Origin of the sequence: Planktothrix serta PCC 8927, from assembly GCF_900010725.2 — a bacterium.
Lineage (GTDB): Bacteria > Cyanobacteriota > Cyanobacteriia > Cyanobacteriales > Microcoleaceae > Planktothrix > Planktothrix serta.
Genome location: NZ_LR734883.1, coordinates 173,015 through 230,685, shown reverse-complemented (window position 1 = coordinate 230,685; position 57,671 = coordinate 173,015). Strand labels below are relative to the sequence as shown.

The 57,671-nt window shown below is 39.8% G+C and carries 56 protein-coding genes and 1 pseudogene (1 of these 57 cut by a window edge); 30 read left to right on the top strand and 27 right to left on the bottom strand.

All coding sequences use genetic code 11. The features are described from left to right. Together PL8927_RS25060 and PL8927_RS25055 are read left to right on the top strand one after the other, a co-directional pair. A protein-coding gene (locus tag PL8927_RS25060) for an alginate O-acetyltransferase AlgX-related protein (RefSeq protein WP_083626261.1) crosses the window boundary here: on the top strand, window positions 1-194 show its end. The gene continues 1,000 nt to the left of window position 1, outside the view; 194 of the gene's 1,194 nt are visible here — the last part of the coding sequence; its start codon lies beyond the left edge, outside the window; its stop codon occupies window positions 192-194. A 1-nt stretch (window position 195) separates the two neighbouring features. Further along, entirely contained in the window at window positions 196-1,266 is a 1,071-nt protein-coding gene (locus PL8927_RS25055; protein WP_083626259.1) for an SGNH/GDSL hydrolase family protein, read from the top strand. A 210-nt stretch (window positions 1,267-1,476) separates the two neighbouring features. Here the strand turns inward: PL8927_RS25055 and lysS are convergent, their stop codons facing one another. Next, window positions 1,477-3,039, bottom strand: a complete 1,563-nt coding sequence (lysS, locus tag PL8927_RS25050) for a lysine--tRNA ligase (protein ID WP_083626257.1) — start codon at window positions 3,037-3,039, stop codon at window positions 1,477-1,479. A gap of 333 nt (window positions 3,040-3,372) precedes the next feature. On the opposite strand from lysS, the gene PL8927_RS25045 reads away from it, so the two are divergent. After that, window positions 3,373-4,506: a Rid family detoxifying hydrolase gene (locus PL8927_RS25045; RefSeq protein ID WP_083626255.1), complete on the top strand. Its 1,134-nt coding sequence runs from the start codon at window positions 3,373-3,375 to the stop codon at window positions 4,504-4,506. A gap of 304 nt (window positions 4,507-4,810) precedes the next feature. Here PL8927_RS25045 and PL8927_RS25040 read toward each other — a convergent pair. Together PL8927_RS25040 and PL8927_RS25035 are read right to left on the bottom strand one after the other, a co-directional pair. Then, window positions 4,811-5,726 (bottom strand): annotated as a pseudogene (locus PL8927_RS25040) (IS701 family transposase). A gap of 148 nt (window positions 5,727-5,874) precedes the next feature. After that, window positions 5,875-7,254, bottom strand: coding sequence for an MFS transporter (locus PL8927_RS25035; RefSeq protein ID WP_083626253.1), 1,380 nt, complete (start codon window positions 7,252-7,254; stop codon window positions 5,875-5,877). A gap of 216 nt (window positions 7,255-7,470) precedes the next feature. Here PL8927_RS25035 and PL8927_RS25030 point away from each other — a divergent pair, with 216 nt between their 5' ends. The 4 genes from PL8927_RS25030 (at window position 7,471) to PL8927_RS25015 (ending at window position 10,601) form a co-directional block, all read left to right on the top strand. Further along, entirely contained in the window at window positions 7,471-8,802 is a 1,332-nt protein-coding gene (locus tag PL8927_RS25030; RefSeq protein WP_083626251.1) for a S8 family serine peptidase, read from the top strand. A gap of 231 nt (window positions 8,803-9,033) precedes the next feature. Further along, on the top strand, window positions 9,034-9,252 hold the full coding sequence (locus tag PL8927_RS25025) for a hypothetical protein (RefSeq protein ID WP_083626248.1): 219 nt from the start codon (window positions 9,034-9,036) through the stop codon (window positions 9,250-9,252). After that, complete coding sequence (locus PL8927_RS25020; protein WP_083626245.1) at window positions 9,245-9,658, top strand: putative toxin-antitoxin system toxin component, PIN family; 414 nt, start codon at window positions 9,245-9,247, stop codon at window positions 9,656-9,658. The genes PL8927_RS25025 and PL8927_RS25020 overlap by 8 nt, the downstream gene beginning before the upstream one ends. A gap of 196 nt (window positions 9,659-9,854) precedes the next feature. After that, window positions 9,855-10,601: a WecB/TagA/CpsF family glycosyltransferase gene (locus tag PL8927_RS25015; protein ID WP_083626243.1), complete on the top strand. Its 747-nt coding sequence runs from the start codon at window positions 9,855-9,857 to the stop codon at window positions 10,599-10,601. Between the two features lie 100 nt (window positions 10,602-10,701). Here the strand turns inward: PL8927_RS25015 and PL8927_RS25010 are convergent, their stop codons facing one another. Continuing rightward, window positions 10,702-11,355, bottom strand: coding sequence for a pentapeptide repeat-containing protein (locus tag PL8927_RS25010; protein WP_083626240.1), 654 nt, complete (start codon window positions 11,353-11,355; stop codon window positions 10,702-10,704). Between the two features lie 334 nt (window positions 11,356-11,689). Between PL8927_RS25010 and PL8927_RS25005 the strand changes: the two genes are divergently transcribed. The 3 genes from PL8927_RS25005 to PL8927_RS24995 all read left to right on the top strand — a co-directional run bounded on the left by PL8927_RS25005 (window position 11,690) and on the right by PL8927_RS24995 (window position 13,303). Continuing rightward, entirely contained in the window at window positions 11,690-12,262 is a 573-nt protein-coding gene (locus PL8927_RS25005) for a hypothetical protein (RefSeq protein ID WP_083626237.1), read from the top strand. Window positions 12,263-12,470: 208 nt separating this feature from the next. After that, on the top strand, window positions 12,471-12,908 hold the full coding sequence (locus PL8927_RS25000; RefSeq protein WP_197047549.1) for a CdiA C-terminal domain-containing protein: 438 nt from the start codon (window positions 12,471-12,473) through the stop codon (window positions 12,906-12,908). Between the two features lie 11 nt (window positions 12,909-12,919). Continuing rightward, entirely contained in the window at window positions 12,920-13,303 is a 384-nt protein-coding gene (locus PL8927_RS24995) for a hypothetical protein (protein WP_083626235.1), read from the top strand. A 228-nt stretch (window positions 13,304-13,531) separates the two neighbouring features. Here PL8927_RS24995 and PL8927_RS24990 read toward each other — a convergent pair whose 3' ends face one another. After that, on the bottom strand, window positions 13,532-14,173 hold the full coding sequence (locus PL8927_RS24990) for a hypothetical protein (RefSeq protein WP_083626233.1): 642 nt from the start codon (window positions 14,171-14,173) through the stop codon (window positions 13,532-13,534). A 121-nt stretch (window positions 14,174-14,294) separates the two neighbouring features. On the opposite strand from PL8927_RS24990, the gene PL8927_RS24985 reads away from it, so the two are divergent. The 6 genes from PL8927_RS24985 (at window position 14,295) to PL8927_RS24965 (ending at window position 21,056) form a co-directional block, all read left to right on the top strand. After that, complete coding sequence (locus tag PL8927_RS24985; protein WP_083626231.1) at window positions 14,295-15,191, top strand: ABC transporter permease; 897 nt, start codon at window positions 14,295-14,297, stop codon at window positions 15,189-15,191. 217 nt (window positions 15,192-15,408) lie between these two features. Next, window positions 15,409-16,485 (top strand): RNA-guided endonuclease InsQ/TnpB family protein, encoded by a 1,077-nt coding sequence (locus PL8927_RS24980; RefSeq protein ID WP_231506136.1) that lies wholly within the window; start codon window positions 15,409-15,411, stop codon window positions 16,483-16,485. Then, window positions 16,451-16,744, top strand: coding sequence for a helix-turn-helix domain-containing protein (locus tag PL8927_RS28170; RefSeq protein WP_456319749.1), 294 nt, complete (start codon window positions 16,451-16,453; stop codon window positions 16,742-16,744). The genes PL8927_RS24980 and PL8927_RS28170 overlap by 35 nt, the downstream gene beginning before the upstream one ends. Window positions 16,745-17,070: 326 nt before the next feature. Then, window positions 17,071-18,123, top strand: a complete 1,053-nt coding sequence (locus PL8927_RS24975) for a DUF3086 domain-containing protein (RefSeq protein ID WP_231506142.1) — start codon at window positions 17,071-17,073, stop codon at window positions 18,121-18,123. A 117-nt stretch (window positions 18,124-18,240) separates the two neighbouring features. Next, window positions 18,241-18,921 carry a glycerol-3-phosphate 1-O-acyltransferase PlsY gene (gene plsY, locus PL8927_RS24970; protein ID WP_083626225.1) on the top strand — a complete coding sequence of 227 codons (681 nt, stop codon included), beginning with the start codon at window positions 18,241-18,243 and terminating at the stop codon, window positions 18,919-18,921. A 140-nt stretch (window positions 18,922-19,061) separates the two neighbouring features. Next, the gene (locus PL8927_RS24965) at window positions 19,062-21,056 is read left to right on the top strand and encodes an adenylate/guanylate cyclase domain-containing protein (RefSeq protein WP_083626223.1); all 1,995 of its coding nucleotides are present in this window, start codon (window positions 19,062-19,064) and stop codon (window positions 21,054-21,056) included. A 36-nt stretch (window positions 21,057-21,092) separates the two neighbouring features. Here the strand turns inward: PL8927_RS24965 and PL8927_RS24960 are convergent, their stop codons facing one another. The 3 genes from PL8927_RS24960 to PL8927_RS24950 all read right to left on the bottom strand — a co-directional run bounded on the left by PL8927_RS24960 (window position 21,093) and on the right by PL8927_RS24950 (window position 22,807). Beyond that, on the bottom strand, window positions 21,093-21,584 hold the full coding sequence (locus tag PL8927_RS24960; protein WP_083626221.1) for a plastocyanin/azurin family copper-binding protein: 492 nt from the start codon (window positions 21,582-21,584) through the stop codon (window positions 21,093-21,095). Window positions 21,585-21,848: 264 nt separating this feature from the next. After that, the gene (locus PL8927_RS24955; protein WP_083626219.1) at window positions 21,849-22,289 is read right to left on the bottom strand and encodes a VOC family protein; all 441 of its coding nucleotides are present in this window, start codon (window positions 22,287-22,289) and stop codon (window positions 21,849-21,851) included. Window positions 22,290-22,300: 11 nt separating this feature from the next. Then, on the bottom strand, window positions 22,301-22,807 hold the full coding sequence (locus PL8927_RS24950) for a TIGR02652 family protein (RefSeq protein ID WP_407947432.1): 507 nt from the start codon (window positions 22,805-22,807) through the stop codon (window positions 22,301-22,303). 99 nt (window positions 22,808-22,906) lie between these two features. Here PL8927_RS24950 and PL8927_RS24945 point away from each other — a divergent pair, with 99 nt between their 5' ends. Further along, the gene (locus PL8927_RS24945; RefSeq protein WP_083626217.1) at window positions 22,907-23,446 is read left to right on the top strand and encodes a gamma carbonic anhydrase family protein; all 540 of its coding nucleotides are present in this window, start codon (window positions 22,907-22,909) and stop codon (window positions 23,444-23,446) included. 383 nt (window positions 23,447-23,829) lie between these two features. Here PL8927_RS24945 and PL8927_RS24940 read toward each other — a convergent pair whose 3' ends face one another. Beyond that, a complete protein-coding gene (locus PL8927_RS24940) occupies window positions 23,830-25,461 on the bottom strand; it encodes a cation:proton antiporter (RefSeq protein WP_083626216.1) in 1,632 nt (543 codons plus the stop codon). Window positions 25,462-25,525: 64 nt separating this feature from the next. After that, on the bottom strand, window positions 25,526-25,732 hold the full coding sequence (locus PL8927_RS24935) for a hypothetical protein (protein ID WP_083626214.1): 207 nt from the start codon (window positions 25,730-25,732) through the stop codon (window positions 25,526-25,528). Between the two features lie 323 nt (window positions 25,733-26,055). Here PL8927_RS24935 and PL8927_RS28915 point away from each other — a divergent pair, with 323 nt between their 5' ends. Further along, window positions 26,056-27,636: a diguanylate cyclase domain-containing protein gene (locus tag PL8927_RS28915; protein ID WP_083626212.1), complete on the top strand. Its 1,581-nt coding sequence runs from the start codon at window positions 26,056-26,058 to the stop codon at window positions 27,634-27,636. Between the two features lie 205 nt (window positions 27,637-27,841). Here the strand turns inward: PL8927_RS28915 and PL8927_RS24925 are convergent, their stop codons facing one another. Next, window positions 27,842-28,462: a DedA family protein gene (locus PL8927_RS24925; protein ID WP_083626210.1), complete on the bottom strand. Its 621-nt coding sequence runs from the start codon at window positions 28,460-28,462 to the stop codon at window positions 27,842-27,844. Between the two features lie 496 nt (window positions 28,463-28,958). On the opposite strand from PL8927_RS24925, the gene PL8927_RS24920 reads away from it, so the two are divergent. Together PL8927_RS24920 and PL8927_RS24915 are read left to right on the top strand one after the other, a co-directional pair. Then, on the top strand, window positions 28,959-29,303 hold the full coding sequence (locus PL8927_RS24920; RefSeq protein ID WP_083626208.1) for an STAS domain-containing protein: 345 nt from the start codon (window positions 28,959-28,961) through the stop codon (window positions 29,301-29,303). 311 nt (window positions 29,304-29,614) lie between these two features. Beyond that, window positions 29,615-30,097 carry an orange carotenoid protein N-terminal domain-containing protein gene (locus tag PL8927_RS24915; protein ID WP_083626206.1) on the top strand — a complete coding sequence of 161 codons (483 nt, stop codon included), beginning with the start codon at window positions 29,615-29,617 and terminating at the stop codon, window positions 30,095-30,097. A gap of 345 nt (window positions 30,098-30,442) precedes the next feature. Here PL8927_RS24915 and PL8927_RS24910 read toward each other — a convergent pair whose 3' ends face one another. From PL8927_RS24910 to gatA, 4 genes are all read right to left on the bottom strand, one after another. Further along, a complete protein-coding gene (locus PL8927_RS24910) occupies window positions 30,443-32,344 on the bottom strand; it encodes an ATP-dependent nuclease (protein WP_083626204.1) in 1,902 nt (633 codons plus the stop codon). An 85-nt stretch (window positions 32,345-32,429) separates the two neighbouring features. Beyond that, a complete protein-coding gene (locus PL8927_RS24905) occupies window positions 32,430-32,726 on the bottom strand; it encodes a DUF433 domain-containing protein (protein ID WP_083626202.1) in 297 nt (98 codons plus the stop codon). A 44-nt stretch (window positions 32,727-32,770) separates the two neighbouring features. Next, a complete protein-coding gene (locus PL8927_RS24900) occupies window positions 32,771-33,049 on the bottom strand; it encodes a type II toxin-antitoxin system HicB family antitoxin (protein WP_156093327.1) in 279 nt (92 codons plus the stop codon). Between the two features lie 59 nt (window positions 33,050-33,108). Beyond that, window positions 33,109-34,569: an Asp-tRNA(Asn)/Glu-tRNA(Gln) amidotransferase subunit GatA gene (gatA, locus tag PL8927_RS24895; protein WP_083626198.1), complete on the bottom strand. Its 1,461-nt coding sequence runs from the start codon at window positions 34,567-34,569 to the stop codon at window positions 33,109-33,111. A 182-nt stretch (window positions 34,570-34,751) separates the two neighbouring features. On the opposite strand from gatA, the gene PL8927_RS24890 reads away from it, so the two are divergent. From PL8927_RS24890 to PL8927_RS24880, 3 genes are all read left to right on the top strand, one after another. Beyond that, entirely contained in the window at window positions 34,752-35,219 is a 468-nt protein-coding gene (locus PL8927_RS24890; protein WP_083626196.1) for a helix-turn-helix domain-containing protein, read from the top strand. A gap of 85 nt (window positions 35,220-35,304) precedes the next feature. Then, the gene (locus PL8927_RS24885; protein ID WP_083626194.1) at window positions 35,305-35,937 is read left to right on the top strand and encodes a COP23 domain-containing protein; all 633 of its coding nucleotides are present in this window, start codon (window positions 35,305-35,307) and stop codon (window positions 35,935-35,937) included. Window positions 35,938-35,967: 30 nt separating this feature from the next. Further along, on the top strand, window positions 35,968-37,062 hold the full coding sequence (locus PL8927_RS24880) for a S1 family peptidase (protein WP_156093326.1): 1,095 nt from the start codon (window positions 35,968-35,970) through the stop codon (window positions 37,060-37,062). Between the two features lie 153 nt (window positions 37,063-37,215). Here the strand turns inward: PL8927_RS24880 and PL8927_RS24875 are convergent, their stop codons facing one another. Continuing rightward, complete coding sequence (locus PL8927_RS24875; protein WP_083626192.1) at window positions 37,216-37,824, bottom strand: cytochrome b/b6 domain-containing protein; 609 nt, start codon at window positions 37,822-37,824, stop codon at window positions 37,216-37,218. A gap of 149 nt (window positions 37,825-37,973) precedes the next feature. Then, window positions 37,974-38,096 carry a hypothetical protein gene (locus tag PL8927_RS28910; RefSeq protein WP_269322035.1) on the bottom strand — a complete coding sequence of 41 codons (123 nt, stop codon included), beginning with the start codon at window positions 38,094-38,096 and terminating at the stop codon, window positions 37,974-37,976. Window positions 38,097-38,153: 57 nt separating this feature from the next. Between PL8927_RS28910 and PL8927_RS24870 the strand changes: the two genes are divergently transcribed. Beyond that, window positions 38,154-39,338 (top strand): NAD(P)/FAD-dependent oxidoreductase, encoded by a 1,185-nt coding sequence (locus PL8927_RS24870; RefSeq protein ID WP_083626190.1) that lies wholly within the window; start codon window positions 38,154-38,156, stop codon window positions 39,336-39,338. 356 nt (window positions 39,339-39,694) lie between these two features. Further along, the gene (locus PL8927_RS24865) at window positions 39,695-41,602 is read left to right on the top strand and encodes a two-component system response regulator (RefSeq protein ID WP_083626188.1); all 1,908 of its coding nucleotides are present in this window, start codon (window positions 39,695-39,697) and stop codon (window positions 41,600-41,602) included. 32 nt (window positions 41,603-41,634) lie between these two features. Here PL8927_RS24865 and hisA read toward each other — a convergent pair whose 3' ends face one another. The 6 genes from hisA to PL8927_RS24835 form a co-directional block, all read right to left on the bottom strand. Beyond that, window positions 41,635-42,408, bottom strand: coding sequence for a 1-(5-phosphoribosyl)-5-[(5-phosphoribosylamino)methylideneamino]imidazole-4-carboxamide isomerase (gene hisA / locus PL8927_RS24860; RefSeq protein WP_083626186.1), 774 nt, complete (start codon window positions 42,406-42,408; stop codon window positions 41,635-41,637). A 96-nt stretch (window positions 42,409-42,504) separates the two neighbouring features. Next, the gene (locus PL8927_RS24855; RefSeq protein WP_083626184.1) at window positions 42,505-42,894 is read right to left on the bottom strand and encodes a hypothetical protein; all 390 of its coding nucleotides are present in this window, start codon (window positions 42,892-42,894) and stop codon (window positions 42,505-42,507) included. Between the two features lie 139 nt (window positions 42,895-43,033). Beyond that, window positions 43,034-43,657, bottom strand: coding sequence for a hypothetical protein (locus PL8927_RS24850; protein WP_083626182.1), 624 nt, complete (start codon window positions 43,655-43,657; stop codon window positions 43,034-43,036). Between the two features lie 242 nt (window positions 43,658-43,899). Continuing rightward, the gene (locus PL8927_RS24845; RefSeq protein ID WP_083626180.1) at window positions 43,900-45,033 is read right to left on the bottom strand and encodes a type II secretion system F family protein; all 1,134 of its coding nucleotides are present in this window, start codon (window positions 45,031-45,033) and stop codon (window positions 43,900-43,902) included. 189 nt (window positions 45,034-45,222) lie between these two features. Next, the gene (locus PL8927_RS24840) at window positions 45,223-46,326 is read right to left on the bottom strand and encodes a type IV pilus twitching motility protein PilT (protein ID WP_083626178.1); all 1,104 of its coding nucleotides are present in this window, start codon (window positions 46,324-46,326) and stop codon (window positions 45,223-45,225) included. An 85-nt stretch (window positions 46,327-46,411) separates the two neighbouring features. Further along, the gene (locus tag PL8927_RS24835) at window positions 46,412-48,415 is read right to left on the bottom strand and encodes a GspE/PulE family protein (protein WP_083626177.1); all 2,004 of its coding nucleotides are present in this window, start codon (window positions 48,413-48,415) and stop codon (window positions 46,412-46,414) included. Window positions 48,416-48,922: 507 nt separating this feature from the next. Here PL8927_RS24835 and grpE point away from each other — a divergent pair. From grpE to rsgA, 5 genes are all read left to right on the top strand, one after another. Continuing rightward, entirely contained in the window at window positions 48,923-49,660 is a 738-nt protein-coding gene (gene grpE, locus PL8927_RS24830; RefSeq protein WP_083626175.1) for a nucleotide exchange factor GrpE, read from the top strand. 212 nt (window positions 49,661-49,872) lie between these two features. Continuing rightward, the gene (dnaK, locus tag PL8927_RS24825) at window positions 49,873-51,927 is read left to right on the top strand and encodes a molecular chaperone DnaK (RefSeq protein ID WP_083626174.1); all 2,055 of its coding nucleotides are present in this window, start codon (window positions 49,873-49,875) and stop codon (window positions 51,925-51,927) included. Window positions 51,928-51,945: 18 nt separating this feature from the next. Further along, a complete protein-coding gene (dnaJ, locus tag PL8927_RS24820) occupies window positions 51,946-53,076 on the top strand; it encodes a molecular chaperone DnaJ (RefSeq protein WP_083626173.1) in 1,131 nt (376 codons plus the stop codon). A 101-nt stretch (window positions 53,077-53,177) separates the two neighbouring features. Further along, the gene (locus PL8927_RS24815; protein ID WP_083626171.1) at window positions 53,178-53,435 is read left to right on the top strand and encodes a sulfurtransferase TusA family protein; all 258 of its coding nucleotides are present in this window, start codon (window positions 53,178-53,180) and stop codon (window positions 53,433-53,435) included. Next, entirely contained in the window at window positions 53,432-54,583 is a 1,152-nt protein-coding gene (rsgA, locus tag PL8927_RS24810; RefSeq protein WP_083626170.1) for a small ribosomal subunit biogenesis GTPase RsgA, read from the top strand. The genes PL8927_RS24815 and rsgA overlap by 4 nt, the downstream gene beginning before the upstream one ends. Window positions 54,584-54,779: 196 nt before the next feature. Here the strand turns inward: rsgA and PL8927_RS24805 are convergent, their stop codons facing one another. The 4 genes from PL8927_RS24805 to PL8927_RS24790 form a co-directional block, all read right to left on the bottom strand. Then, window positions 54,780-55,376 carry a CPBP family intramembrane glutamic endopeptidase gene (locus PL8927_RS24805; protein ID WP_331281862.1) on the bottom strand — a complete coding sequence of 199 codons (597 nt, stop codon included), beginning with the start codon at window positions 55,374-55,376 and terminating at the stop codon, window positions 54,780-54,782. 12 nt (window positions 55,377-55,388) lie between these two features. After that, entirely contained in the window at window positions 55,389-56,462 is a 1,074-nt protein-coding gene (locus PL8927_RS24800; RefSeq protein ID WP_083626168.1) for a DUF3326 domain-containing protein, read from the bottom strand. Between the two features lie 42 nt (window positions 56,463-56,504). Next, the gene (locus PL8927_RS24795) at window positions 56,505-56,693 is read right to left on the bottom strand and encodes a hypothetical protein (protein ID WP_083626167.1); all 189 of its coding nucleotides are present in this window, start codon (window positions 56,691-56,693) and stop codon (window positions 56,505-56,507) included. A 154-nt stretch (window positions 56,694-56,847) separates the two neighbouring features. Next, on the bottom strand, window positions 56,848-57,177 hold the full coding sequence (locus PL8927_RS24790) for a 2Fe-2S iron-sulfur cluster-binding protein (protein WP_083626165.1): 330 nt from the start codon (window positions 57,175-57,177) through the stop codon (window positions 56,848-56,850). Between the last annotated feature and the right edge of the window lie 494 nt (window positions 57,178-57,671).

Sequence of the window (57,671 nt, the reverse complement as noted above, 5' to 3'; positions counted from 1 at the left end):
CACAACAAATTTCTTATCTTGATTTCCTCCCTCGGTTTCAAGCGGAACAAAAAACTCGTCCGTTATATCTGTTACAAGAACCTCATTGGAATACCGCCGGAAATCAACTCGCTGCTGAAATTCTCTTTGAGAATTTAATCGAAAAAACTCAGCAATTTTTTAAACGTTTATCTCCTTCTCCTAAAAAGATTTAAAATGCAAAAAACTAAACTAAAAGCCTTAACTAAAATCCTCGGACAAACTGCTTTAATTGCTTTAATTACCTTTGTTATGTCCGAAATTACCCTCAGAATTTATAATAAAATTAATCCTAGCTTTGTCTTTTATGATTCCTCTTACAACCGTTTTCGCGGAAAACCCAACGCTCCCGATTATGATTTTAAGTTAAATTCCCAAGGCTTTAAAGACGTTGAATTTACCGTTGAAAAACCTGCGGAAACCTATCGAATTTTAGGTATAGGAGATTCTTTTACTTATGGTGTTGTTCCCTATCAATATAATTATTTAACTGTTTTAGAAGAAAAATTAAATAAATCGGGTCAAAAAACGGAAGTAATTAATATGGGAATTCCCGGTATGGGCCCAAGGGATTATTTATCTATTTTAGTCAATGAAGGATTAAAACTTAATCCAGATAGAGTAGTATTATCCTTCTATATTGGTAATGATTTTTTAGATAATTACATGACCGCTAACCTGAGAACAGAGGAAAAATCATACATGATAGCTTTAATTAAATCTATGATTAAGATTCAAAGCAATTATAAAGGTAAAGTTCTCAACCCCACAACCGTTCAATATAATGATAATCTACCGACCTTTACTGATGAAAAGTATCTCGAAGATACTATCAACAAAAGTAATATGTTTGTTAGAAATCCAGCCGATGGTATGTTTAAAGGCTTTGTAGATGATGCAGTTAAAGATTTAATTAAAATTAAACAAATTTGTGATTCTCAAAATATCCCTTTAACAATTGTAATTATTCCTGATGAAGTTCAAGTTAATTCACAACTTCAAAAACAAGTCAAACAAGCATTTGATCCCAATAATCAAAATTTATTAGATTTTGAAATCTCCAACCGACTGTTAACAGAACAGTTACAGCAAGCCAATATTGATTATCTGGATTTATTACCTGATTTTAAAGCAACTGCTCAAAAAACTCCCCTCTATAAACCCAATGATACCCACTGGAATATCGCTGGAAACCGTTTAGCAGCAGAATTAATTACCCAACATCTCACCGCAAAAAATCAACCTTAGAAACGAGGTTTTTAGCTGTAGAAGAAACCACAAAGACACGAAGACACGAAGACACGGATGAGCTTAATTTTATCAGTTAGATTTCCAGAATAAGAAACGGATGAAGTAGGGACTAAAAAACCCAGTTTCTCAGAGAAACCGGGTTTTTGGCTTGTACCTCAGACAAATGTACACCCCTATAAATTTTGAAATCCTCCGGGGGGTCTACTTCTAAATAGTGGTTCGCATCGTGGGGAACATAATCACATCTCGAATACTAGCAGTATTCGTAAATAACATAATTAATCGATCAATTCCTATTCCCATTCCCCCACAATTTGGCATTCCTAAAGACAATGCTTGAATAAAGTCTTCATCCATTGGATGTGCTTCTTCATCCCCGGCATTTTTCTGAGCTAATTGTTCTTCAAATCGTTTCCGTTGGTCTTGAGGATCATTTAATTCTGAAAAACCATTAGAATATTCTGTCCCGTGAATAAATAACTCAAAGCGTTCCACAAATCCCGGTTTAGAACGATGACGTTTGGCTAAAGGACTGACTTCTACCGGAAATTCTGTAATAAAAGTCGGCTGCATTAATTGAGGAGAAACTAATTTATCAAAGACCGCATAAAGGACATATCCCAAACTTTGACTGTCTAATTTGGATAAATGTAACCCTAAATCTTCAGCCGATTTTAGAGCTTCATCTAATTCTAAAGTATCAAAATCTAACCCTGTTTTTTCCCGCACCGCTTCCACCATAGTTTGAACTTTCCAATGGTTTCCCGTAAAGGTTGGATATTGTTCAGAATAGTTATATTTCCGTTCTAAACTAATCGTGTCCCCCTGATATTCTAGTTCCATTTTATCTCCGAAAAGATTCGCTGCGATCGCACAAATTAAATCCTCTACTAAAGTCATTAAATCAAAATAATCTGCATAAGCTTGATACAATTCTATTGAAGTAAATTCGGGGTTATGGGTGCTATCAATGCCTTCATTTCTAAACACTCGCCCCATTTCAAATACCCGTTCAAACCCCCCACAAATTGCTCGTTTTAAATGCAGTTCCGTGGCTATTCGCAGATATAAATTAATATCTAAAGCATTATGATGGGTGACAAAAGGACGCGCCGCCGCACCGCCATAAATAGCTTGTAATACGGGAGTTTCTAATTCCTCAAAACAATGATCCCATAAATAAGTCCGAATTCTTTTTAAAATCAGATTTCTAAGTTTAAAAGTTTCTAAGGATTTCGGGTTACTTACTAAATCAATTTCTCGATGGCGACGACACAATTCCGGGTCATTAATTCCATAATAGGAATCAGGAAAAGGCATCGTTGCTTTAGAAATCACAAAAATCCGTTCAACTTGTACGGATAATTCCCCTCGGTTCGTGCGACATCCTATTCCTTCGGCGGCAATAAAATCTCCTAAATCGAGATATTTTTTAACCTGATTAAAGGATAATCCCGTTTCACCAGTGACTAATTTTTTCTCTAGTTTGAGTTGAAGGGTTCCCGCAATATCCGTTAACCCAATAAACCCAATACTTCCACTATCCCGTTTAAAGGTAATACGTCCACAAACAGTTAAAGGAACAGCGTCCGGGTCGCTTTCTCCATCATTTAATTCTTTCCCCGGTTGTGCGAATAAATCTTTAATTTGTTGGGTGGTATGTGACCGTTGAAGGGAGTGACTGGGATAGGGTTCTATTCCCAATTCTCTCAACTCATCGACTTTCTGAGAACGAACTTCTACTTCATTGCGGGTTTCATTTTTAGCCATGTTGATGATTTCCTATATCAATTTAAGTCCAATCTTTTATGATAACAGTGATTGGCTATTATTTGTAATTATTGTTAAAGTAGGGTGCGTAAGCTCCGCGCACGCACCATCAATTATATATAACAATCATCAAGGTTTTTTGTTCTGATTCTGTTAATAGGGTTAATAGGTGCGTGCGGCTTCGCCTTACACACCCTACTAGACCTGTCGGGTGTTCCATCAACGCGGACGCACCATCAATTATTATTAGAATATAAGGAAAGTGTTGTAATGAGAATATTCAGAAGTTCATCTTAATGATAAACTAATATAAGGATAATTAAGAGGTAAATTATGGACGCTAAAGAATTGTTAGAGAAATATGCTCAAGGTGAACGGGATTTTGAGGGCGTAGAACTTTGTGGAGTAGATTTACAAAATGCTAATTTAACAGGAATCAACCTTAAAGAAGCAGATTTGACAAAAGCTAACTTCACTAAAGCAATACTGACCTCAGCTAATTTGACTAACGCTTGTTTAGATTCAGCTAACTTAAGAGAAACAAATTTTAGTCAAGCAATACTGACTGAAGCCGACCTCCAAAGCTCAAGTCTAATTGCTACTAATTTTGAAGATGCTGATTTACAAGGTGCGGATTTAAGAAATGTTAATTACTCTGGTGTTAAGTCAAGTAGAGCTAATTTTGCAGAAGCTAATCTAAGTTCTTTAAATCTTGTAGGTCAAAAATTTTTTGATGTAAATTTTCAAGGAACTGATTTTGCTAATACTGATCTTCGAGAGGCTGACTTATCTTATTTAGATTTAACGGGAGCAGATTTTAGGTTTGCTAACCTTGAATCAGCAAATCTACGTTCTGCTTGTTTAAAAAATGCTAACCTGAAGCTGGCAAATCTTAAAAAGGCTAATTTGATCAGAGCCAATGTTGAAAAAGCCAGTTTCATTGGTGCTAGACTAAATTTAGCTAATATCTATTTGGCTAACTTTGAGGAAGCTGAAACCTTAGCCTCAGTAATGCCTGATGATACCATTAATGACCCAGACAATTATACAATTATTATCGGAGAAGAAAAACAAACTGTTATGACTCGCAAGATCATTAAAACCGAAAACGCACCTAAACCCGTTGGCCCTTATAATCAAGCGGTAATGGTCAATAACATGATCTTTTTATCGGGACAAATTGCCATTGACCCTCGCATAGACCAAATTGTTTATCCCGATGACATCACCAAACAAACCGAAAGAGTAATGTCAAATTTAGAAGCCGTATTAACCGAAGCAGGTGCTACTTGGGAAAACGTTGTTAAAACCACCATATTTTTAAAAGATATGAACGATTTTACCCAAGTTAATGAAGTTTATTCTAAATATTTTAAACCCGAAACAGCCCCCGCTAGAGCCACCGTTGAAGTTTCCCGTCTTCCCAAAGATGTATTAGTAGAAATCGAGTGTATCGCAGTTATTTAAACCGTAGGGTGCGTAAGCTCCGCGCACGCACCATTAATTTACACCCGTAGGGTGCGTAAGCTCCGCGCACGCACCATCAATTATCTATAATAATCATCAAGGTTTTCCTAATTCGGTGAATTTGGTGCGTGCGGCTTCGCCTTACGCACCCTACTTTATCAGGACTTACGCAAGGACACTATATATAGCGCATTAAAGATCAGGCGATCGCCTGATTCAGACAGAAGCGCGATGGCGTAGCCGTCGCCTGTCGGCATCGCGCTGATAAAAAGAGAATCAATCTGTATTTGAATTGATCAGTAAACTAAATAAATGAAAGCTTGAGAGAGGGATGTTTAAGCTCTTGGCTGAGGTAATCTGCTAACAAACTAGCTTTTAACTGATAGACAGTTTGAGAAACTTTCTTAGCCATACGAGTCAGAAAAACCCAAACTAATAAAGCACAAGCAATGTGATTTTTCTGAATACTCGCTCGACGACATTGGCAAGATTCTATCCCGGTTAATTGTTTAATTTCTCGGTGGAATTCCTCAATTTTCCATCGCAGTTTACATTCAGATATGACCTCATCTATTGAAGACTGATTTAAATCATTGTTTTTCTTCAATTTCAGACCAAATTAACTGTTCAATAGGCTGATATTTTTTTTGACCCCCTGTATCATCAACTAACCGATTTTTTTTGAGCGGAACATAATAAATTTTCCCTAAATTATCAATCAAAGCCATTAGCTTTTGGGCTGCGTACCAACTATCCATAAGCACTTTCGCTACAGGAATCTTTTTTTTAAAGACGACATCATTCAGCATATCTGCTACATGATCCAGCTTGGTGTGACCATCCCCATCTGGGTCATAAATTCGATAATCAATCACTGAATAGTATCCCGTTTCGGGATTTACATAAATACAGCTTATTAAACCAATTCCTCTAATCACTCGATGTTCATTGCCGCTATATTGACGGCGGACAAGTTCAATTTTCGAGGAAAATCTCTTGTCGAGTACCGTATCATCAAAAACTAAACAAGCTTCGGGATGGCTCTGAAGTTCTGAATGCACTTTTTCCCAAATCACTTCGGGTGTTAAGTTTTCTGAATTCAAGTAACGATTAATTGTATCATGGCTAAACTTTTGAATATGTGCAGCAAAGTTAGTTAGAGTATAGTTGATTTGGCTACTCAGGAGATATTGGCAATAGTATAGATAATTGATGCTCATAATTTTTGGGCATAAATTCTGATGCTATTTTAACATTCATTATTATCCGTTTCTAGATTTCTTTTGGGTTAGCGATCGCCTTTGAGTTCCGAGCGCGATCGCGCTTCTCATGAGTACGCTACATATAGCGTAACTGCGTAAGTCCTGTTTATATGTTTTCGTCATCGAGTCCGGGTCGAGGGATAGATTTTATATTATGTTCATCTTTAATCGGAATAAAGAAGATTGTTAATAAACCTGGAATTACCGCCATTGCACTTAATAAAAAGTAGTTTTGATAGCCTAAATTCGCTTGAATATACCCACTAAATACCCCTGGAATTAATACCCCCGCCGCCATAAATGCCGTTGTAATTGCATAATGGGAGGCTTTATATTCAGGACGAACCGTTTGCATTAAAAAGACTGTATAGGCTGCTACCCCTAAACCATAGGTGAACTGTTCAATGGAATTAACAACATAAGCCCAAATAATTTCCGGTTGAGTTTTGGCTAATAACCAATAAAAGATATTAGTAAAATTTTGGAGAATTGCCATCGGCCATATCCAAGTTTTTAACCCTTGTTTGGCAATTAAAAACCCTCCTAATAATCCTCCAAATAATAGGAAAATCACCCCAACTGTTCCCGATAAAATCCCAATTTCGGCGGTTGAAATGCCTAACCCTCCTTTTGCGGCTGTATCCATTAAAAAAGGAGTTGCCATTTTGAAGGTTAAGGCATCTCCTAAACGGAATAATAAAATAAAAGCGATAATCCAACCGATTTTATATTGAGTAAAATAGGTTTTATAGGAGTTCAGGAAGTTAGCAGAATTTGATAGATTTTCCGTTTCTGAAAACGTTACTTTTTCTGGCTTAGGTAAATATATTTTCTGAAATCCGTAGATGAGTAAAAAGATTAAACTCGCTAGAGAAAAAGCGATCGCCCATCCCCATCCTAATGCAGGAAGTGAAAAATCAGACCCCAAAAACTTTAAGGGAACCAAATTATATGTAATTTCCCCCGTTGGACTTTTCTCATCAATATATTGTTCAGCAATATGTCCGGCTAAAAATACTAACCCGCCACCTCCAGCTAAAACCGCCATCCGATAAGCGGTGTTTCTAACTCCTACATAAAACGCCTGTTGGTCTAAATTTAACACCGTTAAATAAAAGCCATCAATGGCGATATCATGGGTAGCACTAGCAAAGGCAATGAGGGAAAAAATTACAATCGAAAACGGAATTGCTGAGGGAAATGGTGCACCCAATGCTAAAATTAAAAATAGAATTGCACATACAATTTCCATCCTTAAAATCCATCGCCGTTTGGTTGAATAAATATCAACAATTGGCCCCCATAATCCTTTCATCACCCAAGGGAGAGATAACAAACTGGTTAATCCAATTAATTCATTACTCGCCCCTAACCCTTTAAAAAAAACCACTGACATTGTATTGACAACGGTATAGGGAAATCCTTGGGCAAAATATAAAATTGAAATCCACCAACCCGGATGCAATTTTTTATCTACGTTTTTCATTGTGAATTTTAATAAAAAAACCGTTAATTATCGTGATCATTGTTTAATCCTACAGGAATACTGGATCTCTGCCAAGTGATCAAATTACCCTGAATCTCAAGATTTAAGCTAGAACAAGAAGACTAATATCCTGAACGGAATTTACCCTCTATCCCTTGGGTCAGAAAATTAGTACACTGGGCTCAAGGATTATTATTAAAACGGAGTCAACCCTAAATGACAACTCAATCTAAAATTTCTCCCGCTTTTGAACCCTTTTTAGGCCACAGTCAACCCAATGCCCGAAAAGATGCCATTGTTATTTATAGAGGTTTAGTGTCTCCAGGGTCAATGCCTCAACCAGGAACTGCTGCTTATTTTGAAACCTTAAAACAACAAGAACAAACCAATCAATCCATTGCCAATAAAATTATTAATGATTATCAAAGTGCTACTCGTCAATCCTTTTATGCAGAACCCGTTGGTCGGGGAAGTTTACCCATCGCCCAAATTGAAGTAACCCGTCAAAGTTTACCCATTTTAGCAGAACATCCTGATGTTGTTGCTATTCTGCCTAACCAAAAAATTCATTTAATTGAACCCAAAGGAGTTGATTATTCTGGCTTGCAAAAACAAGAATTAGAGGATAAAATAACTTGGGGATTAAAACGGTTAGAAATTCCGAAAGTTTGGGAAACAACTCAAGGAGAAAATGTTACCGTTGCGGTCTTAGATTCCGGGGTACATGGAGACCATCCCGCTTTAAAAGGACGGGTAAAAGATTTTATTGTTATTGACCCGTTAGGACGTCGAATTACCGCCACCCCCAGCTTTGATGGTGGACAACATGGAACCCACGTTTGCGGCACAATTGCGGGGGGAAAAACCGAGGAGGGTTTGTCTATTGGTGTCGCACCTCAAGCGAATTTAATTGTTGCTGGGGTATTAGTGGGAGACGCAACTTTATTAACCTTAATTGAAGGGATCTCTTGGACGGTGGAAAAAGGGGCAAAAATTATTAATATGTCCTTGGGATTGAGTTATTATGAACCTTTATTTCCCCAAGTTTTTGATATTTTAGTCAATCAATACGGAATTTTACCCATTGTCGCCATTGGAAACGAAAATCACGGAAATACGAGTTCTCCAGGTAATGCTTATAATGCCTTTTCTGTGGGTGCTGTGGAACAAATTGAGACAGATAATCTGGGAATTACATTTTTTAGTAGTGGCGCCAGTTTAGTGTTTCCGGCGGACTCTCCTAACGCCTGGGTGACAAAACCGGATGTTTCTGCTCCCGGAGCCCAGATTTATTCCTGTATTCCTCCGGTGAAAATGGATAACGGCGTTTTTCAATATACCTACATGGACGGGACATCAATGGCTACGCCCCACATCGCCGGAATTGCAGCGTTATTGATGTCAGCCTATCCCGAAGCTCCGTTAAGTAAGATTATTGATGTTTTGAAGAAAACCGCCTATCATCCGGGGGGTGAAGAACAACGTCCCGATAACCGTTGGGGTTGGGGAATGGTGCGACCGTTAGAAGCGTTAAAAGCGTTGAAATAGATGGGTTGACGGTTGACTGATTAATGGGTTTGTAGGGGCGGGTTTAGTAGAATCACTGTTAATTAGGAATGATATTTTACTCCCGTTGCCCCTACACCTGAAATTAATTTATAATAGAGTTAATAACGGTGTAGAAATATTTTTAAAATTGCTATTCTTACCGTAGTTTCTCGTCAGCTTAAGACATTTCAATGGAAACATTAATATTAGGTAATCAATCAGGAGTAACTAATGGAAACAATTACGATTAAAGTTGAGAATGAAGTAGCAAAACTTTACCAAGAAGCTGATATTAATCAACAAGAAAAAGCGATTTGGGTTTGTAGCCTGATTCTGAAAGGCTTATTAAAACCGTCTAGTTTTGATGAGATGGTTAAACAAGTAAGAGAAGAAGCTAAAGTTAATGGTTTAACCCCCGAAATTTTAGCCCATTTATTAGAAGATGAGTAAACTGAGAATTGTTATAGATACGAATATTTTTATTAGTGGTTTGTTGTTACCAGCCTCGAAAGCTCAACAGGTTTTCGATTTCGTGACTGAAAGCCAAATTCTTTTAATGTCTGATAGCACTTTTACCGAAATTTGTCAAACCTTGATACGTCCTAAATTTGATAAATATGTATCTTTAGAGAAAAGGTTAAATTTTATTGGTAGTTTACGACAAAAAGCAGTAATAGTTAATATTACAGAAACAATTACTACTTGTCGAGATCCTAAAGACAATAAATTTTTAGAATTAGCCGTAAGTGGAAAAGCTGATTTAATTATTACAGGAGATCAAGATTTATTGGTATTAAATCCCTTTGGAAATATTGAAATTATTACTGTTAATGAATTTTTGACGAGGTTTAATTAACGTAACACTCAACTACCTGAAAACGAGTCGCTTTTTTCTTCAACTTCCGGTTCACAGTCCAACCCATAAGGAGAAATACCGGATGTCATTGTGTTAGCTGAAGAATTATAAAATTTATGGATTCCTAAAATGTGAAATTTTGGTGACACAATCGGCTAATCTTATAATAATGTGTGTGAGGTTACTAAAGTCGATAATGAGTCAAACTATTTTACCTTATGATTCTAATCTAAACCGTTTTCCGGTTTTGGGTTTACCTGTCCATTTGATTGATAATTATAGTAACTGGTTATTAAAACGTTGGCAACAAGGGTTAGGAACTCATGTGATTACCCTAAATGCAGAAATGGCGATACAGGCGGAAAAAAATACGGAATTAACAGAAATTATTCATTCAGCAGAGTTAGTTATTCCCGATGGTGCGGGAGTGGTGCTTTATTTACAATATAAAGGTAAAAAAATTAAACGGTGTCCGGGAATTGAATTAGCAGAAACCTTAATCAAAAATATTGGTAAATTAGACAATTCTGAAGTTATTTTTTTCTATGGGGGAAAACCGGGAATTGCTCAACAGGCGGCTGATAATATTCAACAAAAATTTCCGAGTCTGGGTATTTCGAGTTATCATGGTTATCTGTCTACTTCAGAAGAAGAAGATTTAAAAATAACTTTAAAAGATTTACAACCGCGATTAATATTAGTGGGTTTGGGTGTTCCTCGTCAGGAATATTGGATTAGTCAAAATCGTCATCTTTGTCCGAATTCGATTTGGATAGGTGTGGGGGGAAGTTTTGATATTTGGTCAGGAATTAAACAACGGGCACCGGAATTTTTTTGTAAATATCATTTAGAATGGTTATATCGATTATATCAAGAACCTTGGCGCTGGCGGCGGATGTTAGCGTTACCGGAATTTGCGATTAAAGTGTTGATTCACCAATAGGATGTTATTGTGGCTATGTTGACAAAGGTTAAGCCTAATTTAACCACAAAGACACAAAGACACAAAGAAGTTGTCAACACTAATCTGCCCATTGCTATATTTAGGAAAGAATAGCCCCGTTTAATTTAGCAAATTTTAGGTCAACTCCGGTTAAATTGGCTCCGGTTAAATTGGCTTTACTGAGGTTTGTTCCTCTTAAATTTGCATAGGATAAATTAGCATTTTGTAGATTTGCTTGAATTAAGGTTGTCCCTCTTAAATTTGCCCCGGTTAAATCGGCTTGATAAAGATTCACTTTGTTTAAATTCGCAAATCTTAAATCACCTTGAGTTAAATCAGCTTCACTCAAATTTGCTCCATATAAATAAGCTCCATTAAAATGAACATTAATGAGTTTGGCATTATTTAAGTCGGTGCGATAGAGATAGGTTTCAATTAATTCTGCACCATTTAATATAGCTGTATTTAGATTGGCTTGACTTAAATTCGCTTGAAATAATACCGCTTCACTGAGGTTTGCGCGTCGCAGTTGAGCTAAACTTAAATCCGCTTTTGTTAGGTTTGCCGAGCTTAAATCCGTTGCAATTAAATTGGCTTTACTTAAATCAGCATCTGCTAAATTAATTCCGTTTAAATCAGCCCCCATTAAATTAGCCTCGCATAAGTCCGGCTGAATATCGGGATTATTTAAACGCCAAATTTGCCAGCGTTGAGTTCCCCACTGTAATAATGTTAAATGTTCTGGATTTGCCATATTTGAGGTTTGAGGCGATCGCCCTGGAGTCGCTGCGAAAGGTTTATGAACAAGAGAAATCTCTGCTGGAACATTTCTAAATTATGTCATTGCGAGGGTAACGAAGCAATCTCAAAGCCTTATTAAACCGTTACCATCCGTAAATCCCGTGAATCTCTGCCGCAAATAGTCAAAAAATTGGTTCAAGCTCAACTGCAACAGTTATAATTTCTGAATGCCCTCACGTCGATCTCAGTTAAACCCATGAGTAACTTTTCAAACATCCCATCTGGTGGAGATCCCCCTGATCGCTTTGGGAATGTAGCTGATATCGAATATGTGGAGTAGATAAATTATGACTCAATCTCCTACGACAATATCAATTGATAGCATTCTCGAACAAGATGCCGAATCTGTACTGATTTGGGTAAAAAAGATATTTTCAAATCAAGCTACCCAACCACAAGAGTTTAACTGGTTATTATTAGCTGATGTTTCCTCTGCTAAGGCTCGGAAAGGTCAAAATAATTCGGATTTACCTGATAGCCAATGGGCAGAAGTAGCCACCACAATTTATGATCGCCTAGCCGATGATGCCGAAAATAAAAAGACAGGAAGTGGCGAGTCTTTTAGGATTTCCTCAATGATGCTGCGGGCTGGCGCGATCGCAAAACTTGGAGTAATTTCCGATCATCCTGTTCTCGATGTTAACTTAATTTTACAATGGTTTTGGGATAACATCAAAGATTCCCTCGAAGATGTGGAAAAAAAGGCCGCGAATTGGAAAATGCTACCCATTGCAGAAATTCGCGAATTAAGACAACTGAAAAATAGATTGAAAGTTATCGCCGCACTCGCTGACAGTGATAAATATGTTTTGGATGAAGCTCTCAAGTCTTGGCTAGACTTGCGGGAGAAACTACCATAAAAGTGCGATCGCCATCAAGTCCAAAAGGAGATAGAATCATGTTTGACTATAAGTTGTAGAAAGTAAACTCCATCAAGTCATTAATATCGTAAAACCACAACTGTCAGAGACTCAAATATATCGGTAATAAAAATATTAATTTAGGCGATTTAAAACGTCCGGGGCGGGATCAGATTATGACACCAGCCCAAATTTTAAGGAACAAAAAATGGTGAATAACGGGACTAACCAAACCCCTGAGCAAAATTCGGCTAATTGTGGCAGTATTGATGAATCAGAAAGAGCTTTTGGTACAACAGAAAAAGCGATCGCGGAATTTCTCGAAAGAGAGGGAAAAAATGTTAAAGCCTTGGCAGAAAAAAACGATGGAGGTAGAAATCCCGATGCTGAGGTAGATGGAAAACCCACTGAATTTAAAAGTCTGGATTTTGGTGCTACAAGCGCAACAGTAAAAAATCAGATCAACAACTCGATTAGACGAGGGGGACAAGCTAGGGATATAATTATAGATGCTAGGACATCTGGGTTGATAGAGTCTGAGGCAGAACGAGGTTTGGAGAGGGCGAAAAATATTACACGCGGAAAAATTGATCGCGTCCGAATTATTGGTGATCGCTATGACATCACTTTTACTGAGTTTCAATAAAGGAGGTTTTTATGTCTCGCACACTAGATATTTTTGTAGACTTTCCCCATAAAATCGAATATTTAATCAAAGAATTAGAGTTTATATTGGATTTAAAATTTGAGCTTTTTTCTGATGGTACTGACAACTGGTATGAGTTTCGTAACTCAACCATCACTCTTACTATAGGAAAGCATGATTTTGAAAACGATCAAGATATCAAATTTGAAGAATACCCTTATAATCTATCAATCAGATCACTAAATATCTCTAATGAATTTGAGAGAAAAAAGTGGTGTGATGATTTTGCTAGTTATGTTTTCCAAAAGTTGAAAGCTACTGAAAGGTATCGTTTAATGATCGTGGATAACTTACAAGTGCAGTTAGAGGAGTTTGTGCCTGTGGTGAAGGTTTGATCAAATATCACGGTACAGACAAGTGCTGAAATCAAAGGGAATATTAAGGTAAGAGTAGAAATAGATTTAAAGAGTTATGAACTCTTGCAAGAAGTGGGCAATATCTTGAACATGGAACGACAAACTTGGGAGATGCTAAAAGTTCAAGTAACTCCTTTGTAGCGTTAATAACTAGATTTCATATAATCAAGCTAAATGTTCTGGATTTGCCATGATTTTTTATCCTATTTATTCAGGATTAAAACTACCTCCATATTCTCGCCCCGAAACATTTTCAATGGCTTCTAAAGCGGCTTTTGATCCGGCGATAATATCTCGTTCTTCTCCCCCTAAATATAACCGTCCAAAACTTCCTACAGCCGTCACTTGTAGAATATTAATTAACGCCGATTTTTCTGCTTCATTAGCTGCTAAAGCCGCATAAGCTGCGGGTTGAACTTCCAAAATATATAAACTTTGACCCCCTAAAATTAATTGACCTCGACGGTTACGATTAATGAGTTGAGCTTGATGGGGGTCAAGGTTACGAATAATTTGACTAGACATAATTTGAGGTTTGAGGCGATCGCTTTCCCGTAATCCTAAAAAGTCCAAAATCGCACGTCCGGCGGTCATTGTGTCCCCTTGACGGCTAGAATGTATTTCTAAAAGGCCATAAAGTCGTTCAATAAACAACACCCCCGGACGCACAGAGGTTGCTTTCAAGGCCACATCCGTAATCCGGTTAATTTCAATTCCAGGTGATACTTCAATCCACAGGGAAGAATCCCCAGGTAAGGGTAAAAACCCCAGTGACACCGTACCAATATAGGCTGCGTGTTGTCTTTGAAGGTTATCTAAATAAACGTAGCTGCGTAATTCTATACCCATTTTCAGTAATCAGGGAACAGGGAACAGGGAACAGGGAACAGGGAATAAATAGTAATCAGTAGAGACTAGCCATGCTTAGTCTGTACACAGCCAACCGTCAACCGTCAACAGTCAACAAACTATGAGTATTGTGGCATTATTTGGGGCGATCGAAACGGGATTACTCTATGCCTTAATTGGTTTAGGGGTGTATTTGTCCTTTCGAGTCTTAGAATTTCCTGATTTAACCGTTGATGGCAGTTTTCCCTTGGGGGGTGCGGTGGCGGCCACTTTAATCCTTCAGGGGGTAAATCCGGCGATCGCAACCTTCATCGCGGGTCTAGCGGGTGCGTTAGCCGGGTTAGTCACCGCTTGGTTAAATGTTCAGCTAAAAATTCTACATTTGTTAGCCAGTATTTTAACGATGATTTCCCTCTATTCAATTAACTTAAGAATTATGGGAAAACCGAATATTGCGTTATTAGGACAACCGACAATTTTAACCCCGTTACAACCTGTTTTTAACTCAATACCTCAATGGCTTGTAATTCCGATCATTTTATTGGCAATTGTCATCGTTATTAAAATCATATTAGATCAATTTCTGAATTCAGAAATCGGGTTAGCAATGCGGGCAACGGGTGCTAATCCCCTGATGGCAAAAGCTCAAGGTATTACAACAGAAGGGATGATTTTATTAGGAATGGCAATCAGTAACGCTTTAGTCGCCTTGGGAGGGGCTTTATTTGCTCAAATTTATGGATTTGCCGATGTCACAATGGGGGTAGGAACGATTGTTTTTGGATTAGCTGCGGTAATTATTGGAGAAACATTTATTACTCCGACAACCGTTATTAAAGCCACATTAGGAGCAATATTAGGATCAGTCATTTATCGAATTGCCGTTGCTTTAGCGTTAAATGCAGATTTTTTAGGATTTCAAGCCCAAGATTTGAATTTAGTTACTGCAATATTAGTAGCATTAGCCTTAGTTTTACCCCAATCTCGCAGTCGTTTAGGAACCTTTTTAAAACGGTAAGCTGATCCCATCTAACCGTAGGATAATATTCTATTCATCATAACCGAACAGATTAACTCACACCGCCGGGAAGTCCTCCGCTCTACAATAACCCAGGTGAGATCTGGGATGAAAGGCGGGTCAACGTAGGTACGGAGTTGGCCCCATCTTGGCGCGATTATCTTTACGGTTTTCGGGAGTATGTAGTAATATATTCAGACCAGGAGGTGCAAATCGAGTGCTACATAAAGCTGTACAAGTCCGTCTGTATCCAACTGCATTGCAAGAAACACTACTAGCTCAGACATTTGGATGTTCGCGCTGGTGGTGGAATTATGCCTTAAATAAATCCATTCAGGTTTATCAAGATACGGGGTTATGGCTGGGAAAGGTAGCACTCAACGCCCTACTTCCTAAGCTCAAAAAAGCCGAGGATACCCTGTGGCTGGCTGATTGTTATAGTCAGGTTTTACAAGCTACAACACTTAATTTAACCACAGCTTACAAAAACTTTTTTGCTCAACGTGCAGGCTTCCCTAAGTTTAAGTCTAAACAAGGTAAACAGTCAATTCAATACCCTCAAAATGTCAAAATTGTTGAGGGGAATGTTAAACTTCCTGGCAATATTGGGATAGTCAAAGCCAAAATACATAGACCGATTGAAGGGAAAATCAAGACTGTAACCGTTAGTCAAACACCATCAGGCAAATATTTGGCATCTATATTGACTGAAATTGAAGGGGAAAACCCTACTGTTTCAGAAGGTAAGATTTACGGGATTGATTTAGGAATCAAACACTTTGCTGTTGTCACTGATGGTGAAAAGGTTTTTAAATACGATAATCCTAAACACCTTGCTAAGTATGAGAAAAATCTCAAACGCAAACAGAAAAAATTAGCCCATAAACAAAAAGGAAGTAAATCCAGAAATAAATCTCGTAAAATTGTTGCCAAAGTCTACGAACGAGTTAGGAATTCCCGGCAAGATTTTTTACATAAACTTAGTTATAAGTTAGTCAGCGATAGCCAAGCTGTGATCGTAGAAAATCTTCATGTCAAAGGCATGGTTCGTAATCACAAGTTGGCGAAAGCAATTTCTGATTGTGGATGGGGAACTTTCACTAATTTCTTAGCTTACAAACTAGGTCGAAAAGGTGGTAAGTTAGTTGAGATAGATAGATGGTTTCCCAGTTCCAAACTCTGTTCTAATTGTTTCTATCAAGTCAGTGAGATGCCTTTAGATGTGAGGGAATGGACTTGTCCTCATTGTGGTAGTGATCATGACCGTGATGGAAACGCCGCGANGAGTATGTAGTAATATATTCAGACCAGGAGGTGCAAATCGAGTGCTACATAAAGCTGTACAAGTCCGTCTGTATCCAACTGCATTGCAAGAAACACTACTAGCTCAGACATTTGGATGTTCGCGCTGGTGGTGGAATTATGCCTTAAATAAATCCATTCAGGTTTATCAAGATACGGGGTTATGGCTGGGAAAGGTAGCACTCAACGCCCTACTTCCTAAGCTCAAAAAAGCCGAGNGCGAAAGCCTAAGTTCTGGCATTCGCCTGTGAGTACAGAAGCCGACACTGTACTTGGTACTCCCAGTCAGTGTGGGTAGTTCACCGCTATACTTTCACTCAGTACATCCCTTTGTGTTTAGACCGGGACTGTCAATTTCATGAATTCAGAAGAAAATCAAATCCGAGATCAAAACAACCTCCCAAAAGGCGATGCTTCTTCCTTCACAGAACCGTCTGTTCCCTCTAATCCAGAAATTGGGGGGAACCCTAGCAATATGAATCCTTTACCGATCGCTGACCCTTGGGAGTCTAACGAATTGCAAACTCCCGAACCAGTATCAATGCCCTCAACAATGCCCACCCTGTCTGAACGCCTAATGTCCGAACCCATAGAAGAAGTGACCACTCAGTTAGGTCAACGGGTAAGCACGTTACAGCGTCAAGAACAAGAACTTCAACAAAAAATTGCTCAATTGCAGGCGACTAACGCCAAAATGCAGCAGGAGCAATTGGCCTTAACTCAGTCGATGGGGAAATTAATCTCCTCAGCGTTAGATCAGTTAGAACAACGTAAACAAACCTTACAAATTGAAGTCGAAAAATTAGAACGTCGCCGCGATCGCATTCAAAAAGAAATGCGAACCTCCTTCGCTGGAGTTTCCCAAGAACTCGCCATCCGCGTCCAAGGATTTAAAGATTATTTAGTCGGGAGTTTACAAGATTTAGTCGCCACGACTGAACAATTGGAACTTTTACCCGAAACTCCTCCCCCAACACCGATAGCAGAGGTTTCTCCACCCCCCCAACCCGTGAGAGGAGACAGGGGAGACAGGGGAGATAGTGGGGACAATTCCCAAACCGCCCCGATCCCGCAATTTTCAGAACAGGGATTTCAGGAACAAACCAAGAGAATTCGCCAACTCCTCGATCAATATCGGAGTTCTCCCGATTATTATGGCGCTCCTTGGCAATTGCGGCGTACCTTTGAACCCATACACGCCAAACGGGTTTCCAATTGGTTCTTTACCCAAGGAGGACGGGGTGCGTTACGGACAATGGGGAGTCGTTTACAAAATATTTTGATTGCTTCGGCGACGATTTCCGTGCTTAGAAATCTCTATGGAAATCGTTTAAGAACCTTGGTTTTAGCCAATACTCCTGAACGTTTGGGAGAGTGGCGACGGGGACTACAAGATTGTTTAGGAATTGATCGCCGCGATTTTGGCCCCGAACAGGGAATTGTATTATTTGAAGAGCCGGAAGTTTTATCTCAAAAAGCTGAACGCCTCGTCAAAGAGGGACGATTACCGTTCATTATTATTGATGATATGGAAGACAAAATTAGTCTATCTTTACTTCAATTTCCCCTGTGGTTAGCCTTCGCTCCCGATCCCCAAACCCAACAACAACAACCAATTGAACGGTTTTAAATCGGGATGTTGACTGTTGACTGTTGACTGTTGACTGTTTCCCCTGCTCCCCCTGCTCCCCCTGTTCCCTGTTCCCTGTTCCCTGTTCCCTATCCTATAAAATAATGGAATTTAAACATGATTGAATGGTTATTAATTAATACGGGATTATTAGTAATAGCTTATTTCCTGGGTTCTATGCCAACGGGATATGCTATAGGACGTTGGTTTTATAACGTTGATATTCTGGCTGAGGGTTCGGGTTCTACAGGTGCAACAAATATCCTCAGAACCTTGGGAAAATTCCCCGCTTTGCTGGTTTTACTAATTGATATTTTAAAAGGAACATCAGCAGTTGCTCTGGTTTTTTGGGTTTATTCCCTTTCCTTAACGTCTGAACTCGCTACAACAGCCGGAATTCAACATCCTGAACAATTGCAATATTGGATAGCGATTCTGGCGGGATTAATTGTTATTATTGGTCATACAAAATCGATTTGGATTGGATGGAGAGGAGGAAAATCCGTTGCTTCAAGTCTGGGAATTTTATTCGCCTTAGATTGGAAATTAGCTTTAGCCACATTAGGGATTTTTGCCCTAGTTTTAGCTATTTCTCGGATTGTTTCCTTAAGTTCGATAGCCGGAGCAATTGGAATTGCGATTTTAATGATTATGACAGGAGAACCCTTACCTTATCAAATATTTGCGATCGCAGGCGGAATTTATGTGATCTGGCGACATCGCAGTAATATTGATCGGATTCTCAAAGGAACAGAACCCAGAGTTGGCGAAAAATTAACCACCCAAGTTCAATCATAAGCTCAACCTTAAAATTCTTCGTTAAGATCAAGTCAACAACTTTTTGATCAAGATTAAGTTCTACCTTTCGATAGAGAACTTATTCCTGTTAAGGTAGGGATTAGGTGCAAATCCAGATTATGGAACCAGGGAGTATCACGATGGCATCTCTATCTCGTCTATTTGGATCAAATCAAAACGCACCTAAACTATCCCTGCGGGTTGTTTTTGTCGTTCCTTTTCTACTCCAAATTTTTGCATCAGTCGGATTAACGGGATGGTTATCTTTTCGCAATGGTTCCATCGCCGTTAATGATTTAGCGACTCAATTAAGAATTGAATTAAGTAACCGTATTCAACAGGAACTCCACACCTATTTAGAAACTCCCCATATTGTTAATCAAATTAATGTTGATACCTTAAAAATGGGATTAATTAATCTCAATAATACTTCCCAAATGGAACGGTATCTCTGGAATCAGTTACAACAATTTCAAACCGCAAGTTATATTGGAATTGGATTGCAAAATGGCTATTATATTGGCGCAAATCGTAACGATGATGGCACAATAGAATTTGATATTGTTGATCAAAGAACATCAGGAAAATTTGAAAAATGGTTAACCAATAATCAAGGCGATCGCAGTCAATTATTGAGTGTTCGAGAGAATTATGATCCGAGGGTTCGTCCTTGGTATAAAGCAGGGGTGAAAGCCGGAAAATCCGTTTGGAGTGAAATTTATGCTTATTTTGGTTCCAGAGTTCTCGTGATTTCAGCTAACCAACCCATTTATAATCAAAAAAAACAGCTATTAGGGGTAGCGAGTACCGATTTAACTTTAGAACGGATTAGTCAATTTCTCAATGGTTTAAAAATTGGCAAAACTGGACAAACTTTTGTGATGGAAAAAAATGGCTATTTAGTCGCTACATCCACCTTAGAAGAAACCTTTATTGTTAATGCTAAAAAAGAGGAAACAGAACGGATCAAAGCCGTTAAAAGTAGTAATCCTTTAACCCAAGCCACCTCTCGTTATTTAGTCGAACATTTTGGTAATTTAGATCAGATTCAACAGTCAACTCAACTTACCTTTGAGATTAATGGTAAACACCAATATCTCCAAGTCACTCCTTTGTCTGATCAACGGGGAATTAATTGGTTAATTGTGGTTGTAGTTCCTGAATCTGATTTTATGGCAGAAATTCATGCTAATAATCAGACTACTATTTTATTATGTTTAGTGGCGTTATTTGTAGCAACATTATGTGGAATTTTGACCGCTCGTTGGATTAGTACGCCGATTTTACGCCTGAGTCAAGCCAGTCAAGCGATCGCCAGTGGAGAACTTGATCAAACGATTCCTGTAGAATCCATTCAAGAATTAGGGATTTTAGCTAATTCTTTTAATACAATGACGCAACAGTTAAAAGCCTCGTTTAATGAGTTAGAAAAAACCAATGCAGAATTAGAAAAACGAGTTGAAGAACGCACGGCGGATTTAAGGTTAGAAAAAGAACGTTCAGAACAATTATTATTAAATATTTTACCCGAAGCCATTGCTGAACAACTCAAACAAGATACAAAAGCGATCGCATCTGCGATTGAAGAAGTTACGATATTATTTGCTGATATTGTCGGATTTACGCCGCTTTCTTCTAAAGTTCCTCCCATAGAATTAGTCGGTGTTCTCAATGAAATGTTCTCCATTTTTGATAATTTAGCCGAACACAATGGATTAGAAAAAATTAAAACCATTGGGGATGCGTATATGGTGGTCGGAGGTTTACCCTTACCCAAACCCAATCATGCAGAAGCGATCGCAGATATGGCGTTAGGAATGCAAGCCGCTATGTCTCATTTTCAAGCGCCTTTAGAACGATTTAATATCGGATCTCAATTTCAAATTAGAATCGGAATTAATACGGGTTCAGTCGTGGCGGGTGTGATTGGAATTAAAAAGTTTATTTATGATTTATGGGGAGATGCAGTTAATATTGCTTCTCGGATGGAATCTTCCGGGGAACCGGGACGCATTCAAGTCACAGAAGCCACCTATGAACGAATTAAACATCAATATAATTTTGAAAAACGGGGTAAAATTTCAATTAAAGGGAAGGGAGAAATGACAACCTATTGGTTAGTTGGGAAAAAATAAAGTTTCGCACCTACAGGATGGATTAAACCCTCATTCTTAAGACTGTTCAGTAATAATAATTTCCCCTTTCATTCCAGCTTCCGTATGTCCGGGGATAGAACAGCGTAAACTATAAGTTCCGGTTCTGATGGGAACGAAGACCCAGGTTGCTTCTCCACCCGGTTTTAATTCTAAATCGTGAATTGCGCCTTTAACTTCTAATTTCCCAGACTCAACTTTTTGCGTCCAACTCATATCCGCAAAATCTTTAGCAGTGAAATAATGTTTACCGGGACTGGGATTTTTTAAGATTAATTTATAGGGTTTTCCGGCTTCAAATTTGAAGTGATCTGGGAAAAATTTTAATTCTCCTGATTCATTACTTAAACTAACGGTAACTTCCGTAGCAGGTTGACGGGATAAATCAACCGCAGCGAAAGCAGGTTGAATCTCAATAGAATTCCATCCTAAAATTAGGATCAATAATAAACACAAACTAACGGAAATTTGCTTAAATAATAATTTAAAATTGAAATTAAATTTGATCATATTTTTTACCTTTTTATTAAGAAAAGATCAGAAGCCCTGTAGACTTCACAGTGTTTGTCTAAGTTTTGGAATAATTATATCAGTAGCCAAGGCAGTTAGGACATAGACTGATGCTGAAACCGCCCGCAGAGAACTCTTTTCCTGCCTGTTCCCTGTTCCCTGTTCCCTGTTCCCTGTTCCCTGTTCCCTACTATATATCAAGTTTTGAAACTTTAAATTCTATATTTTTATGAACGGGACTGTTAGATGATAGGCGTGGGTTATTTAGACAGCCGACAAAATGCGGATAAATTCTAAGGGTAAACCGTCTGTGTCCGCAATAAACATGACTTCATAAACTTGATCTCCGATCATTTGTTGCATGGGTTCTAATAGAATCTTTAACGGTTGGAATAGATTAGGCTGTTCTTCCGTCGCTTGATGCAACTGATGTTTAAGATCATTTAACCAACTGGCTAAATCAGAAACTTGATTTGTTAAATCAAACGAAAGATGATAATAGCCAACATAATGCTCATCGGAAAACGCATCAGGGGCGGGTTTCGGTTGGGGAATTTCAATTAATTCAATTCGACCGTTTAAACCTTCCATCCAACACGCTAAGGTATATCCCGTTGTAAAGCGTTCACAAACCGTAAATCCTAGGATTTCATAAAATGCGATCGCTCGATGAATATTAGCCGTCCGAATTGACGCATGGTGCATGAATTTTCCCCCTATTCAAATAATCGAAAATAGGGATAACGCACGGGAACCCCCTGCTCTTTGTCTAAATTAAAATTAATCACATCCCAACAGGGTTCATCTTTAGCATCGGGGCTAAATTCCACAGGTAAACCGTATAATCTCGGTTGTGTGGTATCTGTCCCATTGCGCCAAGGGGTGCTCCGTTCTAAATAAGCACTGATTAACTCTTGATAGCGTTTAGCGATAATTACACGGGTAGCCCGGTAGCCTTGGGTGTAGAGTCGATCTAACGCTTCATGAATTTCAAACCGAATTCCATCGGGATGAGTATGTTGTCGATACCATTCTCCTTGCCATTCTCGCCAATGACGACCCGATTGCAAATGAACCAACTCACCCGTATTCGGGTCAGCTTCAAAAGCACCATGACGGGGACACAAATAGGTATCCGTCAGCGTAAGGGCAGGAATTTGCTGACGGCAATGGGGACAATTAATCTCTGGGCCAAAAATTGGGTACTGCAAGGCAGAATTCATTATCAAGTGGGTTTTACACCTGGGCTTGTCGTTTATGATTACTATGGGCATTTTACCCTTTCTATTCTAGTTTGTTTGTTTTTCACGGAATCTTCACCCATGTCTGATCAACCTTTGTTGACTCCCACACCCTATTGGCCCCCGGTAGATATATCCCAAGCTGCTTTTGTCGCTGCAAATGCGGTGGTGGTGGGTTTTGTGGAAGTTGGGGCTGGGGCGAGTATTTGGTATGGGGCCGTTGTTCGCGGAGATGTAGAACGGATTGTGATTGGGGAAAAAACTAATATTCAGGATGGCGCTATTTTACATGGTGATCCGGGTCAGGTAACACTTTTAGAAGATTGTGTTACCGTTGGCCATCGGGCGGTGATTCATGCAGCTTATATTGAACGGGGAAGTTTAATTGGAATTGGGGCGGTGATATTAGACGGGGTGCGGGTGGGAACTGGAAGTATTATTGGGGCGGGTTCTATTGTTACGAAAGATGTCCCTCCGTTCTCCTTAGTTGTGGGTGTTCCCGCTAAACGAGTCCGGGAAGTTTCCCCAGAGGAAGCCGCAGATTTAATTGAACACGCTAAACGGTATGAAAAATTAGCGTTAGTTCATGGGGGAAAAGGAACAGAAACCGGATTTAGTTAACAGCCGCAATTCAGATATCTTAATTACTTATGATAAATCTAATTCATGTCAGACATCACTAATGTTTTAGCGATCGCAGCAGGTGCAATTCCTGGAGCGCTATCTGGGTTTCTTTTTCACCATTTCCAAAGGAATTACAGGCTATCCTAAAGAGTTAGATTTATTGATTAGAACTGGATTTTTAGGGTCTTACACCACATTTTCAACCTATGGCTTTGACACTCTAAGTTTATGAATGTTCTGCTACCTGTATCAACTATAAAGATTTCAATTATTATTCTACATTAAAAACGTCTCGAATAATTATATAACAATAATTCGGGCTTTTATTTAAGCCAATTTAATTGAGAATTTAATTAGCTTAAATATCTACGAAATATGGGTTAGTGAGCAATACGTTCATCTTCGACTAAAATGACAGGAATTGAGCTCGATTCCAACACTGCTTGGGAGACAGAACCCACTAAAACTTCATCCCAAGGCTTATGTCCTCGCTTGCCCATAACAATCTCAGCAACTCGATAGTCCTGAGCAACACGGATAATTTCTTCGGGAATTGAGCCTGGAATAGCCATGAACTTATGGCGGATGTCTGCTAAAAGTCGTTGAGTTTTTTCTTGTAGATGCTCTACTCCTTGAGAATCATTGGTGCAAATGATATGCAATACAATCACTTCGGCATCACTACGACGAGCAAGATCGGCGGTTTTACTCAATACCTGACTAGCTAGAGGGGATGTATCAACCGCCGCTAGTATGATAATACGACGGTTGATCGCTACCTTTGTAGGATCGACCTCACCCTTCTCTAACAATTTTGGTGCAAAGATAGGAATTGCCCAAGCTCCCAAAGGTGCAGTCACCAGGATAGATAAAGCGGCGATCGCCAAAATAGTCTCTCCACCCTGAATACCTTGTGCTAGGGGAATTGCACCGATTGCCGCTTGCACAGTGGCTTTAGCAGAGTTCCCTGGTAGCAAAAAGATTCGCTCTCGGCGATTCCAGTTACTTCCTAATGTAGACAAATACCATCCAATAGCGCGTCCAATCAGTGTGCCAATTGCCAGAATTACTAATCCAGGAACCAGAGTTTTTTCTAACACTTGTAATTGAATACTTGCCCCTAACAACACAAATAAAACGATTTCTGCTATTGTCCACAGGCTATCGAAGCCAGAACGCAACCGTCGTGCTAAAGGAGCATCCAATTCAATCAAGAAAAATCCTGTCGCCATGACTGCCAGATACCCAGAGAAGAAGGGGAATTTTTCTGCCAGCACTACGAGCAACAACGCTAAATTTGCGCCAACTAAGCTATCCTGTACTGCATTTTGAGTCCAGTTCTGCTTGGCCAACAAAAACACCAAAAGCCGTGCTGTCAACAAACCTAACACGACTCCCAGAACAATTTGGCAAATAATTTGCAGAGGCAGGAGTTGAACTGCACTCACAGTTAAACCAAAAGGCAAATTTACCCCAGAAGTTGCTCCTTGTGCCAAAAAGTTCAGTAACAGACTAAATACTAGCAGTAGTAACACATCTGACAAGGCACTGCCAGTGAGGATGGCATCGGGTATCCCCTTAGTAACTCCCCAACCCAAACTTTTCAGTCGTAGCATTCCCGGTACAATTACTGCTGGCGACTCTGCTCCAATGATACAACCCAGCAGTAGCCCCGTGGGAAAGTCGAAATTTAAAATCCAGATAGCAGCTAGGGCAACAATTAAAGCTTCACAGGCCGCAGGTAGAAACCCCAAACGTAGTGCTACTGTTCCTTGTTGTACCAGTTTTTCTCGGTCTAAACCTAATCCTGCCTTCATCAAAATTACCATGACAGCGATCGTTCGCAAAGGTGTAGACGCTGCTAGTACATTAGGGCTGATTAAGTCAGCAACTTGAGGCCCCAGTATAATTCCCACCAAAACCATACCTACTAAAGCAGGGATCTTCAGCCGTCTGGCAATCTGTCCCACAAAAAAGCCGATCAGCAAGATTAAGATAAAACTTTCTAACATCACGCAATTTTCAAAAATAAATGGGCAAGTATGACTTGCTAACGGAAGTTTAACTCAAACAGCCCTACCCTTCCGTAGCAAGTCGGAAAAGTTGGAGGGAGCGACAAGCAAGTTGAAACATCCCCCATTGCTTAAGTCCACTCACGCCAATTGTTATCACCAATACACTGACAATTAACTTTAAGAATTTGCTGAACTGTAAGGATTTTTCTTCTTCTTGATAAAACCATTTTTTCAGCTTGTTCAGCACAAAAGATTTGCGATCGCTCATTGCACTCGCCTATTTGAAATGTTCTGCTACTATCTTCTCTAATATAGAAATGTCTGATGCTTGATAAGCTTTACTCTGATTCAATTATTACCCACACTTGACTTAAAATCAGGGAGTAGGGGGAGAGAGGAAAATCTCCGATTTAATTATAACATTTAATATTCTCAGGGGAATAAATTTGATTGAGGAGGCACTGCTAAAATTTTAATATCTAGTTTATGATTAGACCTCGTAGCCTTTTGATCAATTGTATCATTCTAATTGCATTCGGTAGACCTTGACAACCCTGTTCCCTGGGGTCTAACCCTCATGTACTTAAAAATATGAAAATAGAATACCGGGACAAGGAGGGACAGCAATCCCTCCGCATGATTTATGCAGTAGGACTAGCTCTCATCGTGACCACGGCTTTAGGCGTGGAATTGTACTATTCTTATCAATTTACGGCTCGGAATGCAGAGCAAAATATTTACAATACGGCTCAACTATTGGCTGGAAAAATTTCTAGCCGATTACCTGAAATTGCTAGGGGAAATAAATATTTACCACCCCACTCTCTTAATTTTAACTTGACTCAGGAAAGATCGAGTTTAGATGTTTCAGTTTTGAATACTGAAATCAAAAATATTGATCAGAGTCAGCAAAGTGTGATTGAAATTCTAGATTTAGAACTGAGGGTCATCACAAGGGAACCTAACTTACCTGTCTATCAAAATTCATCGGTTAATATTCAGTTATTACAAGATTTTGTTAAACAAAATAAAAATCATAAAATTGCTGTTTTAAGATCTGAATTTGATCATAAAAAAAGAATTGTTGGAATTCAAAGAGTTGAAGGTTATCCTTTAATTATTGTGATACAAGTTGGTTTTTTTGATGTTTTTTTTCTTTGGTATACTAAAGCAATTTTTTATACAATTTTAGTTTTAATTATTATAAGTTTATTGACGATTTTAATCAAAAAAGAAAATAATTATTTACAACAAACTCAAGAATTAATGACTCATTTTGTGGCGATAGAATCGGCGGATGATATGATTGTAATTACTAGCAAAGATGGCACCATTGAATATGTTAATCCTGCCTTTACAAAAATTACAGGTTATCAGGCGAATGAAGTGATTGGTCATAAACCTTCTCTTTTAAAAAGTGGCTGTCAAAATAAAGACTTTTATCAAGCTTTATGGAAAAAAATTTTATCGGGAAAAGGCTGGAAAGGGGAATTAATCAATCGTAAAAAAGATGGCAGTACCTATTGTGAAGAGATGACGATCGCCCCTGTTAAAAATTCTCTGGGTGAAATTATTCGGTTTGTTGCGGTTAAACGAGATATTAGCGATCGCAAACAATTAGAAGCTCAATTAGCTTGGTTAGCTCATTTCGATAAATTAACGGGATTACCCAATCGAGTCTTATTTTTTGACCGTTTAGAACGTGCGATCGCCCAAGCTAAACGACAGCAAACTCAGTTTGCCGTTTTCTTTATTGATCTCGATGGGTTTAAATCAGTTAATGATTGTTTCGGACATCAAAACGGTGATTTACTCTTAAAAGAAGTCGCTAAACGTTTATCTTTATCTGTCCGACAATCCGATACTGTTGCTCGGATGGGAGGGGATGAATTTACCCTAATTTTAGGGAATATTCGTCAGCGAAATGATGTGATTAAAATTGCTCAGGCTATCCTTTTTACCCTATCTCAAGGCTGTGTCGTCAACGGGCAAGAATGTCAAATTGGAGCGAGTATTGGTATTAGTTTTTATCCCACCGATGGCTCGGATTTAGAAACCTTAGTTAATCAAGCAGATACGGCTATGTATAGAAGTAAACATCAAGGAAAAAATCGTTATGAATTTGCTTCTACAGAGGAAGAGTTAACACGAATTACGAATTATGAATTATGAATTATGAATTACGAATTACGAATTACGAAGGTGTTGCTATTCCCTATTCCCTATTCCCTATTCCCTATTCCCTATTCCCTATTCCCTGTTCCCTGTTCCCTGTTCCCTGTTCCCTACTATCAATAAAAAAAGCTGAGAATTGGCTTATGCCTCCCCAGCTTTATGACTTTAATATTATCTTTTTCCAGATGCTATAATCTCAGGATTAAAGATTTTTAGCTTTGCGAGTTTCCAACCAAATCGGAATCACTAACCAAGCCACCACTAAAATTAGAGCGAGAATTGCAAATTGGGCAACCCAAGCCACTAATTTTTCCAAAGAGATAATATTTCCGACAAAATAAGATAAACTGACCATCACTGATGCCCAAATGGTGGCTCCCGCCGCATTGCAAAGAAAGAATTGCCAGTAGGGCATTTGGGCAATTCCGGCTAAGGGGCCTGCAAAAATGCGTAATAGGGCCACAAAGCGACCGAGGAAAACGGCTCTGGCTGCATTTTTGCGGAATTGTTCTTTCACCTCATGCAGTTGGTCTTCTCCAATGCGAAAGAACTGACCTAAACGCAGTAGTAATGGCCAACCGCCCCATTTTCCCAGCCCGTAGCCAAAATTATCGCCTAAAATTGCCCCAGCAATGGCACTACCGAGGACAAACCAATAATTCAATTCACCACTCCCCGCCAAAAACCCACCCACGAGGGTAATGGTTTCTCCGGGCAGAGGAATGCCAGCGTTTTCTAAGGCAATTCCGACAAACACAGCCCAATAGCCGTATTGATGAGCAATTTCTCGAATTGTTTCTAAGGATACAAACTCAAAAGACATTCAATGCTGCCTTTATATTTTTTTGCAAAGCTTTATACTTCTCTATATATCTTGACGTGTTTTTCCGAGTTGTGTCAATCTCTGTAGAGTTGAGAAGTACAACAACAAACCGGGCTAAGTCCATCTAACCTCAGTCAGATGTCCCGCCCAAGAGTAGATTGTTTCCTGAATTCTAAAAATTGAACTTTACCGTCAAGATTTCTTAAGCCAATCCAGAATGGCTACGATCCCCAGTACACCTTGATTGAGAGTTGATCTCGGTTCTCCCGCTCAATTGTAGCTAAGTTAAGATGGATTAAGGTTTGTACCATCTTAAATTTGCTATAAATCCATCTTTGGACAGACCAAAAACCCTCAACAGTCCAATTATGATAGGGACTTCATCTTAATTTTTCACCGATGATGCTTTTCAACTGTTTTAATGTTGGTCTGAATAATTCTGTTGTTGGGTGAAAGAGTGACTATCTGCACCATAAGCAAGCTAGGAGTGATAACAATGGAATGGCAACAATTAAATGGGTATGTTTGGCTTCAACCCCAAACTCGTCTTGATTCCCATGGCGGTCTTTTTCTGAAGGAACAATTACTTCATATTCCCATAGAACCCCACAAAATCTGGGTGATGAATATGGCGGCTGTAGACTTTATGGATAGTTCGGGTTTAGGTGCGGTGGTCACGGCGGTTAAATTTGCTCGCAGTAAAGGATGTCGTTTATTGATGTGTAGACCATCGGCTACAGCCCGACTTATTTTTGAAATTACCCAACTGGATCGAGTGTTTGAAATTATAGAAAATATTGAAGAGATTTTCTCAACTTCCGAAGAATTAGTTTCTGCTTAGTTGGATGTTCAACCTCGCTACCTAGAGCATCCCAGTTTCGAGAGCAAGGATCTTCACATATCAAGAATTCTTTGATGTAGGGCAGTTAATGGTAAACCGTTAGCTGTTTATTTTTTTAATAAAATAAAATACCATACCGATATAGAATCGGATCACAAAGACAGGAGATCTTGATTCTCTCCTTTTTTTCATTCCTGAGAAAGAGGAGAATCAAAATTATATTTATTAAGATTTATAACAATGTATCCCTTGATTCAATTTGAATCAGGATAAATTACATTGTTTTGCCTTGATAAATTGGAGCATTTTTCATGACATTTACACCCACTCAACAGGATTTAGAACAGGCTTTATCTAAATTCCGCGAATTAGATGTAGATACGCAATTAGCCTTTTTGTGGTTTGTTTATACAAAAATGGGTGATTCCATTACTCCGGCGGCTCCTGGTGCTGCCCAAACGGAGATTGCTGAAGGGTTATATAATCAAGTTCAAGCCCTTTCTTTTGAAGAACAATTGCAAGCTCAACGCGACTTTTTACAAAGTAACGATACCCAATTATGTCGTGAATATGGCTCTTTAAGCGACAATACCAAACTCTTATTTTGGTATCGTTTAGCGCAAGGAATGGACGCAAAAACTATTGTTCCCATGCCCGAAAATTATCAATTTTCTCCAGAAGGTCAATCGTTATTGAGTCAATTAGAAAATATGGACTTTCAACAACAAATTACCTTCCTCCGTCAAAGCGTTGAACCCACTGGAGCCGCTCCCCAATCAGGTTCTGGACTGTAATTCAATATTTCTTTCAAGTTGTTGAATCTTGTTTAGACCCTCTATTTTTAATCCTCCTAATTCAGGGGGATTTTTTTTATTCATAAAAATGTGATATTATTAAATTATTATTGATAATTTCAAGAATGAATGTAATGGGCGAGAAAACCTCGCCCCTACGGATGGTAATATTAATGGGTAACGATTTTATTATTTCCTCAAAAAATTTATATTTGTAGGGTGCGTAAGCACAGCGCACGCACCATCAATTAACCGATAAAACTTAACCCGCATTAAACACAACTTTCCCAGCATTATCACCAATAGATTCAGCCCCCATTACTAATATTAATTCGTTTTTAAAATTTAACTGTTGCTAGATGGAGTTAAAATATCTCTCAATAAAGCAGCTATTTCTTGTAAAGAATCTGATTTATTTTTTAACAGCCACTCGGTTAGCTCAGGGGAATGTTTTGTTTTTATAAATGACACTTTATTATCGGTTTTTTCTGAAAATAGCTTTTTTAAAAGGTTTGCCCCATCTACAACTTTTAACCAATCTGGGTCTTCTGATGTTCCTTTAATGAATTGGTTTTTATTGACATCTAACCAACTTTGGATTTCATTTTCAGAAATAGGTTGGTCTCTGCTGCAATCCTCTTGATTAATAACATGAGCTATGGCTTCAGGCTCAAGTAAATAATTCTCATAAAGTTTTCGGGTTAGAAATTGTAATTTATTACCATTCTTTTCACTTCGTCTTTTTAAGTCCTCTTTCTTCTGCTGTGTCCTCCCTTCTTCATCTAATATAAAACCTATAGCTGGTGGAAACAATGTATTACCTCCACTAAGCTTGTCATAAATATCAAATACTAAATCAGCGTGCTTTCCTTCTAAATCTCCTGTATTTTGCACAGCTAAAATCTGAGTTCCCCTTAACTTGATATCGGTTAATTCCTCCAAAATTAAAGGAAAACATTTTTCCTCAGTTGGCCCTTCAACCCACAAGATGTTATCAGCCCCAAACACATCAGATAAACTTACTCCCAAATCATCTAAGAGTGAACGCAATTGTGCTGTTTGTTTAGCATCAATTATTTGGGCTTTAGTTTCCCCATCAATATAGGAGAGTTGAACAATTGTTGCAGGGTTAGCAGCCGTTATGATTTGAGGAGAATGGGTAGCAATAAAATATTGATGCTGAGGAAACTCTTTGAGGATTTCTATTAACTTCTTGGCAGCACTAGGGTGAAGAAACGACTGAGGTTCATCAATAATAATAACTTGAGATTCGGAAGCAGTTATTACAACATATAATATAGCCAATACCTGACTAACTCCAGTTCCACACTGAGATAAAGGTAATGCAAAATCTTTAATATCTTCTTGGTCAGCTTCAGGCGACCACACTAAAATCTCGTATTCATCATCCTTTGTTGAAGTTTTAGGGTTTAACTCAGCAGAAACACTTTTAATGTCAGGAAATATAATGTTTATGTAATAATTAAATTTTTGATAAATGTCTCTATTGCCCCGTGCTTGTAATTGACTAATGACTTCAGCTAAATTGCTGGCATTAGGTTCTAACTTTGAATTTGTCCCTATTGAGCAGCTACCAATATGAAACCTTTCTGATTCAAATCTATAAATTCTACTTTTAAATAAATCAAAAAAAATCTCTTTTAATTCGATAGAATTACCTACTATATACTCAATGTCTTCTTTAGCGATATCTATATCATTTTCGTCGTTAATAATTATTTTCTTTATGTTTTTACTGAATGTAACTTCCCAATCTTTTTCTTTACCCGGAAAGTATATATCAATATTCTCTGGAATATCTGTTTTTATTTTAGGATAATTATATACACTATTTGGGCTGTAGTCATAAAAACAAAATTCCTTCACACTGGGGTTTTCACTCCATTCTTTTAATAAACTTAAGTTTCTTCTCTCAAGAATTTCATCTGATAAAACAAAAATATCTAATGTCTCTATCCCAGAATAAATATCTGATTTATCAAAAGTAAATGTAGAATTAACAGTTGATAAATTTGTAAATGGTGAAAACTGACGTTTTTTTTGAGGTTGCAATTTTCTAATATTCTTATGAGGATGGTCACTAAAACGTAATTCTAATGCTTCTAAAAAAGCCGTCTTACCAACATTATTTTGACCAATGATAACATTGATACCAGGCTTAAATTCTAACCATGTAGAATCTTTAAATGATTTATAGTTAAATATCTGAAATTTTGAAATGTACATATTTTATATTGATAACAAGTTAATTTTTTTTAATCATTTAAGGACATATTGCCCAAATCTTCATCAAAATATAAACGAATTTGACTCACGAAACCGTCCTCGCGCTCTGTTCTTTTTCTAAGCGATCGCATTCTTCATAATAAGCCCTAATTTCCTGATCAATACTGGATTTATTCACATGATAATAAGTTAAAGCTGCATAAATTTGTCCTAAATTTAAGTGCGGAAATTCTTGTAAAATTTGTTCAACAGTCATGCCAGCATTATAATCAATTGCAATACTCATCACCGACATTCTTGTTCCCATAATGCGAGGGCGACCCCCACAAATTCCGGGTGTAGAAACAATTAATGTACCGATATCCGTTAAAGTTGTTGACATTTTAAGATTTGCGGTAAAAATTTCAGATATTACTCATTATAACCTCAGATATAATGATTATGCTGTTCTGCACCATCAACAGGAAGAAGTTGAAGTTCATCCTCAGTCATATCTTGAGTTAAATCTTGGGCAATTTCCCAAATGGGTTTTCTTTTAGTTTCAGAGGAAACTTGATGTTGATAATCGGCTTGAATAACAGTTTTTAATTCAGAAAAAATTAAATCCAGTGAATCTCCTTGAAAGGTTTGTTCAGAGAGTTCAGGACAATAGGCTAAATATCCTGAATCCGTTTTTTCTATGGAAACATTAACTTTATAGGACATAACGGTTAGAAAAATTAGAGATGGATTAAAAATAAGGTGGGCAGAACCCACCCTACAGATTAGATTCCTTTAGGTTTATAATTATGCCAATCCGTTGCTTTTTCATAGGCATTAGCAACTTCTAATAACCGAGATTCTCCTAACGGTTTGCCGATTAATTGCATCCCAATGGGTAATCCTTGATCATCAAAACCACAGGGAACACTAATTCCGGGTAAACCCGCTAAATTCACGGGAATTGTCATTAAATCCGATAAATACATACTTAACGGATCAGCCGTTTTTTCACCTGCTTTAAACGCCGTTGAAGGTGCAGTCGGACAAACTAACACTTCCACCTGACTAAACGCTCGATCAAAGTCTTCCTTAATTAAGGTTCTCACCTTTTGCGCTTTCAAATAATAGGCGTCATAATATCCCGCCGATAATACATAGGTTCCTACCATAATCCGGCGTTTAACTTCCGCCCCAAATCCTTGCGCCCTGGTTTTCTGATACATTTCAATTAAATTCTCCGCATCAGGATGACGAAACCCATATTTCACCCCATCATAACGCGCTAAATTTGCCGACGCTTCCGAAGGAGCAATGACATAATAAGTCGGTAAACCATAACGGAATCGAGGACAAGAAACAATCTGAATTTCTGCTCCTAATTCCTGTAAAACACTAATCGCTTTGGTAACGGTTTGTTCAACAATTGGATCTAATCCTTCTCCAAAAGTTTCTTTAATTACCCCAATTTTAATTCCACTTTTTGCCCTTAACGAAGGTCTAAGCGCTGAAACATAATCAGGAACAGGAAGGTTTAAACTGGTGGCATCCTTCGGGTCATGACCAGCGATCGCTTGTAATAAAATAGCGACATCTTCTACACAGCGCCCAAAGGGCCCAATTTGATCCAAAGAGGACGCATAGGCGACTAACCCATAACGGGAAACTAAACCATAGGTGGGTTTGAGTCCCAAAACGCCACAGAAGGAAGCGGGTTGACGAATAGAACCCCCCGTATCCGAGCCCAAGGAAACCACCGCTTCTTCGGCTGCAACGGCCGCAGCAGACCCTCCTGAAGACCCCCCCGGAACTCGTTCGAGATCCCAAGGATTCGCGGTGACTTGATAGGCTGAGTTTTCCGTTGAACTCCCCATCGCAAACTCATCGAGGTTGGTTTTTCCCACCATTACGGCCCCGGCGGCGGCGAGTTTTTGGGTAACAGTGGATTCGTAGGGAGGAATAAAATTCTCTAAAATCTTGGAACCACAGGTTGTCCGAATTCCCTCGGTACACATATTGTCTTTAATGGCGATGGGAATTCCTGCTAATAGACCAATTTCTTCCCCCGCCGCAATTTTGGCATCCACTTGACGCGCCTGTTCTAAGGCTCGATCTGCCGTTACACAAAGAAAACTCTTTAATTTGGGTTCGAGTTGTGCAATCCGATCCAATGCTTCCTGGGTGATCTCAACGGCGGAGCGTTCTTTCTTGATCAGTTGTCGGTGCAACTTACGGATGGATGCCATACTCTGTGATTCCTTATGTTCTTAAATACCCATATCTGAGTTTACCAGAGGAAGGGGGGCTATGTGGAACAGGCATCTTGCCTGTTAACTGGGGTGTGTGGGATAAAAATTCTCTGTTCGATCCGGAAAAGCCTAAAAAGTTGGGATAGATTAACCAACTTTCCTGATGCTGTATCGGAGGAATGCCACCTAAAGCTCACTTAGAACCCCATCTGACACTCGAAGACCTAAAAGTTCGTTATCGTCAAACACGAGATACGACTGAGGCTCGTCGATGGCACCTGCTTCACCTTGTGGCGGGGGGTTGGACGATTAAACAAGCGGCGGATGTTGTGGGGTTAAATTACGATTACGCCAAAGAAATTATCCGGCGCTACAACCGTGAGGGGCCAAGTTCCATCAAGAACCGTAGCCGAGAGCGTCAACCCCCAATGGCAAAATCTCTCCTCACTTCAGGACAACAACAAGAACTCATGCAAGCTTTACAAGGGCCAGCACCGGATGGAGGATCTTGGTCTGGCCCGAAAGTAGCGGAATGGATTGCTCATAAAACGGGTCGTCCTCATGTTTGGCCCCAAAGAGGTTGGGATTATCTCAAACGCTTAGGGGTGAATTGGAGGAAGCAAACAACAATGAATGATGAGGACTAAAGCCTGGAATATAGGTTTTTTTAGGGTAATATTCCTCGCTTGTAATCTTTTACATTTTTGTATTTTTGAACGGGATAAAACGAATATGAAAAACTCAATTTTTCTCAAAAGTTTACAGATGAGCGCGATCGCTTTTAGCACATCTGTTGCTTTGACTTCTGTGAGTCAAGGACGAGAGTTACCTGCAAATAGTTCCTGCGATTTTGGCAACTGGAATCGCTGTCAACCCAGTCGAGTTGAAATTCCTAATTATCAATATGCTGAACGTGTTAGACAACAGTTTTATTGTGGAGTCAGTTCTGATGGGATTCCGACTACTTTTGTTAAGAATTCACGGGGAACATTTCCTGTAATTCGTTGGGTTTCTCGAATTTTTGATGATGCGGGCTATGTTCCTGAAACTCGCTGTCGCCAAGTGTCTTCAAAATTCCAACAATTTCAGGAACGAGGACTATTAAATTATGTTACCACAGGACGGGTGAATCAACAACCTGTTATCTGTGTTTCTAATAGTCAAGATGGGCCTTGCTTGGGGGTTTTATTCACCTTGAAACCCTATCAAAATGCTAATCGCACCTTACAACAGTTATTTGATCTTCGAGCTAATGCTAGTGCTGGCCCCCTAGAAGAAAGTCAGGGTCGATTGTATTTGGATCTGAATCAATATATTGAGGAGCAAGGAAGTATTTCGGCGACGGATTCGGTTCGATTGGATTAATAGTTCGGAAAAAATTTAATTCAATTTATCATGGTTAATCCCTCTCGAATTCCTCAACAACTAAAAACTCTAACAAGTATGGATAGTTATTTGATGATTCTGCCCATACTTGTTTTTTCTAAATTGTTTTTGAATTCCCCATCTTTAGAGATTTTATCTACAAATTCAATAGTTTTTCCTGTCAAATCAGAGTCTTTTTGTTGGGAAGCTTCCTGTCAAGTTTGTACCCCCAAACAACTGCAACAAATTGCTCAAAATATTACGGTTAAAATTTTATCAGGTTCGGCTTGGGGGTCAGGAATTCTAGTCAGGAGACAGGGAAATATTTACACGGTTTTAACCAATCAACATATTTTAACCCCTAGTGATCCGCCCTATTCTATTCAAACTCCTGATGGTAAAATATATTCGGCTCATCCAATTTCAAATTTTAAGTTTTCAGGAGAGGATTTAGCATTATTACAATTTGAAAGTGAAACTCGGATTTATGCGATCGCTAACCTACAAACCTCTCCTAAAATTCAACCAGGAGACAAGGTATTTGGGGCAGGTTTTCCCTGGTTAGATGAGTCTCAATCTCCATCTGCTATAGAAATTAACAATACACCCGTAATTCCGAAAAATTATTTTAATTCATCGATTCTCTCCAAGCCATTTCCGTCTAAATTTTCTCGACTCAATGACCCTGAATTTTTACCAAAATTAGGCTTTCATTTAACACGAGGTCGTGTTTCCTTATTATCTGAAAAAGCAATTCAACAAGGGTATCAAATTGGTTATACAAATCCCATTCAAAAAGGCATGAGTGGGGGGCCATTATTAAATCTACAAGGAAAAGTTATTGGGATTAATGGGATGCACGCCTATCCTCTTTGGGGAGATCCTTATATTTATCAAGATGGTTCGTTACCGAGTCCTGAATTACGAGAAAAAATGGTTCAATTAGCCTTTGCAATTCCCATTGAACGAGTTACTGCATCCCTATCTGAATTAAATCAACTTTCAGTTTCAGTTGCATTATCTTCACCAACATCTATAGTAGAACAACAATTATCTGAAGCAATTAATATTATCAATTACCCCGATTTTGATTATTTTCCAATAAACAATATTTGCAAAAATTAATCTTAAATTTTTTATTTAAACCCAGATTTACTTCAGTAGGATGGGCTATGCCCATCACTACATTATAATATGAAATATAATTAAAACCCTACCTCCAATCTCCTAACAAATAGGAAAAATATGTAACTAACAGTTTTTAATTTTATATCAAGACTATTTATGTAAAAACTGGTTAAACCAATCTCGAATATTTTGCAACCATAATTTAGGATGATCTTGAGGTTTATAGTGAATATTAAACATAGAAATAATTAAAGGGACACCTCCCACTTTAGCAACCATTAAAACATGAAGTAAAATTGAAAATAGAATAATCACCCAAGCTATTAAATGGACGAAATACCACAGATGATTAAATTCTCCATTGGGAAGCCAATTTTCTTGCTGAAATTTGCCAGAAATAACAGAGAATGCTGCTGCGATTAACGCGAGAGTATTGCTGATGCGAAGAAGGGTATACCACCATACAGGTTTATTAATTTGAGTTAATGTTTGTAGGGTGTTTCCTTGAATTAACCGTTTTCTTTCTGCTATTAAACTATAAAGAGCAAAAATAATATAGACAAACAATAAGAAAAATCCAAAGGTTCCATGAATATCAATTAAACTGCGCTTTTCTTCGGTTAGTGCTAACCCTCCAAAACGTCGGTCATAACTGTCATAGACTAAAAATCCAGTAATTAAAGCACCTAAAACTAAAAACGCATTTAAAGCGTGAGAAAGTCTTAAAAATAGAGGTTGATAGGGTTGTGATTTAGGCATTGTAAAACTATGATATCGAGGTATTTTTGAAAAATCATGAATCAATAATGAATCATAATTTCATCTTTCAGAGAAGTGAAAACTGATGTTTATTATAAACCGTTTTACTATTAAATTTCCGAAAAAGAGGGTAGGCAGAGAAGTCAACCCTAGCCAAAGTCTGGATAGAATTGATTAATCACGATATAAGGATGGGAAGATTCAGGATAACGACGGAGAAAATGATTTTTGATCAACCCATTAACTTTTTGTATTAATTTTCTAAAAAACATAATTTATTGTATAGTAGATCATGAGTCTGCTAAAAATACCGCTATCACAGAAATTCCATGAGCACTTACGATTGGATTGTAGTTGGGGCTGGAATTACGGGTTCTGCACTCAGTTATGAATTAGCTAAAAAAGGATTTAAGGTACTTTTATTAGATCCAAATCCGCTATCAGATAGTGCAACTCGTTATAGTTATGGAGGTTTAGCTTATTGGTCAGGGACAACAGAACTGACCCGAACTTTATGTGAAGAAGGACGCCAACGCCATCTAATTTTATCAGAAGAATTAGGGATAAATACAGAACTTAGAGAATTAGATTTAATTTTGCCCTTTAATAGTCCTGATGATCGGGAAATTTTAACTCAAAAGTATCGCTATTTTGCCACACCCCCTAAGTTTATCACGATTCAAGAAGCCTGTGAATTAGAACCCCTATTAAATCCTAATGCCATAAGCGGAGCTTTTACAGTTCGTCATGGTCAAATTTCTCCCGAACATCTGAATACAGGATATATTCAAGGGTTTAAACGTTGGGGTGGAACTCTGATTTTAGATCAAGTTTTACAGATTAATCCTATTGGAAATCAAGCCGTTAATGTTACGACTCGTTTAGGACAATATCAAGCTGAAAAAATAGCAATTTGTGCGGGGGGGTTTAGTCGTCAGTTATTAAAAAATGCGGGAATTTCGATTCCTATCTATTTTACCCATACTGAAATTTTGGAAACTCCACCCGTCGATTTAAAATTAAGAACAATTGTGATGTCGGCGGCGATGGAACGCTTCCAACTTGAAGCCAAAGCAACTCAACGAGATTTAGAACGTTTATGGGAGAAACCCGGTCACGAGTTAACGCCATTCATTTTAGATAAAAGTGCAGCACAGTTGCTCGATGGTCGGATTAGAATGGGTCAACCCTCTCGTGCTTTAAGCGATGTTAACGCTGCGGTGAATCTGCTTGAAAGTGAAACCTTGATTCGTCAAGAAATTGCTAAAATTTTACCAGCATTAGCAAATTTACCGACAACTTGCTATCATTGTTTAGTAGCCTTTAGTTCCGACAGTTTACCCTTAATGGGCGCTATTGCGAACTTTGATAAAATCCATATCTTTTCAGGGTTTAGTAATCCTTTAGTCTTTATTCCCCCTTTAGCTCAACGATTTGCCGATTTCATCACCGGAAAATCCGATCCGATCATCACACAATTGTCCCCTTCTCGTTCTATGAAATCGATCAGGTAACGGGTAAATGTGCCATCCCGTTTTGGTGAATTGTACCGGATCATTGCTTTTATGCTTCAGGTGTGTTAATCAATTGATTAAGATTTGTAACAATGGGTCAACTATCCGATAGTTACAAGACTCATGATTGCTATTAATTCTTGATCTTGTGCATCTATCTAGTTTTTCCTAGCCTAAACCCTCATGATGAGTCCAAAGTATTACATCGCAACAGAAAGGTTAGGAATATTTGAGGATAAAAATTTTTATCCTCTATTTAACACATCGGCATTTAATCAAAGCAATCTTTAAATTGACATCGACTTTCCAGCAAAATTCCGGCTGAATCGAAGGCTATCCCATAGGAGTATGATTGTATGAATAATTCACTAAAACCCAAACACAAAATTTTAATTATTGATGATAATCCTATCAATGTTGAGTTGTTGTTTGAGTATCTTAATTACGCTGGTTTTGAAGTCTGGAAAGCCTTAGATGGGAAAAGTGGTCTGGAAATTATCACCCAAAACACTCCAGATTTGATATTATTAGATGTGATGATACCTGATTTGGATGGATTTGAGATTTGCACTCGTTTAAAAGCTAATCCTGCCTACGCTGAAATCCCGATTATTTTCACAACAGCCTTAGCTGAATCCCAACAAAAAGTTAAAGGATTAAACTTAGGAGCCGTAGATTATATTACCAAGCCATTTGATCAAAGAGAGATTTTAGCCCGGATTAATCTACATTTAAGGCTTCATACCTTAAACTCTCAATTAAAGCAGGAAATTCATGAAAAAAAACAAGTAGAACAAGCTTTAAATCAGCTAAATCTGGAATTAGAAAACCGAGTAGAAGAACGAACCTCTCAACTGCAAAATACCTTACAGGAATTACAACAAGCTCAACAAAAATTATTAGAACGGGAACAACAATTACACCATAAAGCCTATCACGATCTGCTTACAGGACTCCCAAATCGCGCTTGGTGTATTCATCAGCTTAAAACCTTAATTGCACAGGCTAAATCCGATTCCAATTATCGCTACGCGGTCTTATTTTTAGACTTAGACCGCTTCAATGTCGTCAATGATAGTTTAGGTCATTTATTAGGGGATCAACTGTTACAACAGGTGGCTCAACGATTACAATCTTGTTTAACCTCTGATCTTCAAATTGCTCGTTTAGGGGGAGATGAGTTTGTGATTCTGATAGAAAATATCACCGATGATCAGGAAGTTATTACCATTGCTCATCAGATTTTAGACCTGTTAAGCCCTGTGTTTAAATTAAATCAATATGAAGTGTATACGGGGGTAAGTATTGGGATTACATTCAGCGATTTTGGATATGATTACCCCGAAGATATTTTACGAGATGTAGATGTGGCGATGTATTCTGCCAAAGCCAATGGCAAAGGCTGTTATCAACTGTTAACCAGTGAATTGCAACAAAAAGCCATGAGTCGTTTGCAGTTAGAAAATGATCTCAGACGTGCGATTCAAAATCAAGAATTTTCTCTCTATTATCAACCGATTCTTTCCCTTCCTAATTCCAATAAATTAGGGTTTGAAGCCTTAATTCGTTGGCATCATCCCAAAAAAGGAATGATTCCCCCGGATCAATTTATTCCGGTTGCTGAAGAAACCGGATTAATTATTGAGTTGGGATTATGGGTAATCAAAACAGCCTTAAATCAAATCTCAATTTGGCAGGAAAAATTCCCCTGTTTCTCAGAAATTGCCATCAATGTTAATGTTTCACCTCAACAATTGATGATTGCTTCTTTTTCTGAACAAGTCCAAGATCTGTTATCGGATTTTAACATTAAAAGTCATCAAATCAAATTTGAGATTACAGAAAGCTCGTTGCTAAGAACGGGATCTCATTACATCGAAGTCCTAAAACGCTTAAAAAGCTTAGGGATTCAATTCTGTATTGATGATTTTGGCATGGGATATTCCTCTCTAAGTCGTCTGCATGAATTTCCCATTGATACTTTAAAAATTGATCGCTCTTTTATTCGTCGAATTGGTTCCAATCAGGGGGAAATTGAGTTAATTAGAACCATTATTACCTTAGCGCATGGATTAGGAATGGATGTTGTCGCTGAAGGAATTGAAACAAAATCTCAACTGAATCAACTATCATTGTTAGGGTGTGAATGGGGACAAGGATTTTTATTTTCAAAACCCTTAAATTCAGTCGATGCGACTCAATATATTGCCGCGTTATTAACCACTCCAAGGAAACAAGAACGGGTTAAAGCTTTGCTAATGTAACCCGTTCTTTAGAAGCCTCTTAACGTTAAAAATTAAGCAAATGCAGAGTTTCCTAAATCCAAGGGAACATCTTGCCATCGTCCTTGACCGACGGCTTGAATTGCTTCTTTTAAAATAATATCCCCGGTATAGAGAGCACGTCCAACAATCACATCATTTACACCTAATGGTTCCAGGGATAATAAACTTAATAAATCCGTAATTGAACTGACTCCTCCAGAAGCAATAACCGGAATCGAAACAACATTGGCAATTTCTCGTAAAGCCTCAAGATTTGGCCCCGTCAGGGTTCCATCTCGATGAATATCGGTATAAATAATCGCCACAGCGCCTAACTGTGCCATTTGTTCCGCTAAATCAGTCGCTAAAACTTCCGAAGTTTCTAACCATCCTTTGGTAGCAACTTTGCCATTTCTGGCATCAATTCCCACGGCAATCTGACCCGGAAATTCTGCACATAAATCCGCAACTAATTGGGGTTTTTCAACAGCAATGGTTCCTAAAATTGCCCGTTCTACGCCTAAATTTAATAAGGAAACTACGTTTTCACGGGTGCGTAATCCTCCCCCAACTTGTACCGGAATATTAATGGTATTGGCGATCGCTTCAATAACGTGATAATTTGTCGGTTGTCCGGTTTTTGCTCCATCTAAATCCACTAAATGCAGCCGAGTTGCGCCTTGTTCAACCCAATCTTGAGCAACCGCAATCGGGTCATCATTGAAAGTTTGAGCTTGGTTATAATCTCCTTGATATAACCGCACACAACGTCCGTCTAATAAATCAATAGCAGGGATAATATTCATGGGATGGGTTTATCATTAACAGTATTCAGTTTCTCACAGATTAAAACCCGCGCTTGGCGGGTTGAGGTTTGGCGTTATCAAAGCGCTAGATTTTAACTAGATTAAAACGGTTTCTTTTTCAGGAGTTGAATCCGTTGGGGTCGGGTCAGAAGCAATATCTAACGCACCCCCTGGAGCTTCAGGATGTTCCACAGAAACGGCTTCTTTTAGGGCTTGAGCAGCCTCAGAACGACCTTTGAGATAAATACTTCCTAATCCTAATAACCCGGCTGTCGAGAGTGCTAATCCAGCGATGATGCCATAATCCGGTTTAATCGGCGGAATTTTAGTCCAAAGGGAACCCGAATTCAGGTTAGAATTCGTTAAAAAGCCATTAGACTTATATTTGCTAAACGGACAACCGTTCGCCTCAGCCGCAGTAGAAAAAGCGACGCTAATTGTTGCTGTCGCTAAGAGGCTTACAAGTAAAGCTTTGGGTTTGTTCATGATGATTGCCATGTTGGGGATCTTTAATCGAGTAATGATAGCAGGAAATTTTAAAATTGGCTGACCCCCAACTGATTTCTAATCCAGATATTTTGAGCAACTAAGTTACTTTCCATCCCCACACCCCAAACATTCCGACTTACTTATCCCCTCCCCATTCTCCACCAAATTCTTGATATTCTTCTGATTCGATTTGATCGAGATCAGGATATTCATAATTGTCAATTATTTCCTCTAAGGGGTGAATAACAAACGGTAAATTAGCGCCAATTAAACCCCGTTGAATCCGTTCTGATGTTTCAGGAAATAAAACAAATAGGGGATAAATGTCATCTGGCTCTTGAGAATCAATATGTTTATAATGATGAGGCATAATCCATTCATAATCTTGATCTAATAACACTTGAGTTAAGCGCCAGCGTGTTAATAAATCCGATAATTCTTCTTGGGGACGATGAATAAAAATAAAAATTTCCGCCCCAATTTTAACTTTCCATTCTGGATCACACATCACAATTCCAATATCGCAGGGTAAACCCACTGCATCCCCTGGTTTAATAGTAATTCCCTGTTGTCCTGAATAGGAAACTCCCTGTCGTAAACGCACAATCGGTAATGGAATCGTAATCACGCTATCATCAGAACGGCGAATACTCGGAACCATTTCAAAATAAGGACGATGTTGCTTTAATAAAGTAATCGCAGCTTCCGAATTACTATATTCTGCCAGCAACGCTTCATAATGGGATTTTTGAATAGACATAGATCATTTAAAATAAAACGTTTACAGCATTGGTTAATGGGGTAATAGGTAGAATCAACATTGAATTACGAATTACAAATTACAAATTACGAATTACAATTCTTAATTCTTAATTCTTATTGAAAGTAGTCACTGCCAATGAATTGATAGCTGATAACTGAATCTGATCAGATTAAAAATTTGATCGTTTATACATCAGAAAGTAGTGTTTGATATACCCTCTAATTTTCTGGGTTTTGGAATTAACCAATTTTTTCAAATACAGCAAACATGGGTAAATACATCGATAACAAAATTGAACCCACAATTCCAGCCACCATCACAATCATCAGAGGTTCTAACATACTGGTGAGCCCTTTTACCGCTTCTTCCACTTCCGTTTCATAGAACGCGCCCACCTTCATCAACATTTTATCAAGTTCCCCCGATTCTTCCCCAATCGCAATCATTTGAATTGCCAAAGCTGGAAATACATTTCCTTCCTGTAAGGCTAAACTAATTAAACCGCCTTGTTGAATAGAATCTCTGGCATGGTGAATTGCTGAAGCGATCGCAGCATTTCCCGCCACCTCTTCCACAATTTCCAGGGAATTCATAATCGGAACCCCAGACCGAGTTAAACTCCCAAAAATTGTACAAAACCGCGCTACAGCAGAAATTTGAATCAGATTTCCAAAAATTGGTAGCTTCAAAAATAGCTTATCAAAAAACATTCTTCCCGCAGGAGTTTTATAAGCAATTTTATAGGCTGTCAATAACCCGATTATCGTTCCAATTACAAGGGCTTGAGGAATGGGCGGCCAAGTTCTACAAAAAGCACTAATATTGAGCATAATCTGCGTAAACATTGGCAGTTCTGCCCCAATATCCTGAAACACCTTAGCAAAGGTGGGGAGTAAAAAAGTTGTCATCCCAAAAAAGATCGTAATAGCAATAAAGAACACCGTTTTGGGATAGGACATAGCGGACTTAATTTCAGCTTGGGTTTTGTGGTTTTTTTCCATCATCACCGCCAGCCGTTCTAAAACTTCATCTAACACCCCCCCAGTTTCTCCCGCCGACACCATACTAATAAAAAGCTGATCAAAAATATCAGGAAATTTCCGCATTGCTACGGAAAGTTCTGTTCCTTCTTCCACATCAGCCCGAATAGAAGTCAAGGCATTTTTTAACTTAGCATTACTACATTGTTCACTTAATACACTCAAACATCTCGCCATCGCAATTCCGGCGTTAAACATAGACGCAAACTGACGAGCAAAAATCGCCAAGTCCTTAACGGTAATACTTGCGAGGGCAATACTAATACTTTCTTCAATTCGTTTGAAGTCGAAACCCCGGTTTCTGACTTGACTCCGAACTACACTCCCTGCCATATATTTTTACCTACTCAGTATTAACTTTTTACTGATAACTGATAACTGATATAGCAGTCGCGCCTGGGGTGTTAGGACATAGACTGATGCTAAAACCGCACGCCGTACACCCCTATGAACCTGCGGTGTTCCCTGCTAGAACACCGATTAAAATCCGTGAAATCCGTGAAATCCGCTTAAATCCGTGATCTATGCTCTTGCCTTTTGTCCCTTAGTAGCTGAGGGAGCGGGGCCAATTAAACGTTCTAATTCATCGGGTTTAGACGATTTACTCATCGCTGATTCCCAAGTGATTTGACCCTCAGTATAGAGTCTTGCTAAAGCCATTTCCATCGTTTGCATTCCCAATTTTGCCCCCATTTGAATTTGGGAGTAAATTTGAGCGGTTTTTCCCTCCCGAATTAGGTTAGCCATAGCCGGAGTGTTCAGCATGATTTCGATGCAAGCCCGACGCCCCCCCCCAATGGCAGGAACTAAGTTTTGACTACAAACCCCCACCAGTGAACCGGATAACTGTGATCGGACTTGGGGTTGTTGAATCGGTGGAAATACGTCTAACATCCGGTCTACCGTCGCCGCAGCCGAGTTTGTGTGCAGGGTTCCAAAAACTAAGTGACCGGTTTCTGCTGCGGAAATCGCTAGACCAATGGTTTCTAAGTCCCGCATTTCCCCCACCAGAATAATATCCGGGTCTTCGCGTAATGCTGCTTTTAGAGCATTAGCAAAACTTTTTGTATCTTCTCCCTTTTGCCGTTGGTGGAACAAACTTTTAATATTGGGAAACACATATTCAATTGGATCTTCCACCGTGAGAATATGTTCGGAGCGAGTCCGATTAATTAAGTCTAACAAAGCCGCCATGGTTGTGGTTTTACCCGAACCCGTTTGACCCGTCACCAACACCATCCCACGAGGGCGTTCGGTCATATCCCGAATCACTTGGGGAACGCCTAATTTATCCGCATTGGGAATTTTAGAGGCTAACGCTCGTAAACAAGCAGCCCAACACCCCCGTTCTCGATAGACATTCACCCGAAATCGTGCCAGTCCCCGTACCCCATAAGCACAATCTAATTCCCACTCCTGCTCTAACTGCTTGCGCTGCATATTATTGAGCATTTGATAGATTAGAGCTTGCACCTCTTCGGCTGATAGGGTTTCCCCAAATTGAGGCTGAGGTGTCAACTTCCCACTAATTCGGAAAAAGATAGGCGCACCTGCTTGAATATGAATATCAGACCCACCCTGCTCGACTAAAGACTCTAATGCGTCTTCAATCATTAATCCCGCCATAATTCTTCTCCTCTCAATTAAGTTGCAATGATTTCAGATTGTTTAGGTGAAAATTCCGCAATTGCTGATAGTATTCCCAAAAAACTTAGCCGATAAAGCGTGGGGTCATACAATAGGGACAATCTAACCATTCGGGTTTTAATTCCGCTACGCAACTCTTACAGGTTAAGCCTTGTTTGCGTTTGGCTTTGAGTTCAGCTTCTAAACCGGAGTCTGTAAACGTCACCCGCTCCACTTCTTCAAAGGTGGTATAGCCTTCACGGACTAGCTGCAAACTATAGGCTAGAATGGTTTTCATCCCTTCTTCAACGGCCGCTTCCTTAATTTGTTCGGTGGGTGCGCCTTTGGTAATTAGGGTTTGCAGTCTTTCAGTCACTTTTAAGAATTCGTAGACCCCAACCCGACCTTTATAACCAAGTCCATTACATTTTTTACACAATTGACCCGCATCAGCCAAATGCTTGCGTTGTTCAAGAGGAATGGTATTGGCTTTATAGAAGGTAATATCCACTTCTTGGGAAGTGGACAACCCATAGCGACCTAGTTCTTCACTGGTGGGGGTATAGGGAACCCGACACTCGCCACAAACGCGACGCATTAGACGTTGGGCGAGAATCCCTAATAAGGCGGCGGACACCATAAACGGTTCTACCCCCATTTCATCCAAACGGGCGATCGCACCCGCCGCGTCGTTAGTGTGTAAAGTCGTTAATACTAAGTGTCCGGTTAATGCCGCTTCAATAGAGGTTTTTGCAGTTTCTAAATCCCGCGTTTCCCCCACCAGTAAAACATCAGGATCTTGTCGTAAAAACGCGCGTAAAATATTAGCAAAGGTTAAATTTTTCTCCCGAATTACCTGACATTGGGTAATTCCTGGTAAAGCATATTCAATCGGATCTTCAGCCGTACTAATATTAATCGCTGGATCATTTCGTTCGGCTAAAACCGAATACAGGGAGGTGGATTTTCCTGAACCCGTTGGCCCGGTGACCAAAATCAAACCAAAGGGTCGAGAAGCAGTTTCTCGAACTAAGGCTAAGGTTTCTTGATCAGTAATTAATTTATCTAAGCCTAATTGGGTGGAGGAACTATCCAAAATCCGCAAAACAATTTTTTCCCCGTAGCGACTGGGGAGACTATTCACCCGAAAATCTATCGTCCGTCCTCGAAACTTCCGGCGAATCCGGCCATCTTGGGCTTGACGACGTTCGGCGATATCCATTTCCGCCAGAATTTTAAACCGGGAGGTAATAGCGGGAATCACCTTTTTAGGAAACTTATAATATTCCTCCAACACCCCATCTCGACGCATCCGCACCCGCATCTCATGTTCTTGGGGTTCAACGTGAATATCAGACACTCCTTCTGAGAGAGCTTTGGCTAAAATCACGTTCACAGCCTTAATCACCGGGGCGGTTTCGGCTTGTTCGATTTCCTCCGACAAATCCATCCCGATGCCATCATCGCCCACTTCTTCGAGATCCGTCGTTTCAAAATCTCCGGCGGTAAACTCTAATTTCTCTTGTTCGCGTTTGGCAGCTTCAGCCGCTTTGCGTTTAACATCTTCATTACTATAGGCGGAGATAATTTGATCGTAATCTTCCTGAGTAATCACCCGCCGTTGTAACTTCAACTGCTTGGGTCGCAAAATTTGGTTTCTTAACTCCTCCAACGCATTCAGGTTGTCGGGGTCAACCATTGCAATCAACACAGAAGTGGGGTCACTTTCCAGGGTGCGTAAGGGAATAAAGCGATGGCGTTTGCAGGTTTCTAAACTGGTTTCCAGGGTATGCAGTATGGTTTCGAGTTCTTCATTCGTCATCGGTTCGATTTCAGGATCATAAGCTTCGACCCCATGAATCACTCTCAATTCAAATAGCTGTTGTTTTTTATACTGACGTGCCAAGTCAGGAGGAAGGGGGCGACCCGTCATCGATTCCAAAACTTCTGTCAGAGGCTGACCGGCTCGGCTGGTTTTGAGAGCTTGCTGAAGTTGCTCTGGATTAATATAGCCTGATTGAATTAATTTGTTGCCAAAGGGAGTGGTACTTTGAACAACCAGGGCGCGTCTTTGGGATGTGTTCGTCATAGCTTAAAATTAAGGTCTATTTCTTTAAATTTTTCGGCTCTAACTGAAAGCCAATTTAATCCCCATCTCAAACCCATCTAAGAGCAAAGTCACTTCATTATACAATCGGTGATCTGGGTTTGTTATGGGATTGTGGGGGGATGCACTCCCCTTTGATGTATCAATTTTAACCCAATATTGCGGTTCTCAATTCGGCTCTGAATTTGGGAGAAGTTTGGGGTACTGACCTGCCTTTCTAAAATCCGGTAATCTAATGCCTTCTCCTGGCTTGATGAGGTGACTCAACCCATCCCATTTTTTGATCCTCCTACCCCCAAAGGTCAATGATCCATCTTGATGATAGCTTTTTCCCTGACCTGGCGATGTATTTTAAGATATGATTTTGATTAAAATTTTTAAAGTAACGAAATGTCATGATGATTGATAGCGGGGTTGCTCCTAATACCTGCAAAGGCTAGGTACTCTCGCGCTGATTTTCCGTGATTAACAAGGACAAGTAGTACGATTATGGTGCCTAATTCAACAGCTAATACTCCTGATGAACTAACGGGTCAATCCTATTCAACGTCCGCATCGGAAGCTCCGAGCTTCGGTGATCTTGAGGCTGATGCCACTACACCGACGGAATCAAGCTCTGAAACTTCTGTAGGGACGGACGAGACTGCAACGGTCGCCCAAACAGAAACAACGTTTGGCCAGGAAATTGAGTCCGCCAGCGACGGACTTCAGCAAGAGGTCATCGCATTAGGGTCAGCCAACGCTTCCCTCAAAGCTCAACTGGAAGATGTCAGTGGTCAATATCGGCGTTTAGCGGCAGATTTTGAGAATTTCCGCAAACGGACTCAAAAGGAAAAAGAAGAGTTAGAAATCACAATCAAAGGTTCCACCCTAAAACAGTTACTTCCGGTTGTGGATAATTTTGACCGCGCCAGATCCCAAATTAAACCCCAAACCGATTCGGAAATGAATATCCACAAGAGTTACCAAGGGGTTTATAAATTAATGGTGGATTCTCTCAAACAACTGGGGGTATCGGTGATGCGTCCAGAAGGGCAGCCTTTTGACCCCAATTTACATGAAGCCGTGATGCGAGAGGCAACGGATGCTTATCCTGAAGGAACTGTGCTTGAAGATCTAATGCACGGTTATCAATTAGGAGAAAAGGTCTTACGTCATGCCATGGTCAAAGTGGCAACGGCTCCTGAACCCGATTCTACAGAATCTACAACCGAAGAAATCCCTTAATCAGTAAAATCAGTGATCAGTGATCAGTCATCAGTTATCAGTTAAGAGTTAAGAGTCAAGAATTAATAGCTAATAGTTAAGGAATTGGCCTATTCTTGCACTGATAACTGATCACGGGTAACTGATAACTGATTAGCCAATTCCTGCACTGATAACTGATCACGGGTAACTGATAACTGATGACTGATAACTGATAACTGATAAGAGGAGCTATGGGCAAAGTCATTGGCATCGACTTAGGAACAACAAATAGTTGTGTTGCAGTGTTGGAAGGCGGTAAACCGATTGTCATTGCCAATTCCGAAGGCGGACGAACCACTCCCAGTATTATTGGCTTTGGCAAGTATGGCGATCGCTTAGTCGGTCAATTGGGCAAGCGACAAGGGGTTACTAATGCTGAAAATACGGTTTACAGTATTAAGCGGTTTATCGGACGTCGATGGGAAGATACCGAAGAAGAACGCTCACGGGTTCCCTATAACTGTGTCAAAGGCAAGGACAACACCGTTAATGTCCAAATTCGCAACCAAGTCTACACCCCTCAAGAAATCTCGGCAATGGTGCTGCAAAAGCTCAAAGAAGATGCAGAAGCCTATTTAGGGGAAATGGTGACTCAAGCGGTGATTACAGTTCCAGCTTATTTTACCGATGCTCAACGACAAGCTACTAAGGATGCGGGAACCATTGCGGGTTTAGATGTCCTGCGAATTATTAACGAACCCACAGCCGCGGCCCTATCCTATGGTTTGGATAAACAAGATCAAGATCAGAAAATTCTGGTGTTTGACTTGGGAGGCGGTACCTTTGATGTCTCCATTCTGCAACTCGGTGATGGGATTTTTGAAGTCAAATCAACGGCGGGAAATAACCATCTCGGTGGAGATGATTTTGATAACTGTCTGGTGCAATGGATGATCCAAAAATTCAAAGCAACCGAAGGCATCAATCTATTAACGGAAAAAATGGCCCTGCAACGGTTACGAGAAGCCGCAGAAAAAGCCAAAATTGAGTTATCCAATCGCAACACAACCTCGATTAATTTGCCGTTTATTACCTCCGATGATTCCGGGCCCAAACATTTAGAACTGGAACTCAGTCGGGGCGAATTTGAGGGTTTAGTAAAGCATTTAGTAGACAGTACGATTGAACCCGTCATCCAATCCCTCAAAGATGCGAATTTACAGCCGAATCAAGTCAATCGGATTATTCTAGTCGGGGGGTCTACCCGGATTCCGGCGGTTCAACAAGCGATTAGTGAGTATTTTGGCGGTAGATCTCCTGATCGTTCGGTGAATCCTGATGAAGCGGTGGCTTTAGGCGCCGCCATTCAAGCGGGGGTGTTAGCGGGGGAAGTCAAAGATTTATTGTTATTAGATATTACTCCTTTGTCTTTAGGGTTAGAGACTTTAGGAGGAGTATTTACTAAGATTATTGAACGCAATACAACAATTCCCACCAGCCGTTCTCAAATGTTTTCCACCGCCGTTGACGGACAAACTTCTGTTGAAATTCACGTTCTCCAAGGGGAACGGGCGATGGCAAAGGATAATAAAAGTTTAGGAAAGTTTCTTTTGAATGGGATTCCCACAGCTAAACGGGGTATTCCTCAAATTGAAGTCGCCTTTGATCTTGATGCTAATGGAATTTTGAAAGTCGAGGCTCAAGATAAAGGCACAGGACAGGCACAAAGTATTGAAATTTCCAATACGGGAGGATTGACGGAAGCGGAAGTTGAACGGATGCGTCAAGAAGCGGAAGTTTACGCCGATGAAGACGAAAAACGGCGAATGGTTGCCGATCTGAAAAATCAGTCCGAAACCCTATTCTATAATTGTAAAGTGACCCTGAAAGGCAATGCCAACCTGATCAGTGATCAACTCAAAGAACGAGTCCGTCAAGAAGCTGCGGCCTTGAAAAAGGCGGTAGCCAGTTCCACTATCTCCTACGAGGAGATGAAACAACAGGTAGAATCGTTCCAAGAAATGCTGTATGCTTTGGGTTCGGCCATTTATGAACAAGCCGACCAGAATCCTTCCTCCTCTTCGTCTTTCGCTTCTGGGTATTCAGAATTTGATGCCTCTCAAGAAGACGCAGAAGATGCAGATGATGCAGATGATGCAGATGATGCAGATGATGCAGATGATGCAGAAGAAACAAGCAGCGAGTTATCGCTCTTAAACAACAGCATGATCGAGACTACCTCTGGAATAGACACTTTTTCTGATCCAGATCCTGGCAATCCTTTTACCTCTCAATTCACTGAATAATTTTAGGCAAAATACTCTATGGCAGGCGATTATTATGAAATATTGGGTGTCTCCCGCGACGCAGATACAGAAGAACTTAAGCGTGCCTATCGTCGCCTAGCTCGCAAATATCACCCAGATGTTAATAAAGAAACGGGCGCGGAGGAACGGTTTAAAGAAATTAGCCGCGCTTATGAAGTGTTAAAAGAACCGGAGTTGCGGGCGCGATATGACCGTTTTGGAGAAGCTGGGGTATCTACTGGTGCTGGTGGCTTTGACCCTAATTTTACTGATCCATTTACGGATATTTTTGAAAGCTTCTTCAGTGGATTTGCTGGAGGTATGGGGGGCAATGCCCAAGCTCGCAAGCGCACTGGCCCTGTTCGGGGGGATGACCTCCGTTTAGACCTGCGTTTAGAGTTCAAAGAAGCGATCTTTGGCGGGGAAAAAGAAATCCGCATTAAGCATTTAGAAACCTGTGAAACCTGTACCGGAACTGGGGCTAAACCAGGGACTCGTCCCCAAACTTGCTCTACCTGTGGCGGTAGTGGTCAAGTGCGTCGAGCGACTCGTACCCCTTTTGGCAGTTTTACTCAAGTTTCTGTGTGTCCCAACTGTAATGGTACGGGACAGATGATTGAAGATAAATGTTCCACCTGTGGCGGTCGGGGCTTAAATGAAGTCACGAAGAAACTTAAAATTAATGTTCCTGCTGGCGTAGATAATGGCACTCGTCTACGAGTCGCTAATGAGGGGGATGCCGGAAAACGCAATGGGCCACCTGGGGATTTGTATGTGTTTTTATCCGTAGCCCCTGATCCGAAATTTAAACGGGATGGGATTAATATTCTATCAGACGTCAAAATTAGCTATCTCCAGGCGATCCTGGGTTTTAACTTTGAGGTGGACACCGTTGATGGCCCGACAAAGTTAACTATTCCTCCGGGGACTCAACCCGGAACAGTATTGACCCTGGAAAATAAAGGGGTTCCTCGTCTGGGAAATCCAGTCAGTCGGGGAGATCATTTAATTACGGTTCTTGTCGATATTCCCACAAGGGTTACGCCTGAAGAACGGGAACTTCTGGAACAGTTAATTAAAATTCGGGGCGATCGCGCCGGAAAGGGGGGAATTGAAGGATTTCTCGGTAATTTATTCCAGCAAAAGTGAACTTGTTTGTTGTCTGTTGATGCCCCCCTAGCCCTGCGTGCACGGGGGGTTGGGGGGGACGGTTGACAGACAACAGCCAACAGACAAAATATCCTATTTTTATGACAGAAACAAATACCTTAACACCGGATGCTCAATTAGATTTACGGGGAACACCTTGTCCCCTGAATTTTGTCCGCACGAAATTGCGCTTAGAACAGATGACACCGGGTTCGCTGCTAGAAGTGTGGTTAGACACTGGAGAACCTATTGAGCAAGTTCCTGATAGTTTGACGATGGCGGGATATGACATTGAGCAAATCAAAGATTGTTCTGACTTTTTTGCCCTTCAAGTTCGTTGTCCTGTAACCGCCAGATGAGTTCAACGCCAAGCAATGATCCGTTGAATACAACGGAACTGGTGGGAACGGTTGTAGCCGTTCAAGCGAATTTCTATCAGGTTGAACTAGAAATCCAGAGGGTTTTACCTTCGGAAAGGATACTCCTGTGTACCCGTCGTTCGCTGTTGAAAAAAATGGGTCAGCAGGTGATGGTGGGTGATCGGGTGGTTGTGGAGGAACCGGACTGGTTAGGAAAACGGGGAGCTATTGCTCAAGTCTTACCCCGAATTACAGAATTAAGTCGCCCTCCCGTTGCTAATGCTAATCAGATTTTATTAGTGTTTGCGATCGCAGAACCGGAGTTAGAAGCAACAGCGTTAAGTCGGTTTTTAGTTAAAGCTGAATCAACGGGTTTAGAGGTCTGTTTGTGTTTAAATAAATGCGATTTAGTCTCCTCTGAGGAGTTATTAGAATGGCGCGATCGCTTATTAAATTGGGGGTATTATCCGTTATTTATTAGTGTTAATACGGGTTTAGAATATACGGTTGATTCTGATCATAAAATTATTCAAAAATCCCTATTTGACGCTGAAAATACTTTTAAAGAAAAGACTTTACTGCATCAACTCAAAGATAAAACTACAGTAATTTCCGGCCCTTCGGGGGTCGGTAAATCGAGTTTAATTAATCAATTAATTCCGAGTCTTAATATAAGAGTTGCAACGGTTTCAGGAAAATTAGGACGGGGAAGACATACGACTCGCCACGTTGAATTATTCCACTTACCTACGGGAGGATTATTAGCAGATACGCCGGGATTTAATCAACCGGAATTAGACTGTGAACCTCAAGAATTAGTTGATTATTTTCCTGAAGCAAAACAGCGTTTTCAACAAGGAAAATGTCAATTTAGTGATTGTTCTCATCGAGATGAACCTAATTGTGTTGTCCGGGGAGACTGGGAACGCTATCCGATTTATTTGGATTTTTTAGAAACTGCGATCGCCTATCAAGAAGCAATTCAACAACAGCCGGATGTAGAAAGAAATGTCAAATCTAAAACAAAATTAGGAGGTAAACAACAATTAGAACCGAAATTGGCGAGTAAAAAATATCGTCGTTCTTCCCGTCGTTTTCAACATCAGACATTACAAGATTTATGTGAGGATTTCAGCGAAGAAGATTAATAGTTTTTATAGGAGGGAACAGGGAACAGGGAACAGGGAACAGGGAATAGGCAATAGGCAATAGGCAATAGGCAATAGAAAATAGGGAATAGGCAATAGAAAATAGAAAATAGAAAATAGAAAATAGGGAATAGGGAAGTGGAAAAAATCTATAATTCGTAATTCGTAATTCGTAATTCGTAATTCCCAATTCCCGTTAAGATTGCCCACCAATATATTTTAATTTCCATAAACAACCGGACATAAAATTAGTCAAGATATGGGCAATAATGGGAACTAATAAATTACCTGTGGCGATCGCACTGTAGCCTAAAATAAACCCCACAATAATTGCCCAAATCACATAGGGCCATTGTTGAGAACCGCTAAAATGGAGAACCCCAAACGCAATACTTGAAACCACTAAAGCCAGGGGTGTTAATCCTAAATCCGATAACATCACCCCTCGGAATAATAATTCCTCACTGAGTCCGGGTAATAAACCCAACCAAATTAAATCCGGCCATAATAAAGGACTCAAAACTAATTTTAAATAAATATCCGCACTGCGACTATAGGCAGGCCAGATGCGATACATAATAAAACTAGCCATTGTAATGATTAAGCCGACACCTAAGCCCCACCCTAAACTAATCCAGGTAAAATTAACAGGTAAAAGGGTAACGTGACTCAAATGTAACCAAGCTTTAGCAATTGCTAATAAGACAATGGCAGTTCCCCCCATTGCGACTAAAACTTGAGTCCGAGTTAACGGTTCGAGTTCAAAATTGTTCGGTGTTTGTTGTTCTACCACGTTGGTTAAAAATTAATAATATTTAAGTTCGCTCAGGGATAATAGATTCGGACGCAGGGCATTTGGATCAACTCCAGCTTTATGCGCCACTAAAATTCCTAAAGCCTCTAAATAAGAGTTTACCTGTATTGCTTGAATTCCTAACTGTTCTGGACTGACTTGCATTCGGGTTTGATTTTCCCCGACAGCAATAATTTGAGTAGTAGAGACGCGCCATGGCGCGTCTCTACGGCTAAAACTGATAATAGCAGAACCTCCACAGGCTGTTGCCGGAACAACCACCGCATCCACCTGATCCGCCCAAATTGTCCCCGAAGTGGCAGACGTCACCCATTGGGGGGCACGACTCAACCCCACTAATACGCAGGGAAGAAACGTATATCCGAGTTCCTCTGCTGCTGAACGAGGGGATAATTCAGGATCAAGGGGAAGGGGAGAAAGGGCCGGAGCATGGGCACAGGGAATGTTAAAGGTGCGGACAATTAAATGGCTAATTACCGCTTCTGCTCCCGCTAAGGGATCAACGCCCTGTCCATGACGATAGGCTGCTAAAATACTGCTATTTTCAGATTCAGGAAAACGGGCGACAACGGCGATGGCTTCGGCTTTGGCTTCGGTAATTAAGCGTTCTGCGGCGCGTAACAAACTGTCGGGGTTGCCAATCGTTCCCCAAGACGCACCGGAGGAGGAGGTTCTCAGTTCTACGTTTAGGGGAGCATCAGTAATGATATAGTCCGTTAAGGTTAAGCCTAATGTGGCTCTGGCCGCATCCGCCACTTGTAAATGTCTCAGGCGTAATTCCGGTTCAATAGCTTGGTCAAGGAGTAACCCAACACGGTTACAGTGAACAGGTTGAAGTCCCCAAGTTCCCGCCGCAAATTGATCCAGAGCGTACCCTTCCACATACAAAGTATTGGACATCGGCCAATAAAGTTGAGCACCATTGAGAACGTTAGGATGGGTAATCAGAGTATCTGCAACTTGAGCGATCGCCCTAGCAACGGGTAAACCATCCCCTGCATACCCCCCAATGGTGGCACCAATTCCCGTTGGGATAATTAAAATTACCGTATAAGGACGAGACATGAATCAGTTATCAGTTATCAGTTATCAGTTATCAGTCTACGGTCAACTGTCAACCGTTTTGTCAACTGTTACAACGGCTTCAACATGAGCTTTTTGTTGTTCGGAATCAATGCTGGTAATTGCCCAGCGTAGGGGTTCACCGCGTTTGTTTAATTCAGCTTCAATGGCTTGATTTAACTTTATAGGAGATTCCTGTAAATCAATTTCAGCCGTAATAAAATGAGTTGTCATGGTTTTGTTTAATCCTGAATATTTTCGCTTCAAAAAATTAACACGGTATGAAGGAAGCAGCCCAGGACGCCGGGAAAGCAATGCGTCCTCGCTTGCTAACTATCAACAGTCGTAGGGGCGGGGTAACCCCGCCCGTACCCGTCAACCTACCTCATTAAGATACTTGACCAAATTGGCGTGCATAGACTTCATCTTCTTTTCCGGTGGCTAGTTTCAAATTAGAACGGGGATAGGCGATACAAAGAAGGACATACCCTTCTTTTTGCAGATCCGTACCTACTCCCATACCTTCACTTTGCTCAACTTCACCTTCAATAATTTGGGCAGCACAGGTAGTACAAACCCCGGCATTACAAGAATTGGGTAACTCGATTCCTGCCTTTTGTGCGACTTCGAGAATGTGTTTATTCTCTGGAATTTCGACGGTTTGGACTTTGCCGTCGTGATGAAATTCAACTGTATAGGTTTTAAACGTTTTAGACATCGTGTTCTTTTTAAACCGTGAACCATTGTATCGTTGAGTGCAGCCGATCTGAGTAGTGACCTTCCCCGAAAATTGTGGGACTTGTTAAGGGACTGATAAAGATTGAATGAACTCTTGTCATCTATCTTAAGATGAATATTAAGCAAAATGATTAACTAGACCTGAGAATATTGAACGGGCCGATAAGAGTTGAAACCGATGTGAAGAGTGTTAATCCAATCCGATGTAGACTAGGAACAGAAAGCTTAGGCAAAAAGCGGATTTAAGGAAAAGAGTGCATTCTACACAGTGTTTGTGTTATTGGTATAACTAGATAATAACATCCCTCAATAGGGTTTTGGGAATTTTTGCCTTCTTCCCAAGTTCTCGTAAATTGCCGGCTCCAGTGTTTTGTAGTTTTATTCACTGATTTTGTAGTGATTTTAGCCTTTCTGATACTCAGCCATGAATAGATGATGGGGAAACTTGAGTGCTACGATGTCTGATCGCCTCAC

Coding starts and splice junctions, on each gene's coding strand:
- PL8927_RS25055 (WP_083626259.1), top strand. CDS start 196: ATGCAAAAAACTAAACTAAAAGCCTTAACTAAAATCCTCGGACAAACT.
- lysS (WP_083626257.1), bottom strand. CDS start 3,039: ATGGCTAAAAATGAAACCCGCAATGAAGTAGAAGTTCGTTCTCAGAAA.
- PL8927_RS25045 (WP_083626255.1), top strand. CDS start 3,373: ATGGACGCTAAAGAATTGTTAGAGAAATATGCTCAAGGTGAACGGGAT.
- PL8927_RS25035 (WP_083626253.1), bottom strand. CDS start 7,254: ATGAAAAACGTAGATAAAAAATTGCATCCGGGTTGGTGGATTTCAATT.
- PL8927_RS25030 (WP_083626251.1), top strand. CDS start 7,471: ATGACAACTCAATCTAAAATTTCTCCCGCTTTTGAACCCTTTTTAGGC.
- PL8927_RS25025 (WP_083626248.1), top strand. CDS start 9,034: ATGGAAACAATTACGATTAAAGTTGAGAATGAAGTAGCAAAACTTTAC.
- PL8927_RS25020 (WP_083626245.1), top strand. CDS start 9,245: ATGAGTAAACTGAGAATTGTTATAGATACGAATATTTTTATTAGTGGT.
- PL8927_RS25015 (WP_083626243.1), top strand. CDS start 9,855: ATGAGTCAAACTATTTTACCTTATGATTCTAATCTAAACCGTTTTCCG.
- PL8927_RS25010 (WP_083626240.1), bottom strand. CDS start 11,355: ATGGCAAATCCAGAACATTTAACATTATTACAGTGGGGAACTCAACGC.
- PL8927_RS25005 (WP_083626237.1), top strand. CDS start 11,690: ATGACTCAATCTCCTACGACAATATCAATTGATAGCATTCTCGAACAA.
- PL8927_RS25000 (WP_197047549.1), top strand. CDS start 12,471: ATGGTGAATAACGGGACTAACCAAACCCCTGAGCAAAATTCGGCTAAT.
- PL8927_RS24995 (WP_083626235.1), top strand. CDS start 12,920: ATGTCTCGCACACTAGATATTTTTGTAGACTTTCCCCATAAAATCGAA.
- PL8927_RS24990 (WP_083626233.1), bottom strand. CDS start 14,173: ATGGGTATAGAATTACGCAGCTACGTTTATTTAGATAACCTTCAAAGA.
- PL8927_RS24985 (WP_083626231.1), top strand. CDS start 14,295: ATGAGTATTGTGGCATTATTTGGGGCGATCGAAACGGGATTACTCTAT.
- PL8927_RS24975 (WP_231506142.1), top strand. CDS start 17,071: ATGTCCGAACCCATAGAAGAAGTGACCACTCAGTTAGGTCAACGGGTA.
- plsY (WP_083626225.1), top strand. CDS start 18,241: ATGATTGAATGGTTATTAATTAATACGGGATTATTAGTAATAGCTTAT.
- PL8927_RS24965 (WP_083626223.1), top strand. CDS start 19,062: ATGGCATCTCTATCTCGTCTATTTGGATCAAATCAAAACGCACCTAAA.
- PL8927_RS24960 (WP_083626221.1), bottom strand. CDS start 21,584: ATGATCAAATTTAATTTCAATTTTAAATTATTATTTAAGCAAATTTCC.
- PL8927_RS24955 (WP_083626219.1), bottom strand. CDS start 22,289: ATGCACCATGCGTCAATTCGGACGGCTAATATTCATCGAGCGATCGCA.
- PL8927_RS24950 (WP_407947432.1), bottom strand. CDS start 22,807: ATGAATTCTGCCTTGCAGTACCCAATTTTTGGCCCAGAGATTAATTGT.
- PL8927_RS24945 (WP_083626217.1), top strand. CDS start 22,907: ATGTCTGATCAACCTTTGTTGACTCCCACACCCTATTGGCCCCCGGTA.
- PL8927_RS24940 (WP_083626216.1), bottom strand. CDS start 25,461: ATGTTAGAAAGTTTTATCTTAATCTTGCTGATCGGCTTTTTTGTGGGA.
- PL8927_RS24935 (WP_083626214.1), bottom strand. CDS start 25,732: ATGAGCGATCGCAAATCTTTTGTGCTGAACAAGCTGAAAAAATGGTTT.
- PL8927_RS28915 (WP_083626212.1), top strand. CDS start 26,056: ATGAAAATAGAATACCGGGACAAGGAGGGACAGCAATCCCTCCGCATG.
- PL8927_RS24925 (WP_083626210.1), bottom strand. CDS start 28,462: ATGTCTTTTGAGTTTGTATCCTTAGAAACAATTCGAGAAATTGCTCAT.
- PL8927_RS24920 (WP_083626208.1), top strand. CDS start 28,959: ATGGAATGGCAACAATTAAATGGGTATGTTTGGCTTCAACCCCAAACT.
- PL8927_RS24915 (WP_083626206.1), top strand. CDS start 29,615: ATGACATTTACACCCACTCAACAGGATTTAGAACAGGCTTTATCTAAA.
- PL8927_RS24910 (WP_083626204.1), bottom strand. CDS start 32,344: ATGTACATTTCAAAATTTCAGATATTTAACTATAAATCATTTAAAGAT.
- PL8927_RS24905 (WP_083626202.1), bottom strand. CDS start 32,726: ATGTCAACAACTTTAACGGATATCGGTACATTAATTGTTTCTACACCC.
- PL8927_RS24900 (WP_156093327.1), bottom strand. CDS start 33,049: ATGTCCTATAAAGTTAATGTTTCCATAGAAAAAACGGATTCAGGATAT.
- gatA (WP_083626198.1), bottom strand. CDS start 34,569: ATGGCATCCATCCGTAAGTTGCACCGACAACTGATCAAGAAAGAACGC.
- PL8927_RS24890 (WP_083626196.1), top strand. CDS start 34,752: ATGCCACCTAAAGCTCACTTAGAACCCCATCTGACACTCGAAGACCTA.
- PL8927_RS24885 (WP_083626194.1), top strand. CDS start 35,305: ATGAAAAACTCAATTTTTCTCAAAAGTTTACAGATGAGCGCGATCGCT.
- PL8927_RS24880 (WP_156093326.1), top strand. CDS start 35,968: ATGGTTAATCCCTCTCGAATTCCTCAACAACTAAAAACTCTAACAAGT.
- PL8927_RS24875 (WP_083626192.1), bottom strand. CDS start 37,824: ATGCCTAAATCACAACCCTATCAACCTCTATTTTTAAGACTTTCTCAC.
- PL8927_RS28910 (WP_269322035.1), bottom strand. CDS start 38,096: ATGTTTTTTAGAAAATTAATACAAAAAGTTAATGGGTTGATCAAAAAT.
- PL8927_RS24870 (WP_083626190.1), top strand. CDS start 38,154: ATGAGCACTTACGATTGGATTGTAGTTGGGGCTGGAATTACGGGTTCT.
- PL8927_RS24865 (WP_083626188.1), top strand. CDS start 39,695: ATGAATAATTCACTAAAACCCAAACACAAAATTTTAATTATTGATGAT.
- hisA (WP_083626186.1), bottom strand. CDS start 42,408: ATGAATATTATCCCTGCTATTGATTTATTAGACGGACGTTGTGTGCGG.
- PL8927_RS24855 (WP_083626184.1), bottom strand. CDS start 42,894: ATGAACAAACCCAAAGCTTTACTTGTAAGCCTCTTAGCGACAGCAACA.
- PL8927_RS24850 (WP_083626182.1), bottom strand. CDS start 43,657: ATGTCTATTCAAAAATCCCATTATGAAGCGTTGCTGGCAGAATATAGT.
- PL8927_RS24845 (WP_083626180.1), bottom strand. CDS start 45,033: ATGGCAGGGAGTGTAGTTCGGAGTCAAGTCAGAAACCGGGGTTTCGAC.
- PL8927_RS24840 (WP_083626178.1), bottom strand. CDS start 46,326: ATGGCGGGATTAATGATTGAAGACGCATTAGAGTCTTTAGTCGAGCAG.
- PL8927_RS24835 (WP_083626177.1), bottom strand. CDS start 48,415: ATGACGAACACATCCCAAAGACGCGCCCTGGTTGTTCAAAGTACCACT.
- grpE (WP_083626175.1), top strand. CDS start 48,923: ATGGTGCCTAATTCAACAGCTAATACTCCTGATGAACTAACGGGTCAA.
- dnaK (WP_083626174.1), top strand. CDS start 49,873: ATGGGCAAAGTCATTGGCATCGACTTAGGAACAACAAATAGTTGTGTT.
- dnaJ (WP_083626173.1), top strand. CDS start 51,946: ATGGCAGGCGATTATTATGAAATATTGGGTGTCTCCCGCGACGCAGAT.
- PL8927_RS24815 (WP_083626171.1), top strand. CDS start 53,178: ATGACAGAAACAAATACCTTAACACCGGATGCTCAATTAGATTTACGG.
- rsgA (WP_083626170.1), top strand. CDS start 53,432: ATGAGTTCAACGCCAAGCAATGATCCGTTGAATACAACGGAACTGGTG.
- PL8927_RS24800 (WP_083626168.1), bottom strand. CDS start 56,462: ATGTCTCGTCCTTATACGGTAATTTTAATTATCCCAACGGGAATTGGT.
- PL8927_RS24795 (WP_083626167.1), bottom strand. CDS start 56,693: ATGACAACTCATTTTATTACGGCTGAAATTGATTTACAGGAATCTCCT.
- PL8927_RS24790 (WP_083626165.1), bottom strand. CDS start 57,177: ATGTCTAAAACGTTTAAAACCTATACAGTTGAATTTCATCACGACGGC.